Raw genomic sequence first — 57,171 nt, forward strand, 5'->3', positions numbered from 1 at the left:
AACGCGCGGGTTGCGGGCCCGCGGGTGGGGGGATGTGTGCCCCGGGGCCTTCGGCCGGGGGGGGGGGGGGGGGGGGGCGCGGCCCCGGGCGCGCCGCCCGTCGTCCCCGCCCTACTCCCCCTGCTCCCCCTGCTCCCCCTGCTCCCCCTTCTTCTCGTCCTCGGGCCGCGTCGGCACGACCCTCAGCTCACCGTCCGACACCTCCGCCACCAGCGTGTCCCCCTCCTGCACGGTGCCGTCCAGCAGCAGGTTGGAGATGCGGTTGTCCAGCTCCTGCTGGATCGTCCGCCGCAGCGGCCGGGCCCCGAACTCCGGCTGGTAGCCGCGGTTCACCAGCCACTCCTTCGCCCCCTCCGTCACCTCCAGCGCGACGCCCTGGGCCCTGAGCCGGCGCCGGGAGCGGTCCAGCAGCAGGTCCACCACCTGGAGCAGGTCCTTGCGGGTGAGCGCGTGGAAGACGATCACCTCGTCGATCCGGTTGAGGAACTCCGGCCGGAACTGCCCCCGCAGGTCCCGCATCAGGTCGTCCCGGATCTCGTCCACGTCGCCCGCGTGATCGAGGATCCGCTGCGAGCCGATGTTGCTCGTCATGATCACCACGGTGTTGCGGAAGTCGACCGTCCGGCCCTGGGCGTCCGTCAGCCGGCCGTCGTCCAGCACCTGGAGCAGCAGATTGAAGACGTCCGGGTGGGCCTTCTCCACCTCGTCGAAGAGCAGCACGCTGTACGGCTTGCGGCGCACCGCCTCGGTGAGCTGGCCCGCCTCGTCGTAGCCGACGTACCCGGGCGGCGAGCCGACCAGCCGGGAGACGGTGTGCTTCTCCTGGAACTCGCTCATGTCGAAGCGGATCATCCGGTCCGGGTCGCCGAACAGCAGCGCGGCCAGCGCCTTCGCCAGCTCGGTCTTGCCGACGCCGGTCGGGCCGAGGAACAGGAACGAGCCGGTCGGCCGGTCCGGATCGCCCATCCCCGCCCGGCCCCGGCGCACCGCCTGGGCGACCGCGGTGACCGCCTGGTCCTGGCCGATCACCTTCTCGTGCAGGTGCTCCTCCAGCCTCAGCAGCCGCTCCCGCTCGGTCGCGTTCAGCTCGGCGACCGGGATGCCGGTGCGGCCGGAGAGCACCTGGGCGATGTCGTCCGCGGTGACCGCCACGACCTCCTCGCGCGACTCGGCGATCGCGGCCAGCTCGTCCTCGGTCTGCCGCAGCTCGGTCTTCAGGTTGGCGGCCCGGACGAACTCCTCGTCCGCCACCGCCTCCTCCAGCTCGCGGCGCAGCTTGGTGATGCGGTCCTGGACCGGCATCGCGACCGTCGAACCGCTCAAGCTGCGCAGCCGCACCCGGGCACCGGCCTGGTCCAGCAGGTCGATCGCCTTGTCCGGCAGGAAGCGGTCGCTGACGTAGCGGTCGGACAGGCTCGCGGCCGCGTCCAGCGCCTCGTCGGTGAACCGCACCTGGTGGTGCGCCTCGTAGGCGTCGCGCAGACCGTGCAGGATCTCGACCGTCTCCTCGACGCTCGGCTCCGGCACCAGCACCGGCTGGAAGCGGCGCTCCAGCGCGGCGTCCTTCTCGATGTGCTTGCGGTACTCGTCCAGGGTGGTCGCGCCGACCACGCTCAGCTCGCCGCGGGCCAGCGCCGGCTTGAGGATGTTGCCCGCGTCCATCGAACCCTCGCCGCCGCTGCCCGCGCCGACCACGGTGTGCAGCTCGTCGAGGAACAGGATCACGCTCTGCTCGGCCGCCGTGACCTCGTCGATCACGCTCTTCAGCCGCTCCTCGAACTCGCCCCGGTACTTGGAGCCGGCCACCAGCGCGGTGAGGTCCAGCGTGACGACCCGCTTCTCCTTGAGGCTCTGCGGCACGTCACCGGAGACGATCCGCTGCGCCAGGCCCTCCACGATCGCCGTCTTCCCGACCCCCGGCTCGCCGATCAGCACCGGGTTGTTCTTGGTGCGGCGGGAGAGGATCTCGACGGTCTGCTCGATCTCCGCGGCGCGGCCCACCACCGGGTCCAGCCGGCCCGCCCGGGCCTCCTCGGTGAGGTCGCGCCCGTACTCGTCCAGGGTGGGCGTCTGGCTCGGCCCGGCCCCGCTCCGCTCCCCGCCCGTCCCGCGCCCGTCCAGCACCGTGCGCAACGCCTCCTGCGAGGGCGCGACGTTGCGCAGCGCCGCACCGGCCCCCGACCGCTCCTCCTCCAGCAGCGCGCCGAGGATGTGCTCCGGCCCGATGTACGAGGCCCCGGCCCCCTGCGACCGGGCGTGCGCGGCCAGCAGCGCCCGTTTGGCGGCCGGCGTCAGCGCGGGCCGCCCGTCGGCCGCCGGCACCCCGCTCCCGTCCCCGGCCGGCAGGACCTTGTCCAGATCACCCGCCAGCCGGTCCGGATCGATCCCGGCCCGCTCCAGCATCCGGCGCGCCGGCTCCACCCGGGTGGCCGCCCACACCAGGTGCGCGGTGTCGAGATCACTGCTCCCGTCCTCGGCCGCCCGCTGGGCCGCCGAGGCCAGTAACTCCTGGGCCGACTCGCTGAGCAGCCGCCCGATCGGCACCCGCTGCACGGCGGGCGGCGACGCCATCGGGCTCATCCCGAAGAACCGGCTGAGCAGATCGGAGAATGGGTCGCTCGACCCGAACGGCGGCATGGTCACGGAGGCTCACCTCTCCCAAACGGTTAGCGCCCACACAAACACACCCCACCACCCCCCGCCCCCCGAGCGCCGCCACCCCGGCGACCCACCGCCCACCACCCCCACACCGCCGCCCCGCCCCTGGACGGGCGCAGCGCCACAACTCCGGCGGCACCGGGTGGGAGAGAGCAGGGGAAGCTCGGCCAGCAACGCGCCTGCCCCCGACCGACCCGAATCCGAGATCAAAATCGGTACCCATTAAGCATCTAGTCCTACTAGATTCCTCGAAGACCCTTGCCTCTTCAGGAGCCTCATGTCCGCGATCACGCCACCAGCCGAGTGGGACCTCAAGCCCGGCGACCAGATCGAGCGGAAGACGCTCCACACCACGTACGGAGGGCGGACCCAGGGCGGGATCGGCCCGTCCGCCAAGAGCCCCAATGTCATGATCTTCACCGAGCAGGCGGCCGGAGAGAAGCACGGCTACTACGACGACTGGATCGACGGGCTCTTCCACTACAGCGGCGAGGGACAGCGCGGCGACCAGCGGATGATCTCCGGCAACGCCAGCATCCTCCACCACCGGAGGGACGGCCGAGCCCTGAGGGTCTTCGACGGTGCCCGTGGAGTCGTCACCTACCGTGGTGAGTTCGAGATCGACGAAGACCTTCCCTGGTACGAAGCCGACGCACCGGAGACCGACAACGGCCCGCTGCGGAAGGTCATCGTCTTCCGACTGCGTGCCGTCGACACCGAGCCGCAAGCCCCCACCACTCGACTCGGCCGCCTGCTCAAGGCCAAGCCGGAGGCCGTGAAGACACTGCCGGTGGAACAACAGGTGACCGAGAAGTCCTTCGTCGACCCGAACCGGGAGCCCTACGAGGCCGAACGCAAGGAAGGCAAACTCCTGACCGCCTTCAGCGACTTCCTGCGGGCCAAGCAGCACGAGGTCGTCCGACAGCAGATCCTGCCCGCCGGCGAGACCCGTCCCCTCTTCACCGACCTGTACGCCGCGGACCTCGACCTCCTCGTGGAAGCCAAGGGCAGCGTGACCCGCGAGGCCGTCCGCATGGCCATCGGCCAACTCGCCGACTACATACGTTTCCTGCCCGCCGGCACCACCAAGGCCATTCTGGTACCGAGCAAGCCTCGCGCCGACCTTCTCGTTCTCGCGGAGAGCCAGGGCTGCACCGTCATCTGGCCCCAGGACGGAGCCTATCTCAGCACCGACCCCAACCTCCCCCTCGTCACCGCTGGCACCCGCAACTGATCACCCCGCACTGCCCGTTCCAGCACACGAGTGGAACGGGCAGTCCTCCAGCGAATCGCCCGGCCCGCACACCGGCCCCTGGTCCGCGCCTGAGTCCCGCCTCACACTCGACGGGGGAACTGATCTCCGAGATGTGAAGTTAGAAGGCTCGCGTTGCACGTCGAGACGTAAGGGTGGGCCATGGGAATCAGGGACCTCACGAGTGCCACCGCGGTGGAAAGGGCACTCGCCGAGTACAACGACTTGGGTGGGCAGGCCTTCCGCAACAAACACGGGTTCGGCTCCTCCACGCAGTACTACCTCAGCCACGCTGACCTGCTGTACGACGCCAAGGCGATCGCCGGCGTCGCCTTCGGCTACCAGCACGGGGCCAGCGGCCCGTTGCCGAACGACCGGTTCCATGGTGGCGAAGCATCCACGAACCCCGTGCTGCGCGCCATGGGGTTCACGGTCCTCAACAGCCACACGGAGACCGTAGACGCAGAGCGCGAGTGGCGCCTGGCTGTGTGGCGGAACCTGCGCCACAACGCTCCGACTTCCGCTGTTTGTGATCACCGAACATGGCAACCTCCGAGGCGTACACCTTGCCTGGGTCGAGGGCTGGGAGGATGACAGCAGCCTGTTCCTGGTCAAGTTCGGTGAAACCCCGCCCGCGCAAGTCCTCGACCACGACCGCTCGGAAGAGCAGCCGTTCCAGCTCGAAGGCAACAGGCGCCGCCGACGGAACGGGACCGTGGTCACACGACCGGACCAGGCGCGGTTCAAACTCGAAGTGTTCCAGCGCTACGGTCCACGCTGCCCGCTCTCAGGAATCACGATCCCCCAGATGATCGAGGCAGCGCACTTCCGGGGCGACGCTGACGGCGGCACCTCGGACGCCCGCAACGGCCTACCGATGAATGCCGCGCTCCACAGGGCCTTCGACGCTCACCTCTTCGCCATCAACCCCGACACCCTGACCGTCGAACCGCGCCCCGGCGGCCCGAGCCTGGAAGCCATGGGCATCGCGCACCCAAAGCTCACCCTGGACCGCCTGCCACACCCAGAGGCTCTCCGGTGGCGTTACACCGAGTGGCTGCGCTGCACCGGCCGAGAGGCCGAAGTATCGGCAACCCGATAGCCAGACCGGGCACCCAGCGGCCCGAAAACGATCAAGGGCCAGTTCGGGAGGGTGGTGCCTCCGAACTGGCCCTTCTCATCTGTGGGCGCGGACGGTTTCGAACCGCCGACATCTGCTTTGTAAGAGCAGCGCTCTACCGCTGAGCTACGCGCCCCCGGTCGTGCGGGCCCGGTTCGGGCGCACGACGAATGCTTAGGGTACCTGGTCCGGGGGGTGGTGTGGTGCAGGTGGTCGGGGGGTGGGGCGGGTGGGGTGCCGGTGGGGTGGGGTGATCGGGAAGAATGGGCGGTGGATCAGCGGTCGGAACCAGGGAGCGCGCAGTGAGGGTGGCCGGCGGAGGCGGGCGGGGGAGGCGGTGGCCGGGGAGTGGAGTGGCCGAGGCGCTGGTGCTGCCGCTGGTCGTCGCGGGTGCGCTGGGGGCCGCGGGGGCGGCGTCGTTCGGGGCCGGCGGGGGCTGGTGGGGGCGGCGCGGCGGGGACGGGATGCGGGCGGACGCCCGGGCGGCGCGGGACGCGGCGCAGCAGGCGTTCTACGACGTGGACTCCACGCAGCGCGAGGTGCGGCTGGCGGTGGAGACGGTGCGCTCCGCCGGGGACAGTGCGACGGCCCGGCGGGCGGTGGCGGACTTCGAGGCGATCTCCGGCCGGGTCGACCAGGTGACCGTGAACTACCTGACCGCCCTCGACGCGCACGACCTGGACGCGGAGGACCTGGAGTCGGGGACGGCGGCCCGGGCGAAGCACCAGCTGGACGACGTGAAGGGGCAGCTCGGGTCGGCGCTCGCGGAGCTGAACGACTTCCTGCGCAAGCTGCAGCCGACGCTGGAGCGCGCCGAGCAGCAGCTGATGCGGGTGACGCCGGCGATCGACCAGGCCAAGCGGGCGCTGCTGGGGGCCAGCAACGCGCTGGACGCGGCGCGCGGCGCGGGGCTGCGGGCGGACGAGCTGGCGGCCCGGCTGGCCGAGCTGGCGCCGGAGCTGGGGCGGCTGAACGAGGGCGTGGCGCAGCACGGGGTGCCGGGCACGCTGGAGCGCGCGGACCGGGTGCGCGAGCGCGCGGAGGCGATCGCCGCGGAGGCGGGGCAGCTGCCGGAGCGGGCCCGGGAGATCGACCGGCGGGTGGCCAGTCTGCGGACCAGGATCCAGGCGCTGGAGACCAAGGCCGGGACGGTGGAGCCGGCGCTGAGCGAGCTGCGCCGGCGGTTCGCCGTCGCGTGCTGGCAGGACCTCCAGCGGGTGCCGGACCAGGTCGCGGAGACCGGGCGGGCCGCCGAGGGCAAGCTCGCCGAGGCCGCCCGGGCCCGGGACGAGCAGCGCTGGGCGGACGCCACGGGCGCGCTGGGCACGGTACGCGCGCTGCTGGACACGGCGGACGGTGCGGTGGTCGCGGTGAACGACCGGCTGCGGCAGCTGAACGAGGTGCAGATCGACCCGCACAAGGAGGTCGAGCGGGCCCGGTTCGCCCTGCGGGACGCCCAGCGGCTCGCGATGGCCGGGCGGCACGCGCCGGATCCGCGGCACGCCGGGCCGCTGGACGCGGCGGTGGCCCGGTTGGACCGGGCGGTGGCGGAGCTGGAGGCGGCCGGCCGGCACCCGGACTACTGGCGGTTCCTGACCGAGCTGGCCGCGGTGCGGGAGACGGCGGCGGACGTGGTGGAGCTGATCCGCGCCGAGCTGGGCGGTGGAGTGCGGTAGCGGCCGGCGGTCCGGCAAGCGGGCAGCCGGGCAAGCGGGCAGCCGGGCGCGCGGGCAGCCGGGCAGCGGGACCGGCGACAGCGGGCGGTGGCCCGGATACGCTGGCGGACATGCCTCGTTACGACTTCCGCTGCCGCGCCTGTGGCGCCACCTTCGAGCTCCGCCGTCCGATGGCGCAGGCCAACGACCCCGCCGTCTGCCCGCAGGGCCACCAGGACACCGTGAAGCTGCTGTCGACCGTCGCCGTCACCGGTGCGGCCTCCGCCGGCGGCGCGCCGCAGCAGGCCCCGTCGGCCGGTGGCGGCGGTGGCGGCGGGGGCTGCTGCGGCGGCGGTTGCTGCGGCTAGGAGACCGCGACGTCGGCGGGCTCGGGCTCGACGGCCCCGCCGCGCACCCGGGCCAGGAAGCGGCGGACGATCTCCTCGCCCGCCGCCACGCCCACCTCGTCGAGCGCGGTGACGCCGGGCGCCGTCCACCCGGTGTCGGCCAGTTCGCCGTGGCCGGGCCGCCAGGCGGCGTCGGCGGCGCGCAGCAGGTCGGCGTCGAGCAGCGAGTCCCCGGCGGAGAGCACGGTGGCCCCGCCCACCCGTCGTACGACCTCGGCCAGGGCCGCGCTCTTGCTGAGCGGGGCCGGCACCGCGTACACCTTGCGTCCCTGGAGCGAGACGGTCCAGCCGCGTTCGGCGCACCAGCCGGTGAGCTCGGCGAGCCAGCCCTTCGGCAGTTCGGCCCGCTCGACGACCAGGTAGGCGAACAGCTCGTCGGCGACCCGCCGCTTGTGGGTCCACTCGGGGTCGGCGCAGAGCGCCAGGTGCTCGACCACTTCGGCCAGCGGCGCCGCGCCGCCGGCCAGCCGGGCGGCCATCTCGTCCTGCCAGTCGGCGTCCGGCACGCCGTCGACGAGCAGCCGCCCGCCGTTGGCGCAGATGGCGTACGGCGGGACCCAGCCGGGCGTCGGGCCGGGCAGGTTGACCCGCTCGTACTGGGCCCGGGTGCGGGTGGTGGCGGGGACGAGCACGGCCTCGCGGGCGAGTTCGACGAGCAGTCCGGCGGCCTGCTCGGTCATGAACGAGAGCGCCTTGCCGTCGTGCACCTCGACGGAGAGCAGGCGCGGCGCGAGCGGGTCCGGCACGTCGAGGGCGAGGGCGCGGTTGGAGTAGATCAGGGTGCGGTCGAGGTCGCTCGCGACGACGTAGCGGTCCACGCCACCGCCGTTCATGCCGCCGCTCAGGTAACCAGTCATCGGGGCTCAGGACTCCTTCACCAGGACGGCCGTGCCCGAGGCGCCGGTCGCCCCCCGGGTGTAGCGGGGGTGGATGAGGCCGACGCAGGAGTACGGCAGGTCGTCCACCTCCTCGACCGGGACCCCCCGCTGGGCGGCGAGCAGCCGGACGTGGTCGAGGTCGGCGCCCGCGCCGCGCCGGGCCAGCACCCGCCAGGGGACGCGGCGCAGCATGACCCGGGTGGTCTCACCGACGCCGGGCTTGACCAGGTTGACGTCGTCGATGCCGAACTCGGTGCTGATCCGCTCGACGGCGGCCCAGCCGGCCCAGTCGGGGGTGCGCTCGGCGGCGTGCTCGGGGGCGAGGAAGCGCCCGGCGGCCGCGACGGCCTCGGCCCGGACGTCCGCGAAGTGGTCGGCGACGGTGTCCAGGAAGGCGCCGGAGACGTCGGCGCCGGCCAGCTCGGTGTAGTGCTTGGCGCCGTGGAAGTCGTCCGGGCCGATCAGGCCGGCGCGCAGCACGGTGCGCGAGACCAGGCCGGAGACGGTCGAGTTGAGGCAGGCGGAGGGGATCAGGAAGTCGTCCCGGGTGCCGAAGGTGGACACGCAGCGGCCGGGGTCGGCGAGGACGGCGAGGCCGGGGTCGAAGCCGGTGCCGGCGAGCGCCTCGGCGAGTTCCCGGGTGATCGCGCCCTTGCCGGTCCAGCCGTCGACGAACACGACGTCGGCAGCCCGGTGGTGGGCGTCCAGGTAGCGCAGGGCGACCGGGTCGATGCCGCGGCCGCGGACGATGGAGACGGCGTAGTGCGGGGCGTCGACGCCGTGCCCGGCGGCGAGCCAGCGGCGGATCAGGATGCCGACGGGCGTGCCGGCCCGGGCCAGCGAGGCGAGCACCAGGCCGGGGCCGCGTTCGCGCAGCAGGGTCTCGGCGACGGTGCCGACGGCGAGCGCGATCCGCCGGGCGGAGGCCCGCAGGGCCTGGTGGAACAGCTCCTGGTACTCGGGGCTCGGCTGGTACTCGACCGGCAGCGACTCGGCGTAGTGGGCGCCGCCGTTCTGCACGGCCTCCTCGCGCTCCTCGGTGGGCGCCTCCAGGGCGACGCCGGAGAGGTCCTTGAGCAGCCAGGACACCTCGTCGGCGCGGTAGGAGGAGAACGCCGGGCCGTGCAGCGGAGCCGGCAGCGGCTGCGAGCCGGGCGTCCGCTGAGGCTGCAGCTGCGGCCGCGACTGCGGCTCCGGCTCCGACTGCGCGGCGGCGGGCCGGTGGGACGGCAGCACGGCGAGCACCACCCGGTCGGTGACCTGCCGCAGCCGGCCGAGCAGGGCCCGCTCGCCCCGGTGCAGGGCCGGGGTGTCGGCGACGTCGTCGACCACCAGGACCACGGTGGCGAAGCGGCGGGCCGGGTCGGCGCCGGGGGCGACGTTGTAGGCGTAGCGCTCGCGCGAGGAGTCGTCGGCCGGGTCGTCGTGGGCGGGGAAGGACAGCCGGGTGCGGATGGCGTAGCCGGGGTGGTCGACCGCGAGGACGGGCGAGCGGGTGGTGGTCGAGCTGTGGACGCGGTCGGCGCCGCCGGGGAGCCGTTCGGCGAGGGCGCCGGCGAGCCGCAGCGGCGCGTACATCAGCTCCTCGAAGCCGAGCACCAGCACCCGCCCGCCGTCACTCCCGTCGACGCCGTCACTCCCGTCGACGCGGTCACCCCCGTCGACGCCGTCACCCGCGCCGACGCGGTCGTCCCCGTCCACGTCGGCAGCGCCACCCCCGGCGCCCTCGCCGATCGCCTCCGCCAGCTGCCCGGCCAGCGCCGGCAGCGCCGCCTCCAGCCGTGCCCGGTGCTCCGGGGTGAAGCCGTGCCGTCCGCCGTCGGGCAGCCCCTGCGGCCAGTCCAGGTCGACGCGCACCAGCGGCGCCTCCGGGCCGGCCGGCGGCTCGGGGGCCGGCCCGGCCTCGGCGATCAGCCGCCCGGCCCGGTCGAGGATGTCCGCGGGCAGCTCGACGCCGCCCTCGGCCAGCGCCACCAGATCCAGCCGGACGCCGAGTTCGGCGGCGGTGTCGGCGAGCCGCTGCCGGTCGGCGGCGCCGCGCAGGTCGACCAGGGCGACCACCACGTAGTGCTCGCGCGGGTGGCGGGCGTGCAGGGCGCGGATGGTGTTGAGCACGGTGGTGCCGGTGGAGAACTCGTCGTCCACCAGGACGAGCGGCCCGTCGCCGGCCAGCAGCCCGGGGTCGGTGGGCAGCAGCAGGTGGGAGGTGGCGTGCGAGTGCTCCTCCTCGAAACCGCCGAGCGGGGCGATCCCGGGCACCGGGCGGCGGGTGGAGTGCAGGTAGGGGGCGTCCAGGCCATCGGCGACGCTGTGGCCGAGGCCGGTGGCGGTCTCCGCGTAACCGAGCACGACGGCGCCGGACAGGGCCTGCCCGCCGAGCGGGGCGAGCAGCTCGCGGACCAGGCGGCCGAGTTCGAGACCGGCGCCGTGCACCACGGCGGGGCGCTGCGGGACGTGCTTGCCGAGCACGGTGGAGACCAGCAGGTGGGCACGCTTGCGGTTCTCCCGCAGGGCGAGGCCGACCAGTTCGGGGAGGCGCTCGGAGCCGGTCAGCGCGACGCCGGCCCGCTCGGCCACCCAGCGGCCGGTCCACTCCCCCGTCCCGGGGCGCTCCTGCGTCCCGGTGCGCTCGTGCGCTCCGGGGCGCTGCTGCTCTGCTGCTGTCACGAAGGGGTCCTGCTTTCGGTGGTGCGGTGCGGTGGGCAAGGTCTGGGGGGAGGGAGGCGGCGGAAGAGACGGGGCCCGCGGCGGCTCAGCGGCAGAGGCAGGCCGCCAGCAGCTCCGCGAAGCTGACGTCCTCGCGGGCCACCCCGAACACCTCGGCGCGCAGCATCACCCGCTCCGCCCAGGCCCGGTGCGGCTTGGCCTCGTTCATCTTGTTGGTGTACGCCGAGCGCAGCACCCCGCCCCCGCCGCGCTCCTGCTGGAGGATGTCCCGGGCGTCGCTGTACTCCTCGTGCGTGACGACGGAGAGCGCGTGCACCGCGGGCACATGGCTGGGGTGGATGCAGGTCTTGCCCAACAGGCCGTTGGCGCGGTCGAGTTCGATCTCGCGGATCAGCCCGTCGAGGTCGTGCTCGATGATCCGCCGGCGGACCGCCTCCCGGGAGGGCTCGGCCTCGGCGAACGGGGTGCGGCGCAGCTGCGGCTTGAACATCCGCTCCTGGACCGGGAAGTACTCCCAGACCGGGCCGGTGACGGTGAAGCCGGTGCCGTCGGCGCGGCCGAGCACGTTGACCACGTCGCCGATCACCGAGGCGACCAGGGCGACGTCGTAGGCGGTGAGGTCGGGCGAGCGGCGCAGGCCGTAGGCGGAGCACAGGTCGGTGACGCCGAGGCGGACGGCGAGGACGCGCTCGCGGTGCTTGTCGAGCAGCCGGGCTATGCCGAACAGCTGCTCGCGGCGGGTCTCCAGGTGAGCGAGCTCGGGCGACTCCAGGACGGGCATGGCGAAGAGCCGGTGCCCGGTGGCGGCCTCGGCCGCGGCGAGCGCCTCCAGGAAGTCCCCGCCGGTCTCCTCGGTGAACTTGGGCAGCACGAAGCCGGTGATCACGCCGATCGCCGGTCCGAGCCGCTCGGCGAGGTCGGTGAGCTGGGCGGCGGTCCGCACTCTGATGAAGAGGAGGGGAAGATCCTGTGTGCAACCGGTGGAGGCCCCGGCCGTGCCGCCACCCTCCGTGACCTCCGCCCACAGCTCGCCGAGCCGGGCCACCAGGTTGGCCTCGGCGTCCGGCACCTCGTGGTCGGCGATGGCGTCCTCCAGGCAGAGGACCATCGAGACGACCCCCTGGGCGGCCTGCTTGCGGATGTCCGCGCGCAGGGTGGGCCGGGTGGCCGGGCTGTAGAGCGTGGCGCCCAGTGCGGTCGCCAGCACGGCCGGGTCGTCGTCCGGGGCGAACTCCCCCGGCGCCGCGAGAAAGAGCCGGTCGCGGACGTCGTCCGCGAGGTGGCCGAAGTGGCGCAAGGTGCTCTCCTCAGGAGTTCGGCCGCCGCTCCGGCGGTGGCGGGGAGGGACAGGTGGCGCGCCCCGGTGCTGCACCCGGTTCAACCCGCGCGGCGGCCGTGGTGGTTCCCGGCCCGGTTCCGCCGGTCACCGTCGACCGGCCCCCGGCGCCTCCCGCCCGCCCATCGTACGGACGGCTCCGGGCGCACGCCGGTTCCGCAATGGCGAATTCTCGGAAGGTTACCCTCCACTTCACAAACCGCAAGCGTTGGCAAAGTCCCACCCCGACGCCTCCCCCGGTCACGTTGTCCGAAGGGGTGGCGAACAGGCAGGATGGTCGGCTATGACGCACGTGATGGCCAAGGGCGCCAACATCGCACTGCCGGTGGCGGCGGTCCGCGCCGTGCTGCGCTGGAGCGCCACGCCCGGTGCGCCGGACGTGGACGCCTCCGCCCTGCTGCTCGGTCCGGGCGGCAAGGTTCGTTCGGATGCCGACTTCGTCTTCTACAACCAGCCGCGCCACCCCTCCGGCCTGGTGCGCCACCTGCCCAAGCAGCAGACCTCCGACGGCGGCGAGATCACCGACACCGTCGAGGCCGAGCTCGGCAAGCTGCCGGCCGACGTCGACCGGGTGGTGCTGGCCGGCTCCTCCGAGGGCGGCTCGTTCCGCGCGGTGGGCGGGCTGCGCCTGCAGCTCTTCGACGCCGCGGCCGGCGAGGGGGCGCCGGCCCTGGCCGAGTTCGCGATGGCCGACGGGGACGAGGTCACCGCGCTGGTCGCGGGCGAGCTCTACCGCCGGGCGGGGGCCTGGAAGTTCCGGGCCGTCGGCCAGGGCTACGCCTCCGGGCTGATCGGGCTGGCCACCGACTTCGGCATCACCGTCGAGGACGAGGGCGACGCGGGCGCCCCGTCCGCCCAGGCCCCCGCCGGGCCGCCCGCCGCGCCGGCCACCGACCCGCGGACCGCGCTGCCCGACCCCCGGCCGGCCGGCCGGCCCGAGCCGGGCACCTTCACCCTGGCCCCGGCCGTCCCGCAGCCGCAGGCCGCCGCCCGGACCGCCCCGGCCCCGGCCGGTGTCCCGGCCAACACGCCCCCGCCGCCGCTCAACCCGCCCACGGTGCCGCCGAACGTCCCGCCGGCCCCGAGCGCGCCGCCGGCCCACCGGCCCGGCTACGGCTACCCGCCGCCCGCCACCGCGCCCCGGAACCCGCAGCAGGGCGGTTACGGCTACCCGCCGCAGGCCCCGCAGCAGCAGGGCGGCTACGGCTACCCCCAGCCGCAGCCCCCGGCGCCCGCACCGGCCCAGGGCTACGGCCACCCCCAGCAGCAGGCACCCCAGCAGGCCCCGCAGCAGGGCGGCTACGGCTACCCCCGGCCCACCACCGCGCTCCCGGCGCCGCAGCCGGCGCCCGCCGCCGAGGAGTTCGCCCTGCCCCCACAGGGCCCGCAGTTCCAGCCCCGCTGAGCCGCCGCCCGGCCCGGTCCCCCGGGCCGGGGGACCGGGCCGGGGCTCACTGCGGCTTGTACCCCCGCTGCCACTGCATCCCGAAGCCGTACAGCCGGTCGATGTCCGACTGGAACCCGTTCACGTAGCGCACCTCGCGCCGCACCGTGAGCGTGTTGTCCCCGGTGTTCTCGATCAGCACCACCGCGCAGGACCGCGCCGCCGGGGCCCGCTCCTCCAGCTTGACCTCGATCCGCGGCCCGGACTGCGGCACGATCGTCACCACCGCGTTGGTCTGCTCGAAGGCGGGCGTGCCGTCGTAGATGTACACGAACACCAGCAGCCGTTTGAACTGGTCCTTCTTCTCCAGGTTGATGTACATCGTCTCGCCGGACGGCGCACCGTACTGGTCGTCGCCGCTGAGCTTGACGTAGGGCGCGTGCTGGAGGTCCCCGAGGAAGCCGCCCAGCGGCTGCACCACCCCCCGCTTGCCGTCCGCCAGCTCGTACATGCAGGCCAGGTCGAGGTCCACGTTGACCTGCGCGTTCTGGGAGGAGTCCGGCTCCATCGGGCTGAGGATGCGCGGGCTGAAGAACCGTCGCACGGCGTCCCGGGGGGAGGGGCGCGCCGCCCCCGTCCGGGTGGTCCAGTGCAGGTTGACGTAGAGGTAGCCGGTGGTCGCCGCCGCCCCGGTGATCGCGTGCTGCGGGGACGACTTGGTCAGGGTGACCTTGAACTGGCCACCCGTGTCGAGGGTGTTCCGTTCGCCGCGCAGGTACTCCCAAATCGAGGCCATGCCGTCCTCCCCCAGCCCCGCCAGTCGCTCTGACGGTCCGCCGCTCCATGATCGGGCATCAACCCGCCCGCCGGGTACCCGAACTCCCCTACCCACCGCCGCCCCGCGGACACCGGCCGGACACCGGCGGGTCGATTGGCGGGGCGAAGCTCACCTCCCGTACCATGCGGCCACTTCGGACGCGATATCGTCTAGCCGCACAGGTGTCCCGCCCGCCCCCCTGTCCGGGCGCGCCGGGCCACCCGTCCGACCACGACGCTTCGTCAGGCCCGGTCCCGGGGACGGATCCTGACCACCGTGTCGCACTGTGACCTGTCCCCTGCGGAAACCCGAGGCCCGACCCGCAATGAACCTGACCTCCATACAGCTGGTCTGGACCGTCATCGGCGGCGCAGCCCTGCTGTTCACCGCCATCCTGGTGGCGACGCTGCGCTTCAAGAACAACAACCGGAAGCAGGACTCCGGCGACTCCTGGGAGCGTAGCGAGGAGCGCCGCCGGCGCAAGGAGATGATCTACGGGATCTCCTCCTACGTGCTGCTGTTCTGCTGCGCCGGCGTCGCGGCCGCGCTCTCCTTCCACGGCCTGGTCGGCTTCGGCAAGGAGAACCTCGGCCTGTCGAACGGCTGGGAGTACCTGGTGCCGTTCGGTCTGGACGGCGCGGCGATGTTCTGCTCGGTGCTCGCCGTGCGCGAGGCCAGCCACGGTGACGCGGCGCTCGGCTCGCGCCTGCTGGTCTGGGTCTTCGCGATCGCCTCGGCCTGGTTCAACTGGGTGCACGCCCCGCGCGGCATCTCGCACGACGGCGCCCCGGAGTTCTTCTCCGGCATGTCGATCTCGGCCGCGATCCTGTTCGACCGCGCGCTGAAGCAGACCCGCAAGGCCGCCCTGCGCGAGCAGGGCCTGGTGCCCCGCCCGCTGCCGCAGATCCGCATCGTCCGCTGGCTGCGCGCGCCCCGCGAGACCTACGCCGCCTGGTCGCTGATGCTGCTGGAGAACGTCCGCAGCCTGGACGAGGCGGTCGAGGAGGTGCGCGAGGAGCGCCAGGCCAAGCTGGACGCCAAGGTGCGCGCCCGCAGTGCCGACCGCCGCGAGCGCGCCGAGCTGAAGGCCATCTCCCGGCAGTCCGGCGGCATGCTCTCCCGCAACCGCGGCGGCCGCCAGGTGCCCGCCCTCGCCGCCGCCGGAGACGGCCCGAGCGCTACGGAGCCTGCCCTAGCCGCCGAGGCGGACGCCTTCACCACCACCACCGCCGCGGCACCGGCCTCGCCGGCCCCGGAGACCGGCCGCCGCCCGCGCGGCGCCACCGCCTCCTCCTCGGCCTCCTCGGCCTCCGCGTCGTCCTACCGCAGCAGCTCGACCATCGACCTGACGCCGGACGACGACACCCTGTCGATGCCCAAGCTGGACTCGCTGGAGCGCAAGCTGCGCGCCATCGAGCAGCAGCTCGGCTGAGCACTCGGCCGAGCATCCGCCCCGTACGACGCCGAACGGCCGTTCCCCACTCGGGAGGAACGGCCGTTCGGCGTCGTGGCAGGGGTGCCGCCGGGCTACTGGGCGCTGCCCACCAGCTCCCGGTCCCCGTCGCCGTCCCCGCCGGTGCCCTCGCGCCGGTTGCGCAGGATCGACGAGCCGAGGGCGAGGCCGATGAAGGCGACACCGATCAGGCCGGTGACGATCTCCGGGATGTGGTACTCGATGCCCACCAGCAGGATCACCGCCAGCGCGCCGATCGCGTAGTGGGCGCCGTGCTCCAGGTAGACGTAGTCGTCCAGGGTGCCCTTGCGGACCAGGAAGACGGTCAGCGAGCGGATGTACATCGCGCCGATGCCGAGGCCCAGGGTGATCTGGAAGATGTCGCTGGAGATCGCGAACGCGCCGACCACGCCGTCGAAGGAGAACGAGGCGTCCAGCACCTCCAGGTACATGAAGAGGAAGAACGCGGCCTTGCCGCCGACCTGGACGATCGACTTGCCCGACTTCGCGGCCTCCTCCTCCTTCTCGGCCTCCTCCTCCAGGCCCGACTCGAAGACCGAGGCGAGGCCGTTGACGCTGAGGTAGGTGACGATGCCGAGGACACCGGCGAGGAGCACCGTCTCGGCGTGCTCACCGGCGAAGAAGTTGGACGCCAGCAGCAGGGTGACCAGGGCGACGACGGTGGAGAAGGCCTCCAGCTTGCCGACCTTCTCCAGCGGGCGCTCGATCCAGGCCAGCCAGTTGTAGTCCTTCTCCTCGAAGATGAAGTCGAGGAAGATCATCAGCAGGAAGACACCGCCGAAGGCGGCGATGGCCGGGTTGGCCTGCTCCAGGTACTGGCCGTAGGTGAGGCCCTCGTACGTCTTGTCGCTGTGGATCGCGAGGTCGATGACCGTCGCCGGGTTGAGGTGCGCGGTGAGGCCGACGACCAGCAGCGGGAAGATCAGCCGCATACCGAAGACGGCGATCAGCACGCCGACGGTGAGGAAGATCTTCTGCCAGTACGGGTTCATCCGCTTCAACACCGTGGCGTTGACCACCGCGTTGTCGAACGAGAGGGAGATCTCCAGGATGGAGAGGATCAGCACGATGCCGAATCCCTCGGCTCCCCAGAGCAGGCCGGCGGCGATCAGGCCGAGAACGGTGATCGCGAATGACCAGCCGAATGTGCGGAGGAACACGGGACTTGGTTACCTTTCGGGTTCATGGCGGGACGATCGGGACGATCGCGGCCTTTACTGTACGTTTACGCCGAAATCGAGAGCAATGCCCCGCAGGCCCGAGGCGTAGCCCTGGCCGACCGCGCGGAACTTCCACTCGCCCGCGTACCGGTACAGCTCGCCGAAGATCATCGCGGTCTCGCTGGACGCGTCCTCGGTGAGGTCGTAGCGGGCGATCTCCTGGCCGTCCACCGAGTTGACCACCCGGATGTACGCGTTGCGGACCTGACCGAAGTTCTGCGACCGGTTCTCGGCGTCGTAGATGGACACCGGGAAGACGACCTTGTCGACCTGCGCCGGCACCAGGTCCAGGTTGACCAGGACCACCTCGTCGTCGCCGTCGCCGTCACCGGTGAGGTTGTCACCGGTGTGCTCGACCGAGCCCTCGGGGCTCTTGAGGTTGTTGTAGAAGACGAAGTACTCGTCCCCCAGGACCCGGTTGTTCGAGCAGAGCAGCGCACTGGCGTCGAGATCGAAGGGCGCACCGGTGGTGGACCGGGCGTCCCAGCCGAGACCGATCTGCACCTGCGTCAGGTTCGGCGCGGCCTTCGTCAGCGAGACGTTGCCACCCTTGGCGAGCGTGACACTCATGGTTCGTCCTTCCTCCCTTGCCTCCCGGGGCGCATCTCAGGTCTATTCCCCCGCGGCCCCGCCCGGCCCCCGGGGACCGGCTGAACTTTCCTGAACTCACATCCTTCCAGTGGCCCGGGAACGACGGAACGGCCGGGGCGGCCGCCGACGCCCTCGCGTCCGCGGCCGCCCCGGCCGTTGGTACCGCTGCACGGGCCGTCACCGGCCCCGCCCGACTCAGACGTTGACGCCGAAGTCCTGGGCGATGCCGCGCAGGCCGGAGGCGTAGCCCTGGCCGATCGCACGGAACTTCCACTCGGCGCCGTTGCGGTACAGCTCGCCGAAGACCATCGCCGTCTCGGTGGAGGCGTCCTCGGTGAGGTCGTACCGGGCCAGCTCCTTGTTGTCCGACTGGTTCACCACCCGGATGAACGCGTTGCGGACCTGGCCGAAGTTCTGGGACCGGTTCTCGGCGTCGTAGATGGACACCGGGAAGACGATCTTCTGGACGTCGGCCGGCACGGTGGCCAGGTTGACCTTGATCTGCTCGTCGTCGCCCTCGCCCTCACCGGTGAGGTTGTCACCGGTGTGCTCGACCGAGCCGTCGGGGCTCTTGAGGTTGTTGAAGAAGACGAAGTTGCCGTCCGAGCCGACCCTGCCCTCGGTGTTGCAGAGCAGGGCGCTGGCGTCCAGGTCGAAATCCGTGCCCGTGGTGGTGCGGACGTCCCAGCCGAGGCCGACCACCACGGCGGTCAGGCCGGGGGCTTCCTTGGTGAGCGAGACATTGCCGCCCTTGCTCAGGCTGACACCCACTGGTCCTCCAAGATTCGGGAGGCACTCCTCGGTGCCCCCGTGGTGCGGTCCGAGACTCCGACGGCGAACCGTGCCGGGCCTCTGACCAGCCAACGAGCCGATCGTAGTGCGGGGTTCCCGTCCGCGCCGGGGAACCGGCCCGACGCGGGCGGGGCGAGGTCCGCGGACGCCCGCGGACCCGGCTCAGAGCGCGCCGAGGGCGGCCAGGTACTCCTGCTCGTCACGGGCGTCCGGCAGGCCGTTCACGACGCTCCAGCGGACCACGCCGGCCTTGTCGATCACGAAGGTGCCGCGCACGGCGCAGCCCTTCTCCTCGTCGAAGACGCCGTAGGCGCGGGAGACCTCGCCGTGCGGCCAGAAGTCGGAGAGCAGCGGGAACTCCAGGCCCTCCTGCTCGGCGAAGACGCGCTGGCTGAAGGGCGAGTCGTTGGCGACGCCGAGCACCTGCACCTCGTCGTTCTGCAGGCGCGGGAGCTCCTTCTGGATCGCGCAGACCTCACCCGTGCAGACGCCGGTGAACGCGAACGGGTAGAAGACCACGACGACGTTCTTGTCGCCCCGGAAGTCGGAGAGCCGGACCAGCTCGCCGTGCTGGTTCTTGAGCTCGAAGTCCGGAGCCTCGGTGCCGATCTCGATGGCCATGCGGGGACCTTTCCCACTCGACGCGACTGGGCCGCGCGGGTGGCGCGGCGAGCGCCATCCTCGCATTCGCCGGGGCCGGCTGGGCCGGACGAGTGAGGGCTGCGCCGTCCGGGACCACCGCTTTCGCCCTGGGCGAACGGTTCGGCCGTCCGGGGCGGCCCGCGGAGCCGGACGGGACGGAGCCGGGCAGGACGGGGCGGAGCCGGGCGGGCAGGACGGACGGGCAGGGCGCACGGGCGGGCAGGGCGGCCGGGACGCGGCCGGGACGCGGCCGGCGCGAAAACGACCGGGCCCCGCCGGAGGATGCTCCGGCGGGGCCCGGTGAGGCCCGTCAGGCGGCGCTCAGCGCTTGGACTGCTTGGCGGTCGACTTGGTCGCCAGGCGGGTCGCGGCCCAGTCCTTGGCGATCGCGATCGAGCTGGTCTGGGAGAGCCCGGCGGTCTTCGCGGCGTCGGCGATGTCCGAGGCCTCGATGTGGCCGTCCCGGCCGGTCTTGGGCGTCAGCAGCCAGATCAGGCCGCCCTCCGCCAGGTACTCCAGGGCGTCGACGAGGGCGTCGGTGAGGTCCCCGTCGTCGTCGCGGTGCCACAGCAGGACGGCGTCGGCGACGTCGTCGTAGTCCTCGTCGACGAGATCCGTCCCGGTGATCTCCTCGATGCCCTCGCGGAGGTCCTGGTCAGTGTCTTCGTCGTACCCCAGCTCCTGGATGATCTGGCCCTCTTCGAAGCCGAGACGGTTCGCCGGGTTGGACTTGTCCGCGGGGTCCGCGGTCGCGCTCACGGGAATAACCTCCAGTATTCGGCTCGGCGTCCATGCCGAGGCTGTGGCCGTAGTCCACACGGGCGCGGCGGTTCGCGCAAGTACCCGACCCCCGATCCCCTCCAAAGGTTGACGTGTCGCGCCGGGACACGCCGGGCGACGTGTCGGGAATCACACCGATTTGCCCTTCTCTGCATGGGACAAGGATGCTTCGGGTGGTCCTGGTCCACAGGCCGTACGCACGCCCGAGATGCGAACGGCATTCGGGTCCGCGCGTGCGCGGGCGTAGAGTCTCCTGTTGGCCCTCACCCCACCCGTCCGCCATCGGACGGAAGGGAAACCAGGTCGGACCACCTCTGTTCGTAACACCCGGGGGTGCGCGGCCCGGACGATGCTGTCCGGATCGCACATCACCAGACCGCTCCTTCTGTCAGGGAGAGCGGTTACCGATCGGTAGAGATGACGGATCTCCGAGCGCGGTAGCACGATGGAGGCGGCGCGACACACCTCAGTTTCGACCGACAGTGAAGGAACAGCGTGGCTTCCGGATCCGATCGCAACCCGATCATCATTGGCGGCCTTCCGAGTCAGGTCCCGGACTTCGATCCCGAGGAGACCGCGGAATGGCTGGAGTCGCTCGATGCGGCCATCGACGAGCGGGGGCGTGAGCGTGCCCGTTACCTGATGCTGCGGCTGATCGAGCGCGCCCGCGAGAAGCGTGTCGCCGTGCCCGAGATGCGCAGCACGGACTACGTCAACACCATCGCCACCAAGGACGAGCCGTTCTTCCCCGGCAACGAGGAGATCGAGCGCAAGATCCTCAACGCGACCCGCTGGAACGCCGCGGTGATGGTCTCCCGGGCGCAGCGCCCGGGCATCGGCGTGGGTGGCCACATCGCCACCTTCGCCTCCTCGGCGTCGCTCTACGACGTCGGCTTCAACTACTTCTTCCGCGGCAAGGACGCCGAGGGCGAGTCCGGCGACCAGATCTTCTTCCAGGGCCACGCCTCCCCCGGCATCTACGCCCGCGCCTTCCTGCTGGACCGGCTCACCGAGCAGCAGCTCGACGCCTTCCGCCAGGAGAAGTCGAAGGCGCCGTACGGCCTCTCCAGCTACCCGCACCCGCGGCTGATGCCGGACTTCTGGGAGTTCCCGACCGTCTCGATGGGCCTCGGCCCGCTCGGCGCGATCTACCAGGCCCGGATGAACCGCTACCTGGAGCACCGGGGTATCAAGGACACCTCCGACTCGCAGGTCTACGCCTTCCTCGGCGACGGCGAGATGGACGAGCCCGAGTCGCTCGGCCAGCTGTCCCTGGCCGCCCGCGAGGGCCTGGACAACCTGACCTTCGTGGTCAACTGCAACCTGCAGCGCCTCGACGGCCCGGTCCGCGGCAACGGCAAGATCATCCAGGAGCTGGAGTCGCAGTTCCGCGGCGCCGGCTGGAACGTGATCAAGCTGGTCTGGGACCGCAGCTGGGACCCGCTGCTCGCGCAGGACCGCGACGGCGTCCTGGTGAACAAGCTGAACACCACGGTGGACGGCCAGTTCCAGACCTACGCCACCGAGTCCGGCGCGTACATCCGCGAGAACTTCTTCGGCGGCGACCTGCGGCTGCGCAAGATGGTCGAGTCGATGACCGACCAGCAGATCCAGCACCTGGGCCGCGGCGGCCACGACCACCGCAAGATCTACGCGGCGTTCAAGGCGGCCCGCGAGCACAAGGGCCAGCCGACCGTCATCCTGGCGCAGACCGTCAAGGGCTGGACCCTGGGCCCCAACTTCGAGGGCCGCAACGCCACGCACCAGATGAAGAAGCTGACGGTCGAGGACCTGAAGCGCTTCCGCGACCGGCTCCACCTGCCGATCACCGACAAGCAGCTCGAAGAGGGCTACCCGCCCTACTACCACCCGGGCCGCAACTCGGAAGAGATCCAGTACATGCACGACCGCCGCCAGGAGCTGGGCGGCTACGTGCCGACCCGCAAGGTGCGGCCGCGCCGGCTGGAGCTCCCGGGCGACGACGCCTACAAGGCGGTCAAGAAGGGCTCCGGCAACCAGACCATCGCCACCACCATGGCGTTCGTCCGGCTGCTCAAGGACCTCATGCGGGACAAGGGCATCGGCAACCGCTTCGTGCCGATCGCGCCCGACGAGTACCGCACCTTCGGCATGGACTCGCTGTTCCCGTCGGCGAAGATCTACAACCCGCTCGGCCAGACCTACGAGTCGGTCGACCGCGATCTGCTGCTGGCGTACAAGGAGTCGCCCACCGGCCAGATGCTGCACGACGGTATCTCCGAGGCCGGCTGCACCGCCTCGCTGATCGCCGCGGGCTCGGCCTACGCCACCCACGGCGAGCCGCTGATCCCGGTGTACGTCTTCTACTCGATGTTCGGCTTCCAGCGCACCGGCGACCAGTTCTGGCAGATGGCCGACCAGCTGGCCCGCGGCTTCGTGCTCGGCGCCACCGCCGGCCGCACCACGCTGACCGGCGAGGGCCTGCAGCACGCCGACGGCCACTCGCACCTGCTGGCCTCGACCAACCCGGGCGTCGTCGCGTACGACCCCGCGTACGGCTTCGAGATCGCCCACATCGTCCAGGACGGCCTGCGGCGGATGTACGGCTCCAGCGAGGAGCACCCGACCGGCGAGGACGTGTTCTACTACCTCACCGTCTACAACGAGCCGATCAAGATGCCGGCCGAGCCCGAGAACGTGGACGTCGAGGGCATCCTCAAGGGTCTGCACAAGTACGCGGCCGGCACCGCGGGCCAGATCCCGGCGCAGATCCTCGCCTCCGGCGTGGCCGTGCCGTGGGCCCTGGAGGCCCAGCGGATCCTGGCCGAGGAGTGGAACGTCAAGGCCGACGTCTGGTCCGCGACCTCCTGGAACGAGCTGCGCCGCGACGCGGTGGAGGCCGAGGAGTTCAACCTGCTGCACCCCGAGGAGCAGCAGCGCGTCCCGTACGTGACCAGCAAGCTCCAGGGCTCCGAGGGCCCGTTCGTCGCGGTGTCCGACTGGATGCGCGCGGTGCCGGACCAGATCGCCCGCTGGGTGCCGGGTCAGTGGCAGTCGCTGGGCGCCGACGGGTTCGGCTTCGCCGACACCCGTGGTGCGGCCCGCCGCTTCTTCCACATCGACGCGCAGTCCGTCGTGCTGGCCGTGCTCACCGAGCTGGCCAAGCAGGGCAAGATCGAGCGCAGCGCGCTGAAGGACGCGATCGACCGCTACCAGCTGCTCGACGTGGCGGCGGCCGACCCGGGCGCCGCGGGCGGCGACGCCTGAGCCGGTAGCCGGTGGTCCTGAGGGGCCGGTCCTCCCGACGCGTGCGGGAGGACCGGCCCCTCGGCCGTTCCCCCGCTGTGACTCCGGTCACAGCCGCTTGAACCTCACACCGGTGTCAGCTCCTAGGCTCGTCCCGACGAACCGGACCGCCGAGGAGGGTCACCGAGATGAACGCCGCCCACCCCCAGCCCGCCGACGGCGGGAACGACGACAACCGCACCGTGATCGCCGAGTTCCGGGCGACCGGGGGCGTGGTCGGCGGCGACTTCGCCGGCCGGAGCCTGCTGCTGCTCACCACCCGCGGCCGGCGCAGCGGCGAGTCCCGCACCACCCCGCTGGTCTACCTGCGGGACGGCGGGCGGGTGATCGTCTTCGCGCTGAACGGCGGCGCACCGGCCGACCCGGCCTGGTACCGCAACCTCGCCGAGAGCCCCGAGGTCACCGTCGAGCTCGGCCCGGACGCCTTCGCCGCGCACGCCGTGCCGCTCGACCCGGCCGAGCACGAGAGCCTCTGGGCCCGGCAGATCGAGGCCGAGCCGCTGTTCGCCGAATTCCGCGCCCGAACCACCCGGGTCGTCCCGCTGGTGGAGCTGCGACCGGCGGCCTGAGCGAGGTCGGCGCCAATTCCCTCTTAACCTTCCCGAGAGTCACGCTTAAGGTGTCCTTCCAGGGGGCGAGGGGAGGGGGCCGGTATCGTGCGCGCACCGAGGACGGGGGCCTTCCCCCTGGCATTGCTGGTCGGGGTGACGACCGGCGCCCTGCTGTCCCAGCTGCTGCCCGCTCCGGAGGAGCTCGGCGGGCCCGCGGTGGCCCTGCCGGCCGCCCCGGACCGGGGCCTGGCCGACCTGCTGCCGGGACCGGCGCCCGCCCCGGGCGGCTCACCCGCTCCCGGCGCCACGGCCGTCCCCGGTGCCCCCTCCGGCCCCGTCGACCCCGGGGATCCCGGCGGCGCCGGTGCACCGGCCGCGCCCGAGGAGCCGGGGGCGGCGACGGCCGGGGATCCGGCCGCGCCCCCGTCGTCCGGCCACGAGCCGACCGCGCCGGCCGCCCCCGGGGGCCGGACCACGCCCGGCAAGGGACCGGCCCTCGGCCTGGTCTCCGCCGAGGTGCCGCCGTCCACGGCCCCGACGACCTCCCCGGCCACGCCGGTCGCCCCGGCCCGCCCGACGGTCCCCGCCTCCCCGCTCGCACCGCCCGCCGCCGGCCCGGCCGGCGGCGGCGCGCCGACGGCCACCGGGACCCCGGCGCCGCCGGCTCCCGAGCCCACCAGGACGGCCCCCGCGCCGCCGCCCTCCCCGGCGCCCGGCGGGGGCAGCCACTTCGGGCCGACCCAGGTGCTGCCCTCCCCCACGCCGTCGGCGACGCTCTCCGACGAGGAGTACTGGCAGCGGGCCGAGCAGTGCTGGGCCGCCGCCGAGACCGACCCGACGCTGGACTGCCCGACCTCCTGACGCCGGACGGCCCGCGGGCCCCGGACCGGGGAGGTCCGGAGCCCGCGGGCCGGGCGGCGGGGCGGCGGGGCGTCAGATGTGGACGGCGGGCCCGGCGTCGGTGGTGCCGCGACGGGTCAGCAGCCCCAGCAGCGCGGCGCCGAAGGCGACCACCGAGGCGACCGCGAAGGCCAGCGACATGCCGCTGACGAAGGAGTCGTGGACGGCACCGGCCATCGCGTCGGCCACCTGCTGCGGGGTGCCCGCCGGGGCGGGCGGGGCGAAGCCGAGCTGGGCGGCCTGGTTGAGGCCCTCGGCCTGCGCCGGGTCCACCGGCGGCAGGCCGGCGTCGGCCCACTTGCCGGGCAGCGTGTCGGTGACCCGGGCGGCCATCAGCGCGCCCAGCACGGCGGTGCCGAGGCTGCCGCCGACCTGCATCGCGGACTGCTGCAGACCGCCGGCGACACCGGAGAGCTCCAGCGGCGCGTTGCCGACGATGACCTCGGTGGCGCCGACCATGACCGGGCTGATGCCCAGGCCCATCAGCACGAACCAGAGCGCCATCGCGCCGTTGCCGGAGCCGGCGTCCAGGGTGGACATGCCGAACATCGCGGCGGTGGTGATCAGCATGCCGGCCACGATCGGGATCCGCGGGCCCAGCTTGCCGATCGCGATCCCCGCCACCGGCGATCCGATGATCATCATGCCGGTCATCGGCAGCAGGTGGACGCCGGCCTGGACCGGCGACATGCCGTGCACGTTCTGCAGGTAGAAGGTGACGAAGAAGATCGCGCCGAAGAACGAGAAGGCCATCAGCACCATCAGCAGGGTGCCGGCCGACAGCGGCAGCGAACGGAACAGGCTGAGCGGGATCAGCGGCTCCCGGGCCACCCGCTGCCAGAGCGCGAAGGCGGTCATCAGCACGACCGCGCCGCCCAGGAACAGCACCGTGGAGAGGTCGCCCCAGCCCCACTCGGGGGCCTTGATGATGCCGAAGACCAGCGCGAACATCGCCGCCGAGAGCAGCACGATGCCGGGGACGTCGAAGGACTTGGCGGCCTTCTCGGCCCGCACGTCCCGGAGGATCCACAGACCGAGGGCCAGCGCGATCAGGCCGACCGGGATGTTGATGAAGAACACCGACTCCCAGTTGACGTGCTCGACCAGCAGGCCGCCGACGATCGGGCCGGCCGCGGTGGAGGCGCCGATGACGCCGCCCCAGATGCCGATCGCCATGTTGAGCTTCTCGGCCGGGAAGGCCCCGCGCAGCAGGCCGAGCGCGGCCGGCTGGAGCAGCGCGCCGAACAGGCCTTGCAGGACGCGGAAGACGATCACCGTCTGGATGTTCCCGGCGAAGCCGATCGCCGCCGAGGTGACGGCGAAGCCGACCGCGCCGACCAGGAAGGTGTTCTTGTGGCCGAACCGGTCGCCGATCTTGCCGGCCGTGATCAGGAAGACCGCGAGGGCCAGCAGGTAGCCGCTGGTCACCCACTGGATCTCGGAGGGCGCGGCGTCGAGGTCGGCCTGGATGACCGGGTTGGCTATCGCGACGATCGTGCCGTCCAGGGCGACCATCATCACGCCGACGGCGACGGTGAGCAGGGTCAGCCAGGGATGACCCTGGAGGCTCCTGCGGCCGGGTGACGCGCCCGGCGGCGGCGCGTCCGCCGAGGGGCTCTTGGTGAGGGACTGGCTCATCTGGGCCCTCCGGGGGGCTGACATCGGGCGGACACGGAGGTGGCGCCCCGGCCCACCCGTCCCCACGAGTGCCCGGCCCTGGGGCGCCACCCGCAGCAGATTATGTCAGTCAGTGACATTCGGCAAACTCTGACTTATGCGTCAGACTGCCATTTGTCAGATCGCTACAGTAGCCTCCACAGCCCCCGCCCGCCCACCGTCCGGAAGGCCCCCGCCATGGCCGCTCAGCCCGCTCCCCCCGCCCCCGCCCAGGAGCAGGGACTGCGCGCCCGGAAGAAGCAGCGCACCCGGGACGCCCTCATCGAGGCGGCCCACCGGCTCTTCCTCGGCCAGGGCTTCGCCCGCACCACCGTCGACGAGATCGCCGGCGCCGTCGACATCTCCCAGCGCACCTTCTTCCGCTACTTCGCCAACAAGGACGAGGTCGCCCTCGCCGTCCTCGCCGAGGCCGAGGACCACTTCATCCAGCAGCTGCGGGCCCGCCCCGCCGGGGAGACCCCGCTCCAGGCGCTGCGCGCCGCGATCGTCGGCTCCTGGCGCGAGCGCGGCGCGGGCCGGGACACCGGCCCCCACTCGGTGACGGCGGCGCTGGAACTGATCCGGATGATCGAGGACACCCCCACCCTGCTCGCCGCCCACCTGCGCCGGGTCACCGAGCAGGAACAGGTGCTGATCGGGATCATCGCCGAGCGCGAGGGCGTCGACCCGGCCGAGGACCTGCGGCCCGCCGTGCTCGCGGCGGCCTTCGGCGGCGTCCTGCGCGCCGCCCACCTGTCCTGGAGCGCCGACCAGGAGGACACCGGCCCGGAGGGCATGATCGCGCTGATCGACCGTCACTTCGACCAGCTGGCCCCCGCCCTGGCCGGCCACTGGCGCGCGTAGGCCCCGTCCGGCCCGGCCCGCGGGGCCCGCCCTCATACCGGAGTACTACGCCGAAGTCCGGCCCCGGGAGGGACGCCGGCCGCACCGGCCCGCCCTAGGCTGGCCGGATGATCAAGCCACCCGCCGGGCCCGCCCGGGGCGGTCCGGTGCGCGCGCTGCTCGCCCCGCTCACCCGCCCGGCCGCCGACCACACCCCGCTGTTCGCCCAGTCCGCCCGCCGCTGGGTCCGGCTCCTGCCGTACGTCCTGGCCGCGGCCGCGATCTCCGCGCTGCTGCCGACCGGCATCCTCGTGCTGGTCAACGACTACGGGGTGGACGCGGGCCCGGCCGCCGCCCTCGCGCTGACCCAGACGGTGCCGCTGCTGCTCGCCGTCACCCGGCCGCTGCCCGCCTGGTGGATGACCGGCGGCGGCGCCCTGCTGACCTCGCTGCTGATCCTCACCACCGGTGACGGCGCCGCCCCCGGCGGCGTCGACGGCCCCTGGCCGTGGCCGCCGCCCGGCCTGGTCTGCCACCTCCTGCTGATGCTGACGCTCTCCCTGCGCGAGGCCCGCCGCACCCTGGTCGCGGTCTGGCTGGTCACCGCCGCGGCGAGCCTGGCGCTCTCCGTCATCGGCGTCGCCGGCGGGTTCGGCGGCGACGACAGCCTGCTGGCCGTCGTGCTGACCGGCGCCGTCCTGGTGCTCGGCGGGGCACTGCGCGAGCGCGCCGAGGCCCGCCGGCTGCTCGCCGAGCAGGAGCACATCAGCGAGGCCGAACGCGAGCGGCGCACCCTGCTGGAGGAGCGCGCCCGGATCGCCCGCGAACTGCACGACGTGGTCGCCCACCACATGTCGGTGATCGCCGTGCAGGCGGCCAGCGCGCCGTACCGGATCACCGGCGTCCCGGCGGAGGCCGCCGAGGAGTTCACCGCGATCGCGGGCACCGCGCGCGAGTCGCTGTCCGAGATGCGGCGGCTGCTCGGGGTGCTGCGCAGCGAGGAGTCGGGCGCCGAGAAGGCGCCGCAGCCGGGCGTCGGACAGCTCGCCCAGCTGGTCGAGACGGTCCGCCGGGCGGGCGTGTCCACCGAGCTCACCGTCGCCGCGGAGCTGGCCGACGACCGGCTGCCACCGGCCGTCGGCCTCTCGGTCTACCGGATCGTCCAGGAGGCGCTGGCCAATGTGGTCCGGCACGCCCCCGGTGCCGCGGCCTGGGTCTCGCTGGCCGTCGCCGGGGAATCCCTGCTGGTCACCGTGGTCAACGCGGCCCCGCCGGTGCGGGCCGAGTCGCTGGAGGCCTCGGCCGAGGGCACCGGCCACGGACTGGCCGGCATGCGCGAGCGGGTCCGGCTGCTGGACGGCCGGCTGGACACCGGGCCGCTGCCGGACGGCGGCTTCAAGGTGGCCGCCGTTCTGCCGCTCACCGCGCTGACGGATACTCGGTCGCAGGACAGCCGGCCGGGCGGGGCCGCTCCGGGGGAACCGGACGGGCCGACCGCCGCATCGTAGGACGCCCCGGGGAGAGCACCGTATGACCATCCGCGTGATCATCGTCGACGACCAGGCGATGGTACGGGCCGGATTCGCCGCCCTGCTCAACGCGCAGAGCGACATCGACGTGGTGGGGGACGCCCCGGACGGCGCCCGGGCCCTGGAGGTGAGCGGCCTCACCCATCCGGACGTCGTGCTGATGGACGTCCGGATGCCCGTCATGGACGGCCTGGAGGCGGCCCGCCGGCTGCTGGACCCGGCGGTGCCCGGCGCGCACCGCCCCAAGGTGCTGATGCTCACCACCTTCGACGTCGACGACTACGTCTACGACGCGCTGCGGGCCGGCGCCAGCGGCTTCCTGCTCAAGGACGCGCCCCCGGACGACCTCATCGCCGCCGTCCGGGTGGTCGCGGCCGGCGAGGCACTGCTCGCCCCCTCGGTGACCCGGCGGCTGATCGAGGACTTCGCCCGGACCAGGCCGGCCAGGCGCCGTGACCCCGCGCTGCGGCTCAACGGCCTGACCCCGCGCGAGACGGAGGTCCTGGAGCTCATCGCCCGCGGCCTGTCCAACCAGGAGATCGCCGCCCGGCTGGTCCTCGCCGAGCAGACCGTGAAGACCCACATCGGCCGGATCCTGGCCAAGCTCGACCTGCGCGACCGCGCCCAGGCGGTGGTGATCGCCTACGAGTCCGGTCTGGTGACCCCGGGTCAATGAGCCCTGCCCGCCGGGCCCGGTGGGGGTGTCCCCCGGGGGATGTCCCCCTGATACCCGAGTACCACCCGGGGGTTGGCCCCGCAGTGTGATGTCCGCCGGGTCACCCGGTTCCTACCTTCCTCCCCATCGAAGCCGAACGGGCGATGGAGGGAACGGACATGACGAGGAACCGGATGGCGCGGGCGGTGGCCGCCGCCGCGCTGGCGCTGGCCGCCGTCCTGGGAGCCGGCGGCTGGTCCGCCGGCGGCGAGCGCGCGGTGACCGGGCCGCCGCCCGGCAGCGCCGCCTGGGTCGCCGACACCGCCCTCGGCCTGCCGCTGCCGGACCCCGCCACCGCCACCCCCGCCGAGGTGGCCGCCTTCTTCGCCGGGCTGGCGCCCGCCGCCGCCGAGGACCTCGCCGCCCGCCACCCGCTGGTGGTCGGCAACCTGGACGGCGCACCGGTCGGCCTGCGCCACCGGGCCAACGCCCTGGCCATCGCCGCGGAGCGCGAGCGCGCCCTGGCCCGGGCCGCCGACCCGGCGCTCACCCCGCAGGACCGGACCGCCGCCCGGGAGCGCGCGGAGCGCTACCGCACCCTGCTCGACGACGCCGCGCCCGGCGGGCCCCGCCGCTTCCTCGCCTTCGACCCGCGCGGGCGGGGCCAGGTCGCCGAGGTGTTCGGGGACCTGGCCGGCGCCCGGCGCACCGCCGTCGTCGTCCCCGGCTCCGACATCGACCTGCGCACCTTCGACCGCGCCGGCGACCCCTACGGCACGCCCGTCGGCATGGCCCGGGCCCTGTACGGGGCGACCGGCGGAGCCACCGCCGTGATCGCCTGGGCCGGCTACACCACCCCGGTCGGCCTCGGCCCGGACGCCGCCACCGAGACCCTCGCCGGGGCCGGCGCCGAGCGGCTGACCCGGCTGCTCGACGGACTCGCCGTCAGCACCCGGCCCGACGCCCCGGCCACGGTGTTCTGCCACAGCTACGGCTCGGTGGTCTGCGGCCTGGCCCGGCCGGGCCCGCGGCAGTCCTCCGGCGTGGTGGTGCTCGGCTCGCCGGGCCTGGGCGTCGGCTCGGCCGCCGACCTCGACCCGGACGTCCCGCTCTGGGCCACCGCCCGCAACGGCTCCGACTGGATCGGCAACGTGCCGCACGTGCGCCTGTTCGGCCTCGGCCACGGCGCCGACCCGACCGGTCCGGCCTTCGGCGCCCGCCCGCTGCCGTCCACCGGCTCGCACGGCCACACCGGCTACTTCGCCCCGGGCACCGCCTCGCTGGCCGCCTTCGCCGACGTCGCCCTCGGCCGCTGAACCGCGCCCTCCCCCGCCCAGGCCCCCCGCACCCGCGAACGGAGACCCCGTCATGCCCAGCTCCCTGCTCGCCCCGCTGCACCGTGCCGCCCGCCAGGTGGACGCCCGCACCCCCGAGAGCCGCGACCGCGCCCTCGACGGGCTGCGCGCCCTCGCCCTGCTCGCCGTCCCGGCCGGCCACTGGCTGCTCGGCGGCTTCACCCGCTCCGCCGACGGCGCCCTGCACAACGCCAGCCCGCTCTCCTCCCCCGCCCTCGGCTTCTTCGCCCCGGTCAGCTGGGGACTCCAGCTGCTGGGCGTGTTCTTCCTGGTCGGCGGCCACTCCGCGGTCCGCTCGCTGGAACGGGCCAGGGCCGGGGGGACGGGGTACGGCGGCTGGCTGCGCGGCCGGGTGGTGCGGCTGCTGCGGCCGGTGCTCGGGGTGGCCGCCGTCTGGGCGCTGCTGATCCCGCTGCTGCCGCGCCTCGGCGTGCCCGCCGACACGGTGCGCACCGGGTCGACGCTGGTGGTGCAGCCGCTCTGGTACATCGCGGTCTACCTGGGCCTGACCGCGCTCACTCCGCTCTGCGCGGCCCTCGCCCGCCGGTGGGGCGGCCGGTCGGCGGGCGTGCTGCTCGCCGCGGTCGCGGTCGTCGACCTGCTGCGGTACGGGCCGTGGGCGGAGTCGGTGCCGTCCTGGGCCGGTCTGCTGAACATCCTGCCGGGCTGGCTGTTCGGCTACCAGCTGGGCGCGCTCTGGGCCGTGGGCCGGCTGGGCCGCCCGGCGGCGCGGCTGCTGCTGGTGGGCGGCGGGGCGCTGTTCGCGGTGCTGCTGCTGGTCTTCCACTACCCGGCGTCGATGGTCGGCGTGCCGGGCGCCGAGCGCACCAACTCCCACCCGCCGTCCCTGCTGGTGCTGGCGCTGGCGGCGGTGCAGTGCGGCGCGGCGGTGCTGCTGCGCGAGCGGCTCGGACGTCTGCTGACCCGACGTCCGCTGCTCTGGCTGCCGGTGGTGGTGGTGAACCTCTCGGCGATGACGATCTTCTGCTGGCACCAGAGCGCGATGCTCGCGGTCGCGGTGCCCGGCGCGGCCGCCTTCGGCGCGGTGCCGGGGCTGACGGTGGCTCCGGACTCGCTCGGCTGGGTCGGGCTCCGGCTGGCGCTGCTGCCGCTGTTCGGCGCCGTGCTGATCGCGATCGGGTGGTTCACCCGGCGCTTCGACGGCCCGTGGACGGGGCTCTCCCGGCCGGCCAGGGCGGTGGCCGGCGCGGGGGCGGCGTTCTTCGCCGCGTACGCGCTGGGCGTCGTCTGACGCACGCGGGCACGCGGAGCGCAGGTGGGCGCGGACCGGTCGGTCCGCGCCCGCCGCGCGTTGCCGCCGCCGCTCACCCGCTTGCGGCCCCGGCCGCCGCCGAACGCAGTGACTCCGCATGCGTGCCACCACCCACCGTGATGGTCTGTTGACTGTCGGCGACGACCGGGCGCTGCCCCGTCGGCCGTTCCCCTTCCGCCGCCCCGAACCCCCGTCGGGCGGCCCCGCTTCCGAGGAGACCCATGTCCCTGTCCCCGCCACGGCCGGCCCGGCGCCTGCCGGCCGTGCTCGCCACCGCCGTGGCCTGCGCGCTGACCGCCGGCACCGTCCTGTCGGCCGCCGCCCCCGCCCTCGCCCACGGCTCCGGCGGCCACGACGCCCCCGACGGCTCCGGCGCCACCGCCCCCAGGGTCGCCGACCCCCGGGTGCAGGCCGAGCTGCGCGACGACGAGATCGCCGCGCTCGGCCAGGAGCACGCCGAGGAGCACGCCCGGTTGCGCGCCGGCATCCGCGGCATCGGCGACTACCCGCAGACCACCCGCACCAACCGGCTGAACGCACTGACGGAGTCCCAGGCCACCCACAACCGGGGCTTCGCCGCGGAGACCTTCGGGACGTTCGACCAGTACTTCCCCTCCCCCGACTTCGGCGACCACGTCGCCCTGCTGCCCACCGGCAAGGTGCTGCTCTTCTCCTTCGAGCGGATCGAGACCAACCCCGAGAAGGAGCCCGCCCCCACCCAGACCACCGGCACGGAGAACGCCGGCCGGGCGTTCCTCTGGGACCCGGCCCTCGGCTACGGCAAGGACGCGTACAAGCAGGTCACCCCGCCCGTGGTCAACATGCCCGACGGCCTGGACCAGCCCCGCCCGGCGCCGTTCTTCTGCGCCGGCCACTCCTTCCTGCCCAACGGCATGCTCGGGGTCTTCGGCGGCAACCTCGGCGGCAACGGCGGCACCGGCGCCAAACTCTCGCTGATCTTCGACCCGTGGACCGAGACCTGGACCCGCAACCCCGACATGTCGGTCGGCCGCTGGTACCCCACGGTGGTGACCGGCGCGGACGGCCGGCAGCTGATCATGTCCGGCCAGTCCGAACTCGGCTGGGGCACCCCCACCGCCGTGGTCGAGCGCTTCCCCGCCAAGGACCGCCCGGTGCCCTCGCTCAAGACCGACACCCCGGTGAACACCCCCGTCGACCGGTTCAAGGCCGACGCCCCGTTCAGCCTGGACTACCCGCACCTGTTCTCGCTCAACGACGGCAACGTCTACGGCTTCGGCCGGCAGGCCGCCGAGCAGTGGAAGTTCGACCCGGTCGCGGAGTCCCGCAGCGACCTGCCCGCCCGCCCCGACGGCCGCAAGCGCAACTACGGCTCGGCCGTGCCGCTGCCCGGCGGCATCAACGGCCCGGACTCCGCGCTGGTCCTCGGCGGCGACCGGGACAACCCCAGCACCCTGCGCTTCTCCAACGGCAGCTGGACCGCGGAGAAGTCCCGTGCCTTCGGCCGCACCCAGGACGACACCCTGCTGCTGCCCGACGGGCGGCTGATGACCGTCAACGGCGCCTACGACATCCGCGACTACGGCAACGGCCCGTACAACCCGAACGCCGACCTCAAGTACCGCCAGATCGAGCTCCGCGACGACCAGGGCAACTGGAAGCTCGGCCCGGTCCAGCGGCTGCCGCGCGGCTACCACTCCAACGCCGTGGTGCTGCCGGACGGACGCGTCATGGTCACCGGCGACGAGCTCCAGCAGCTCGCCAACAACCCGGACATCGACGGCACGGTGAGCGGCATCCCCGGCACCCAGGCCCCGGTCACCATGAACGGGACCATCGAGATCTACGAGCCGGCCTACCTCCACCAGGGCGACCGCCCCGTCCTCGACCGGGCCCCGACCGCGCCCGTCGGCTACGACCGGACCTTCCAGGTCACCACCACGACCCCGGGCCTGGTCTCGAAGGCGGTGCTGCTCGCCCCCACCACCTCCACCCACTCGATCAACACCAGCCAGCGCCACCTCGACCTGCGGCTCAGCAGCCGGGCCGGCAACCGGCTGGAGTTCCAGGCCCCGCCGGACGCCAAGGCCGCCCCGCCCGGCTGGTACATGCTCTTCCTGCTCAACGACCAGGGCGTGCCCTCCGTCGCCAAGTGGATCCAGCTCACCGCCTGACCGCGCACCGAAAGGAACCACCCTCCCCATGGCAACGGATCTGAGACTGCGCGACAGCGAGGAGATCCAGGGCGACGTCCTGGCCGGCTTCAGGAAGGACAACGTCAGCGTCCTGTTCCTCAAGTTCGAGGACGCGGCCCGGGCCCGCGACTGGCTCCGGCAGCTCGCCCCGCAGATCGCCACCACCCGTGCGGTCGCCGCGTTCAACGAGGCGTTCAGCGAGGCCCGCAGGACCTCCGGCGGCGACGACCCCAAGACCCTCAGGGCGACCTGGCTCGGCGTCAGCTTCACCTACGAGGGCCTGCGGATGCTCTCCACCACCGACCCCTTCCCCCAGCCCCCGCCGGTCGGCAGCGGCCTGGAGGCGTTCAAGGAGGGGTCGGCCAGGCGGGCCGGCGCGCTCGGCGACACCGGGGAGAACTCCCCGGAGAACTGGCTGTTCGGCAACGGCGGGGGACAGCCGGTGCACGCCGTGCTGAAGCTCTCCGCGGACACCGAGCAGGACCTCGCGGCGGCCGTCGAGGCCCAGCGGATCGCCGCCGCCGCGTGCCGGGTGCTGATCGTCTACCAGCAGAACGCCCGGACCCTGCTCGGCAGCCGCCGCGGCAAGGAGCACTTCGGCTTCAAGGACGGCATCAGCGAGCCCGGCGTGCGGGGCTTCGACCGGCCCGACCCGAACCGGCCCGGGGAGGTCGAGGGCCACCCGGGCACCCGGATCGTCCCGGCCGGCGAGTTCGTCTGCGGGGAGGAACCCGCCCCGGGCAGCTTCCGGGACTTCCCCGACTGGGCGCGCGCCGGTTCGTTCCAGGTCGTCCGCCGGCTCGCCCAGGACGTCCCCGGCTGGTGGTCGCAGGTCGCGGTCAGGCTGAAGGAGCTCAGGCTCGCCAAGGCCGTGCCGGACGGCGCCACCACCGAGTGGCTGGCGGCCCGGATGGTCGGCCGCTGGCGTTCCGGCGCCCCGGTCTGCCGCTTCCAGGACCGGGACGTCCCGAACGACCCGGGCGCCGCGTCGGACAACGACTTCGACTTCCGGGACGACCTGGAGGGCCTGGTCACCCCGCTCTGGTCGCACCTGCGCAAGACCAGCCCGCGGGCCGGCCTCCAGGCGCCGGACCCCAGCCACCCGCCGTTCGACGCCGAGGAGCTCGACGGGCGGCGGATCATGCGCCGCGGCACGCCGTACGGGGCGCCGTTCGACCCGGCCTCCGAGGGCCCGGGCGGCCCGGACGACCCGCGCGGGCTGCTGTTCATCTGCTACCAGGCCGACATCCAGCGGCAGTTCGAGTTCATCCAGGCCGACTGGATGGACCAGCCGGACTTCCCGCCCGGCCGCAACCCGGTGCCGGGCAAGGACCCGGTCGTCCTGGAGGCCCCCGACGTCGACTTCGAGAGCCGGGACTCCGACGGCACGGTCAAGCACACCCCGCTGAGCTTCGCCCAGTTCGTCCGGACCACCGGCTCGGTGTACGCCTTCATGCCGTCCCTCAGCACCCTGCGGGGGCTCGCCGACGGCCGGCTCGTCGGCCCCGGGCAGACGGGCCAGGGCGGCGGCCAGAGCCAGACCCAGAGCCAGCAGGGCGGCCAGACCACCGCCCCGGCCGGCCCGGCCTACCCGTGCGACGACCTGCTGGCCGTGCCCGACCAGTGGCGGCGCGGCGGCCGGAGCCAGTTCTGGGTCTGCCACGGCGACCGGTACCGGAAGATCTCGGTCGCCGACGGCGCCGCCCACACCGACCGGACGGTCAAGGGCGACACCCCGCTGGGCGACCTGCCCTGCTTCCGGGGCATCGAGCGGATCGACTGCCTGCTGCCCATGCCCGACCTGCAGAACCCCGGCGGCAAGAGCTGGTACTGGGTGTTCCACACCACCGGCGGCCGCCAGCAGTACCGGGCGGTCTCGATCACCGCCGGCACCGGGCACACCGGCACCGCGGAACGCCCGGACCGCGACCTCACCCCCTGGCGCTCCCTGGCCGGCGTCGACCGGGTGGACTGCTTCCTGCCCGTGCCCGACCAGCAGCGGGCCGGCGGCAAGAGCTGGTACTGGGCGTTCCACACCACCGGCGGCCGCCAGCGCTACCGGCTGGTCTCGGTGGCCGACGGTGCCGCCCACACCGACGTGCTGGAGCGCTCCGACCGGGAGCTGTCCCAGTGGGGCTCGCTGAACGGCGTCACCGCGGTGGACTGCTTCCTGCCCGTGCCCGACGCCCAGCGGACCGGCGGGAAGAGCGAGTACTGGGTGTTCCACGGGGACAGCTACCGCCGGATCTCGGTGGCCGACGGCAGCGGCCACCCGGACCGTCTGGTCTCCGGCCCGCGCTCCTGCTCGGCCTGGAACTCGCTGACCTGAACCGGCTCCGGCCCGGCCCCGCGACCGCCCGGCCGCGGGGCCGGGCCGGTCCTCACGCGAACGACCGGGACGCATCCGGGACACCCCCGGTTCATGTGATCCATCCCACAGTTTGAGCCGGACTCAGCGCGCCTCCTGGCACCTAGGCTTGCGCTGGGAAGTTGGCAGTCGTACCACCCTCCGGGCTCCCGTCCGGGATCGGTGACGGGACTCTCAGGGAGTTGAGGCGATGCGCCGTCGGCGGTGGAAGCATGTCCTGATCGGCGCCTTCGCGGGTGCCGCCGTCCTCGCCGACGCCGGCGCGGCCGCCGCCCAGGCCGCGGCCGCCACCGAGCAGTTGGCCATCTCCACCCCGCCGGCCGGCAGCGCCGCCTGGGTCGAGGACCACTCCTACGGACACGACCTGCCCGACCCGGCCACCACCGCCCCGGCCGCCGCCGCCGAGTTCTTCGGCCGGCTCGCCCCCGCCGAACTCGACCGGCTGGTCGAGGCCTACCCGCTGGTGGTCGGCAACTTCGACGGCGCCCCGCCCGCCGTGCGCTACCGGGCCAACCGGATCGCCCTGGCCGCCGAGCGCGACCACGCCCGGGCCCGCGCCGCCGACCGCGACCTCCCCCCGGAGCAGCGCGCGCTCGCCGTCTCCCGGGCCAACGACGTGCAGAGCCTGCTCGCGCCCGGCCGCCAGATCCTCGCCTTCGACCCGCGCGGCCGCGGCCTGCTCACCGAGGTCTGGGGCGACCTCGGCGCCGCCGACCGGGTCGCGGTGCTCGTCCCCGGCTCCGACGCCGACCTCGGCCACTTCGACCAGGCCGTCGAACCGCTGCGCTCCCCCGCCGGAATGGCCCGGGCGCTGTACCAGGAGGAGCAGCGGCAGTCCCCGGGCACCCGCACCGCGGTGATCGCCTGGACCGGCTACGTCACCCCCTCCGGCCTCGGCCCCGACGCGGTGACCTCCCGGCTCGCCGACGTCGGCGCCCCCCGGCTGCGCCGGCTGCTCGCCGGGCTCAAGGAGACCACCCGGCCCGAGGCGCCGCCCGCGCTGTTCTGCCACTCCTACGGCTCGGTGGTCTGCGGCACCGCCGCGCCGGACATCCCCAGGGCGGCCGCCTCCCCGGCCGACACCACCGGGATCACCGACCTGGTGGTGTTCGGCTCCCCCGGCATGGGCGTGGAGAGCACCTCCGAACTCGGCGCCGGGGTGCACGTCTGGGCCACCCGCAACGAGACCGACTGGATCGGCAACGTGCCCTACCTGGAGGTCGGCGGGCTCGGCCACGGCGCCGACCCGACCTCGCCGGACTTCGGCGCCGAGCGGATCTCCTCGGCCCGCTCCTCCGGCCACAACGGCTACTTCGCCACCGGCACCGACAGCCTGCACAACTTCGCGGCCGTCGCCCTCGGCGCCTACCAGGACGTGCTGCGCCCCGCCCCGGAGGCCTGACGGACCGCCAGGCCTCCCGGAGCACGCCCCGGTGGGCCTCCTAGCGGGCGTCCTGGTACAGCCGGACGGCGTCCGCCGCGACCCGCCCCATCTCCCGGCGGGCGGCGGGCGGCGAGAGCACCTCGGCGTCCGCGCCGAACGCCAGCAGCGACCGGACGGCCGGCAACGACTGGAGGCCGAGGGTGAGTTCGACCCAGTCGTCGGGCGCCCCGCCCCCGGTCTCCGGCGGCGGGGCGGTGAGCCGGGCGCCGTGGATCCGCAGGAACATGTCCAGCCGTCCGCGCCGCACCCGCACCTTCACCGTCAGCTCCTTGGGCAGCCGCTCCACCTGCTCGCGCAGCACCGCCCAGACCTCGGCCAGCCCCACCCCGGGCCGGCGGCGCACCGCCTCCTCCGAGGTCTCCGCGCCCAGCACCCGGTCGGCCCGGAACAGCCGCGGCTCGCCGTGCAGATCGGCCACCAGGTACCAGACCGCGGCCTTGCTGACCAGGCCGTACGGGTCCACGGTGTACTCCGCCGGCGCGGGCGCGCCGTTGTGCCGGTAGCGCAGCCGCAGCCGGCGGTCGGCGAACACCGCGTACTGCAGCTCGCCGAGGTCGGCCCCCTGGGGCGTGCCGGCCTGCATCCAGCGCGCCGGGTCCACCAGGACGCGCTCGCTGATCCGCTCGGCGCCCGGCCGGTGCGGGGCGGGCAGCGCGGCCATCACCTTGCGCAGCGCCGAGCCGAGCGCGCCGTCCAGCCCGAGGTCGCTGTGGGCGCCCTGGGCGGAGAGCACGAACAGGGCCCGCGCCTCGTCGGCGGTCAGGCCGCTGACGTCGGTGCGGTAGCCGGGCAGCAGGCTGATGCCGCCGTGTCGGCCGCGTTCGGTGTAGACGGGCACGCCGGCCGCGGAGAGCGCCTCGACGTCGCGGTAGATGGTGCGGACCGACACCTCCAGCCGTTCGGCCAGTTCGGTGGCGGGCACCCGGCCGCGGGTCTGGAGCAGCAGCAGGATCGAGAGCAGGCGGTCGGCCTTCATGACACGAGGATCCCAGAAATCATGACGGCGGTTGTCAGGTTTTACCGGGAGATTGCCTCCCGTCACGAAGACCTTCCGCACCGATGGAGTTGACCCGCCCCATGGACACCACCCAGGACCCCCGTCCGCTGTACCTGCTCGCCCTCGACCAGGTGGAGAAGCTGATCGCCGAGGCCGGTCCGGAGAGCCTGGACCGGCCCACCCCGTGCGCCGAGTACGACCTGCGGGCCCTGCTCGACCACGTGGTCGGCGGCGTCCACCGGCTCGCCTACACCGGTGAGGGCGGGCGCTCCCAGGACGTCGCGGCCGCGACCGGCGGCGTGCCGGACGACGGCTGGCCGGCCGCGCTCGGCCGGGCCCGTGCCCGGGTGACGGCCGCCTGGGCGCAGGACGCCAAGCTGGAGCGCCCGACCTCGGTGCCGTGGGGCGAGGTGTCCGGCCGCGAGGCGGTGGGCGGCTACTTCATGGAGACCGTCATCCACTCCTGGGACATCGCCCGCGCGCTCGGCACCGCCCACCTGCTGGACGAGCGGCTGGGCGAGGCGGCGCTGGCGATCGCCCTGGCCGTGCTGCCGGCCGAACCGCGCGGCGGCGGCGTCCCGTTCGCCCCGGTCCGGCCCGCTCCGGCCGGCGCCGACGCCTACACCAGGCTGGCCGCCCACTCCGGGCGCGCCGTCTGACGCGCATGCCTCAGTGGCTCGCCGCGCACCGGGCGAGCCGCCCGTTGTAGACGTCGATCTTGTGGTCGAGCACGGCCAGGGTCGCGTGCAGGTCCGCGATCTGCTGCCGCACCGCCTCCCGGTGGGCGAGCAGCAGGTCGCGGCGGTCCGCGGAGGTCCGCTCGCCCTCCCGGGCCAGCTCGACGTACCTCAGCATGTCCGCCACCGGCATCCCGGTCAGCCGCAGCCGCCCCAGGAAGGCCAGCCGGTGCAGATCGGCGTCGCTGTAGCGGCGCTGGCCCGAGGCCGAGCGGTCCACCGGGTCGAGCAGGCCGATCCGTTCGTACCAGCGCAGGGTGTGCGCGGTCAGCCCGCTGGCCGCCGACACCTCGCCGATGGTGTGCCGCGACGTGCGGTCGGGCACGCCGGCCGGATCCCGGAACACCTCGCAGCAGGTGCGCAGTCCGGCCTCGATCGATGCGAGTGCGGTCATGGTCGGTCCCCCGGTGGTGAGCGTCGCCCACGACGCCAGCGCCTTGGAGTGCACTCCAGGCAAGTGCGCCCGGGCGGCCTGCCGTCCCTCCCGGCGCACCGGCCCGGTTAGAGTCGGGCCCATGGAGAGCTTGCGGAAGATCGAGACCTGGCCGGTGCCGCACGCGGCGGCGGCCGTCGTCCGGGGCGCGGACGGCGCGGTGCTGGGCGCGCACGGGCCGCAGGAGCACCTGTTCCCGCTGGCGTCGGTGACCAAGCTGCTCACCTCCTACGCCGTGCTGGTTGCGGTCGAGGAGGGCGTCTTCGAGCTGGACGACCCGGCCGGCCCCGAGGGTTCGACCGTCCGGCACCTGCTCGCCCACACCTCGGGCCTGGCCTTCGACGAGCACCGGGTGATGGCCGCGCCCGGCAACCGCCGGCTCTACTCCAACGCCGGCTTCGACGTGCTGGCACAGACCCTGGAGCGGGCCGCGGGCATCGAGTTCGGCCGGTACGCCGCCGAGGCCGTGTTCCAGCCGCTCGGCATGCACGCCACGCTGATCAACACCGCGCACCGCTCCCCGGCCGGCGCCGGCGCCCTGTCCACCCTCGCCGACCTCACCCGGTTCGCCGCCGAGCTCCAGTCGCCCAAGCTGCTCGACGCGGGCACCCTGCGCACCGCCACCCGCGAGGTCGCCTTCCCGGGCACCAGCGGTGTGCTGCCCGGCTTCGGCCACCGCCGGCCGAACGACTGGGGCCTCGGCTTCGAGATCCGCGACGGCAAGGCGCCGCACTGGACCGGCACCGCCAACTCCCCCGCCACCTTCGGCCACTTCGGCCAGTCCGGCACCTTCTTCTGGGTGGACCCGCAGGCCGGCGCGGCCTGCATCGCGCTCACCGACCGTGACTTCGGCCCCTGGGCCGCGGAGGTCTGGCCGGTGCTGAGCGACGCCGTCCTCGCCGAGCTCGCCTAGGACCCACCCCGGCCGTCGGCCGTCGGCCGTCAGCCGTACGAGACCGGCGTGTGCATCTCCCACAGGAGGAGTTCCGCGCCGCTCTCGCCGGCCGTCGGCGCCGCGAAGGCGTCCCCGGTGATCCGCACGCTGTCGCCGGGCACCATCGACCGGCCCCCGCCCTGCGGTCCGGGCACCGTCCGGTAGCCGAGCGAGCCGGCGGTCAGGTGCGCGTACCGGTAGGCGGCGGCCGGCAGCGCGGGCAGCGGCTGCCACGGCCCGGCGGTCGCCAGCCACAGCGCGGCGTCCCGGCGCCGCAGCCGCAGCGCCGGGGTGCCGGCGTCCCGCTCCAGCCCGGAGGCGAGCAGCGTCAACCCGCCGGGCGCGCGTTCCACCCGGCGCAGCCCGTACACGGGGGGCGCGTCGAAGACGTCGGGCTGGAGCCACATCTGGACGAACCGGACCGGGACGTCGGCGCCGCCGACGTTGCGCTCGGTGTGGGTGACGCCGGAGCCCGCGCCCAGGTGCTGGACCATGCCGGGCCGCACCACCCCGTCGTGCCCGCGGGAGTCCCGGTGGGCGAGCGCGCCCTCCAGCACCCAGGTGAGGATCTCGGTGTCCCGGTGCTTGTGCTCCTCGAACCCGGCGCCGGGGGCGAGGAGCTCCTCGTTGCACGCGAGCAGCGCGCCGAAGTGGGTGTTCTTCGGGTCGTAGTGCCCGGAGAAGGAGAACGCGTGCCTGGTCTCGACGCCCTCGGCGGGCGTCGAGCGGTAGCGCTCGGCGGTGCGGCGCAGGTCGGCGCGGGGGCGGGCGGGGGCATCGGTCACGGACCCACCGTAGTGGCAGCCGTGACGGGTGTGACGAGCCACCGCCCGCGCCGTCCGACGGGGGCTGTGCACGAGCAGTCACTCCGGTGAGGCAGTCTTGTCCCTGTGCCAGCCGCTTCCGCGAACTCCAAGAGCGATCCGACCGCCAGTCCCGACAAGAACGGGAAGAGCCCGACGCCGGGCGCCGGGAGAGACCGGCCCGGCCGCGCGGCACCGCGCCTGACCGCGCAGGAGCGCCGGCTCGCCGCCGAGCGCGCCGAGCGCCGGGCCGCGACCCTCAAGCGGCTGGAGAAGTCCTCGGGCAAGCTCGCCTCCGCCGCGATCGCCCGGATGGACGACCAGCTCGGCTGGTACCGGCGGATGCCGCCGGAGCACCGGTCCTGGATCGGCCTGGTCGCCCAGGCCGGTATCGCCGCCTTCACCGAGTGGTACCGCAAGCCGGACACCCCGCAGGCGATCTCCACCGACGTCTTCGGCACCGCGCCGCGCGAGCTGACCCGGGCGATCACCCTGCGCCAGACGGTCGAGCTGATCCGCACCACCATCGAGGTGATGGAGGAGGCCATCGAGGAGGTGGCCGCTCCCGGCGACGAGGCCGACATGCGCGAATCCGTGCTGGTCTACGCCCGGGAGATCGCCTTCGCCACCGCCCAGGTGTACGCCCAGGCCGCCGAGGCCCGGGGCGCCTGGGACGCCCGGCTGGAGGCACTGGTGGTCAACTCGCTGCTCTCCGGCGACGCCGACGAGGGCGTGCTGTCCCGGGCCGCCGCACTCGGCTGGGGCCAGCCGAGCCAGGTCCGGGTGGTGATGGGCTCGGCTCCGGACGGTGACAGCGAGCTGGTGGTCGAGGCGATCCGCCGGGCCGCCCGGTACGCCAAGCTGCACGTGCTGACCGGGGTGCTCGGCAAGCGCCTGGTGGTCGTGGTCGGCGGCGACAAGGAGCCGGTGCACGCGGCCCGGGCCCTGATCGGCCAGTTCGCGCCGGGTCCGGTGGTGGTCGGCCCGACCGTCCCGGACCTGCTCTCGGCGACCCGCTCGGCGCACGCGGCGGCGGCCGGTCTGCGGGCCTGCGCGGCCTGGCCGGACGCACCGCGCCCGGTGCTGGCCGACGACCTGCTGCCGGAGCGCGCGCTGGCCGGGGACCAGGCGGCCCGGCGCCAGCTGGTGGAGGAGATCTACACACCGCTGGACGAGGCGGGCTCGGCACTCCTGGAGACCTTGAGTGTCTACCTGGAGCAGGCCTCCTCCCTGGAGGGGGCCGCCCGGATGCTCTTCGTCCACCCCAACACGGTGCGCTACCGGCTCCGACGTGTGACCGACGTCACGGGCTACGCGCCGTCCGACGTACGTTCGGCGTTCACCCTGCGTATCGCACTGGCGCTGGGGCGCCTCACCGCCGCCGGAGAGTCAAGCTGAACGCGCTGTAGGGACCTTACAATCCCGGATGCTTTTCTTCGTTACCGTCGCCTACCCGCCCCCGGGCGCCTGGCGAGAGAGGGTTGAACCGTGCTCGTAATCGTCGCCCCTGGACAGGGTGCCCAGACCCCCGGTTTCCTCAGCCCCTGGCTGGAGCTCGACGGTGTCGCCGACCGCCTGCAGGGCTGGTCGGAGGTCGCCGGGCTCGACCTCGTGCGCGCCGGAACGGAGGCGGACGCCGAGGAGATCAAGGACACCGCCGTCGCCCAGCCGCTGCTGGTGGCGGCCGGTCTGGTGACCGCGCGGGCGCTGTTCCCGGACGAGGTCGCCGCCCGTGCGCTGGTCGGCGCGGTCGCCGGCCACAGCGTCGGCGAGATCACCGCGGCGGCCGGCGCCGGCGTGCTGAGCGCCCGCGACGCGCTGACCTTCGTGCGCGAGCGCAGCCTCGCCATGGCGGAGGCCGCCGCCGCCACCGAGACCGGCATGCTCGCCGTGCTCGGCGGCGACCAGGAGGTCGTCGCGGCGAAGCTCGCCGAGCACGGCCTGACCGCGGCCAACAACAACGGCGGCGGCCAGATCGTCGCGGCCGGCACCCTGCCGCAGCTGGACGCGCTGCGCGAGGACCCGCCGGCCGGTGCCCGGCTGGTCTCGCTGAAGGTGGCCGGCGCGTTCCACACCACCCACATGGCCCCCGGCGTCGAGCGGCTGGCCAAGCTGGCCCCGACCCTGCCGGTCGCCGACCCCCAGGTCGCGTACGTCTCCAACCAGGACGGCGAGGTGGTCACCTCCGGCACCGAGGTGCTGAACCGCCTGGTGTCGCAGGTCTCCAACCCGGTCCGCTGGGACCTCTGCATGGAGACCCTGCGCGGGCTGGGCGCGACCGCCGTCATCGAGCTCGCCCCGGCGGGCACCCTCACCGGACTGGTCAAGCGCAACCTCAAGGGCGTGGCGACGCTGGCCCTCAAGACCCCCGCCGACCTCGACAAGGCCCGCGAGCTCGTCGCGGAGCACGGCGGTCAGCAGCAGGAGCAGCAGGCATGAGCGACACCCCCCAGATCCGCCCGGTGACCGGTGCGCAGTTCTCGCGCATCCACGGTGTGGGCGGCTACCGCCCGGTCCGGGTGGTCCCGAACGCCGAGGTGCTGACCTGGATCGACTCCTCGGACGAGTGGATCCGCACCCGCAGCGGGATCGCCGAGCGCCGCTGGGCCGGCCCCGAGGAGTCGGTCGCCGAGATGTCGGTGCAGGCCGCCGGCAAGGCGATCGCCCAGGCCGGGATCGACCCGGCGCGGATCGGCGGTGTGATCGTCGCCACCGTCTCGCACCTCAAGCAGACCCCGGCCATCGCCACCGAGATCGCCGAGCGGCTCGGCTGCGGCACCGCCCCGGCCTTCGACATCTCGGCCGCCTGCGCCGGCTTCGGCTACGGCCTGGGCCTGGCCGACGGCATGATCCGCGGCGGCAGCGCCGAGTACGTGCTGGTCATCGGCGTGGAGCGGCTCAGCGACCTGACCGACACCTCGGACCGCTCGACCGCGTTCATCTTCGGCGACGGCGCCGGCGCCGCGATCGTCGGCCCGTCCGACACCCCCGGCATCGGCAAGGTCGTCTGGGGCTCGGACGGCTCGCAGAAGGACGTCATCTCGCAGACCCAGGCCTGGGACACCGCCTTCGCCAAGGAGGACGCCGTCAACGGCGCCGGCGAGGAGCTCAAGTGGCCCGCGCTGCGCATGGAGGGCCAGACGGTCTTCCGCTGGGCGGTCTGGGAGATGGCCAAGGTGGCCCAGCAGGCGCTGGACGCCGCCGGGATCACCGCCGACCAGCTCGGCGCGTTCATTCCGCACCAGGCCAACATGCGGATCACCGACGCCATGATCAAGGCGCTCAAGCTGCCCGCGTCGGTGCCGGTCGCCCGTGACATCACGGAGACCGGGAACACCTCCGCGGCCTCCATCCCGCTGGCGATGGAGCGCATGCTGGAGAGCGGTGAGGCCCGCAGCGGCGACCTCGCCCTGATCATCGGGTTCGGGGCGGGTCTCGTGTACGCCGCGGCAGTCGTTACGCTCCCCTAGGCGTTTTCGCCCGATCCACCCGCAAGCCTGCGTCCGTCCGCCGGGCGGCCGCATTCAACACCGAAGAGGAGCAGCCAGTATGGCTACCAAGGACGAGGTTCTGGAAGGTCTCGCCGAGATCGTCAACGAGATCGCCGGCATCCCGACCGAGGACGTCGAGCTCGACAAGTCCTTCACCGACGACCTGGACGTCGACTCGCTGTCCATGGTCGAGGTCGTCGTGGCCGCCGAGGAGCGCTTCGACGTCAAGATCCCGGACGACGAGGTCAAGAACCTGAAGACCGTCGGCGACGCCGTGGACTACATCCTCAGCCACGCCTGAGCGGTCGGCGCGTTCCACGCGTTCGACGCCTGACATCGGCCGGCTCCTGCGAGTCGGCCGACCCGCCGGCCGGGACGCCCCACCGGGCGCCCGGCCGGGCTCACCTTCGGCCGTCGCCGACCCCCGCACAACGTGAGAGAAGAAGATCCAGTGACTGTTGAGAACCGTACCGTGGTCGTCACGGGTATCGGCGCCTTCACGCCGCTGGGCGGCGACGCCGCCACCACCTGGGAGAACCTGGTCGCCGGGCGCTCCGGGGTGGCTGCCCTGACCGAGGAGTGGGCCGCGGACCTGCCCGTGCGGATCGCCGCGCGCACCGCCGTCGAGCCGGGCGAGATCCTGCCCCGGCCGCTGGCCCGCAAGCTGGACCGCTCGGCGCAGTTCGCGCTGATCGCGGCCCGCGAGGCCTGGGCCGACGCCGGCTACGAGACCCCGGCCACCGACGAGTCGTCCAAGCTGGCCCCGGAGCGCCTGGGCGCCGTGATCGCCTCCGGCATCGGCGGCGTGACCACCCTGCTCGACCAGTACGACGTGCTGAAGGAGAAGGGCGCCCGCAAGGTCTCCCCGCACACCGTCCCGATGCTGATGCCCAACTCCCCGGCGGCCAACGTCGGCCTGGAGGTCGGCGCCCGCGCGGGTGTGCACACCCCCGTCTCCGCCTGCGCCTCCGGCGCCGAGGCGATCGGCTACGCGATCGAGATGATCCGCAGCGGCCGCGCCGACGTCGTGGTGGCGGGCGGCACCGAGGCGGCGGTCCACCCGCTGCCGATCGCCGCGTTCGCCAACATGATGGCGATGTCCAAGAACAACGACGAGCCGCAGCGCGCCTCGCGCCCCTACGACAAGGCCCGGGACGGCTTCGTGCTGGGCGAGGGCGCCGGCGTGGTCGTGCTGGAGTCGGTGGAGCACGCCGAGGCCCGCGGCGCCCGGATCTACTGCGAGGCGGTGGGCCAGGGCCTGTCCTCGGACGCCCACCACATCGCCCAGCCCGAGCCGACCGGCGCCGGCGTGGCCCGCGCGCTGGCCGACCTGTTCGACCGCAACGAGCTGGACAAGGCCGAGATCGTGCACGTCAACGCGCACGCCACCTCGACCCCCCAGGGTGACACCGCCGAGCTGAAGGCGCTGCGCAAGGAGCTCGGCGACGACCTCGACCACATCGCGGTCTCGGCCACCAAGTCGATGACCGGTCACCTGCTGGGCGGCGCCGGCGGCATCGAGACCGTCGCCACCGTGCTGGCGCTGTACCACCGCATCGCCCCGCCGACCATCAACGTCGAGGAGCTGGACGAGGACGTCGACGCGGACATCGTCCGCGACGAGGCCCGCAAGCTGCCCGAGGGCCGGATCGCCGCGCTGAACAACTCGTTCGGCTTCGGCGGCCACAACGTGGTGCTGGCCTTCCGCACCCGCTGACCCGGGCCGCACCCGCCGTACGCACCGCAGGCACCGCACGCAACGGGAGAGGGGTCCGGCGCTCATCGCGAGCGCCGGACCCCTCTCCCGTCTCCCCGTGCGGTCAGACCACCTGGTGCAGCCAGCGCACCGGAGCACCCTCCCCGGCGTACCGGAAGGGCTCCAGCTCGTCGTCCCAGGGCTTGCCGAGCAGCATGGCGATCTCCGCCTCCAGGTCCGCCCCCTCGCTGCGCGCGCGGCGCAGGACGGCCCGCAGCCGGTCCTCGGGGATCAGGATGTCCCCGTGGATGCCGGTGACGGCGTGGAAGATGCCGAGCGCGGGCGTGCTGCTGTACCGCTCGCCCTCGGCGGCGGCGCAGGGCTCGCTGGTGACCTCGTAGCGCATCAGCTGCCAGCCGCGCAGCGCGGAGGCGAGCTTCGAGGCCGTACCGGGCTCGCCCTGCCAGGAGAGCTCGGCACGCCAGTGCCCGGGCGCGGCCGGCTGGCGGATCCAGTCCAGGCTCACCCGCACGCCGAGCACCCCCGCGACGGCCCACTCGACGTGCGGGCACAGCGCGCGGGGCGCGGAGTGGATGTACAGGACTCCACGTGTCGTCACCGGGACCTCCAGGCTGTGGACGAGGGTCGCCTTCCCCAGCTGCCTCGTGTTCGTGCCCGTAGTTGATCCGCAGTTACCCACGTTAGCCGACATTAAGCCACTAAATTGAGCAAAACGGACAGGCTTTCGCTCAATGCTAGTCGAATCCGCAACGAGGTCCACCCCTCGGTCGGATCTCTCCCCCGAACGGCCCCATCGCCGGGCGTGACCACCGTACCGCGCCGCCCCGCAGCAGGGATGACGCACTTTCGGATTGGGCCGGAATGCGGTAGTGCGGCCGGCGCCCCTCCGCCGGGTACGCAAACCGCCCCGCGCCGGCCGGGGCCGGTGCGGGGCGGTCGGGCGTGACCGGGCGTCAGCCGTCCAGGCGGACCACCATCTTGCCGGTGTTGGCACCGCGCAGCATGCCGAGGAAGGCGTCCAGCGCGCTGTCGATGCCGCGGGTCAGCGTCTCGCGGTACTTGAGTTCGCCCGAGCGCACCCACGCCGAGACCTCCTCGACGAACTGCGGCCGGAGGTCCTGGTGGTCATTGACGAGCAGGCCCTCGATGCGGAAGCGCTTGGCGATGATCTGCGCGAGGTTGCGCGGCGCCGGGGTGGGCTCGGTGGCGTTGTACTGCGAGATCATGCCGCACACGACGATACGGCCGTGCAGGTTGATCGCCTCGATGGCGGCTTCCAGGTGCTCGCCGCCCACGTTGTCGAAGTACACGTCGATGCCGTCGGGAGCCGCGGCCAGGAGCTGCTCGGCGACCGGGCCGTTCTTGTAGTTGAACGCGGCGTCGAACCCGTACTCCTTCACGAGGAGCTCGACCTTCTCGTCCGAGCCGGCGGAACCGATCACCCGCGCCGCGCCCTTCAGCTTGGCGATCTGGCCGACGATGCCGCCCACGGCGCCCGCCGCGCCGGACACGAACACCACGTCGCCGGCCTTGATCCCGGCGATCCGGGTCAGCCCCGCGTACGCGGTCAGGCCCGGCATGCCCAGCACGCCCAGGTAGGTCGAGAGCGGCGCGGCGTCCGGGTCCACCTTGACGGCCGTCCGGGCGTCGAGGGTCGCGTACTCGCGCCACCCGTGGAAGTGCAGGACGTGGTCGCCCACGGCGAAGCCCTCGGCCCGCGAGGCGACGACCTGACCGACCGCGCCGCCCAGCATGGGCTTGCCCAGTTCGTACGGCTCCGCGTAGGACTTGCGCGTCGACATCCGGCCGCGCATGTAGGGGTCGACCGACAGGTGGGTGTTGCGGACCAGGACCTCGCCCGGGCCCGGGGTGCGGACCGGCGCCTCGACGAGGGCGAAGTCGGCCGGGACCGGCCAGCCCTCGGGGCGGGCGGTGAGGTGCCACTCGCGGGCGGTGGCGGGTGCTTCCGGCGCGGTCGGCTCGGCCATGGTGATCTCCCACGTGAAAGGTTGAGTCGGTGAAGTAACAATGGGCATGAAAAGTTCACGTTGTCAAATGTTCAGGTAGACTGGTGACCATGAACGCCCAGCCGCCCCGGGACACCGTGCCGCAGGCCGACGAGATCACCCGCGAGGTCGTCGATCTCATGGCCAACCTGGTCGCGCTCTTCCACCGCGAGTACGAGGAGGCCGCCGCCGCCCGCTCGCTCACCGGAGCGCAGGCCAAGGTCCTCGCCCTGCTGCGGCGCGGCCCGATGCCCATGCGCCAGATCGCCCAGACGCTCAGCTGCGAGCCCTCCAACATCACCGGCATCGTCGACCGGCTGGAGACCCGCGGCTTCGTCACCCGCCAGCCCGACCGCCAGGACCGCCGGGTCAAGCTGGTCGCCACCACCGACACCGGCAGCACCGCCTCCGAGGAACTGCGCGAGTCGCTGAACTTCGCCCGCGAGCCGCTCGCGGCGCTCGGCCCGGAGGAGCGGACCCAGCTGCGCGACCTGCTCCGGCGGATGCTCGCCGGCGCCTCCGGACCGGGGGCGTGAGGAGCATCACAGCACCGGCCGCCGAATTGGCGGCCGATCGGAGGTAACCGAACACTCCCCCGAAACGTCTAACGTTCGGACAACCGGCACCCGCCCCGCGACCAGGCGGTACGGGTGGGGCCGGAGAGCGGAAAACGGGGGGACGGGAAGGATGAGCAGCAGCTCGCGCCGTCGGCGTGTCATACGGACCGTCATAGGACTCGCCGCCGTCCTGGTGCTGTCCGTGGCCGGGGCGGGGGCGTGGTTCTACCACCGGCTCGACACCAACATCACCACCTTCGACGCCGGCGGCGTCGCCACCGAACGCCCGCCCGCGCCCGTGCCGGTCACGCCGGGCGCCTCGGTGCCGGTCAACGTCCTGCTGCTCGGCTCGGACACCCGCAACGACGGAAACGCCGACCTCGGCGGCGGCGACGAGGGCGTCGGCCACTCCGACACCGCGATCCTCTTGCACATCTACGCCGACCACAAGCACGCCGTCGGCGTCTCCATCCCCCGCGACACCCTGGTCACCGTCCCGTCCTGCCGGCTGCCCAGCGGCGACTGGACCAAGCCGCGGACCAACCAGATGTTCAACGAGGCCTTCACCGTCGGCGAATCCGCCCAGGGCAACCCGGCCTGCACCCAGAACACCGTCGAGGCCCTCACCGGCCTGCGCATCGACCACACCATCGTGGTCGACTTCAAGGGCGTCGCGGCGATGACCGAGGCCATCAACGGCGTGGACGTCTGCGTCCCCAACGACGTCAACTCGCACAACATCAAGCTCAAGAAGGGCCAGCAGAAGATATCCGGCCAGCCCGCCGTCGACTACCTGCGCGCCCGCTACGGCTTCGGCGACAACTCCGACATCGGCCGGATGAAGCGTCAGCAGGCCTTCCTCTCCTCCATGATCCGCAAGATCCAGTCCCAGGGCTTCTCGCTGCCGACCCTGCTCCCGCTCGCCGACGCCGCGACCCGCTCGCTCACCGTCGACGAGGGCCTGGGCACCGCGATGAAGCTGGTCGACTTCGCCCAGTCGCTGCAGCAGATCAAGCTCTCCGACATCACCTTCGTCACCGCCCCCTGGCGGTTCTCCACCGTGCAGAAGGGCCGGATCGACCTCGTCCACCCCGACGTCGACACCCTGTGGCAGCTGCTGCGCGAGGACCGCACCCTGGACGGCCAGGCCACCGGCGAGCTGCCCGGGGCAGCGAGCGCGAGCACCGCCCCCGCCACCTCCGAGCCCTCCCCCGCCGCCTCCCCGCTCACCGCCGAACAGCTCGCCACCCCGGTCACCGTGGTCAACGGCGTCGGCACCGACGGACTCGCCGGCCGCGGCTCGGCGGCGATCCGCGCCCAGGGCTTCCAGAACGTCGCGCTCGGCCAGACCACGGGCGGGCGGCTGCGCACCGAGATCGCCTACGACCCGCCGTTCAAGGCCGTCGCCGACCAGCTCGCCGCGCTCTTCCCGGGCTCCCGGATGACCGAGGAGCCGGGCTCCGAGGGCATCACCGTCACCCTCGGCCGTGACTACCACCCCACCGCCACCGCCACCGCCGGCCCCGCCACCGGAGCCCCCGCGGTCCCCTTCGCCGCGTCCGCGGAGCCCACCGGGCCGCTGCCCACCGACGTCCCCACCGGCATAGCCGAGAACAGCCGCACCGCGGACACCGACCCCTGCAGCAACCTCACCTAGCCGCCGACGGTGCAGGACCGCCGGGCCCGGCTCGGACCGGGTCCGGCAACCCGGTGACGACGGCGGTGAGCCGGGTGCCGGGCGGGAAGGCGCCGGCCGCGGTGAGGCCGTACAGGGCCGCCAGCGTCTTCGCCACGTAGCGGCGCTCCAGCCCGATGCCGTGCCGCCGCTCGAAGCCGGCCGCGAACTCCTCCAGCGCGGCCGGCACCCGCCCGTAGCCGCCGCCGTGGTGCCCGTGGTCGATCCGCCAGCCGTCGAACTCCCGCCCGTAGGCCTCCCGGTGCAACCGGGTCACCTCGCCCTCCAGGTAGCCCTCGCCGCCGCGCAGCACCGCCACCCCCAGCGCCCGCGCCCCCGGCGGCAGCCCGGCCGCGATCCCGGCCAGCGTGCCGCCGGTGCCGACCGGGCAGCAGACCACGTCCCGCTCCCCGAGCCCCGCCAGCTCCGCCACCACCGCCTGCGCACCGCGCGCGGCGAGCGCGTTGGAGCCGCCCTCGGGCAGCACCAGGCACGGCCCCCAGCGCCGTCGCAGCTCCGCCTCCCCGGCTCCGGCCACGCCCCCGCCGGCCACCCGCCCGGCCGCCTCGCGGTACGCGGCCCGGGAGAGGAACACCAGCTCCATCCCGGCCTCCTCGGCGGCCCGCAGCGACCAGTTCCGCGGCGCCCCGGCCAGTTCTTCGCCGCGCACCAGCCCGACGCTGGACAGCCCCAGCGCCCCCGCCGCCAGCGCCACCGCCCGCAGGTGCGTCGAGTACGCCCCGCCGAAGGTCACCAGCCGCCGGTGCCCCTCACGCACCGCCAGCTCCAGATTGGGCCCCAGCTTGCGCCACTTGTTCCCCGGCACCAGCGGGTGCACCAGATCGTCCCGCTTCAGCCGCAGCTCCACCCCGGCCCGCTCGAACACCTCGTCGACACACTCGACCAGCGGAGTCGGCACACGCGGAGCTTCAAGCACCCGCCCAGAATACGGAGCACCCGGCTCCTCGTCCCCGCCCCTCCCCGTCGGCCGGGGCGTCATCGTCCGGGTGAAACCCTGGCGCGTCGCGGCGTGGCAGCAGGCCCGATCCCCTAGGGTTTTCCCAGCCAGGGGGCCGCTCGCACGGGTACGGAGGGTGGGGCGGGTGGGACTCGAACCCACGACCAAGGGATTATGAGTCCCCTGCTCTAACCGGCTGAGCTACCGCCCCGGTTCGCAGTGCGCGACGGCAGGCCGGTCGCGGCAGCAGCAGACGGCCCCGAAAGGCCGTCCCGGGCAGCATAGCCGGTCGATCACCCGTGGTGCGCGCCGGGGGCGCACACGGGTGCGCGCGCGGGGGCGGGCGGACGGCGGTGGCGCGGGGCGGGCCGGACTGGTAGATCTTGGTCGCGAACGGCGGAACGCGTGAACGGCCGCTCCCGCCCCGAGGACGAGACGGAGCCCCGGATGCCCTCCCGCCCGGCCCGGACCGCGCGCGCCGCCAGGACGGCCGCGGCGGCGGCGCTGCTGCTGGCCGCCGCGATCGCGTGCGGCGCGGGACAGGGCGGCGGACGGACCGCGGTGGTGGCCCCGCAGAACCCCGCCTGGGACCGGGTCGGCACGCTGTCGGTGCACACCGCGCAGGGGCCCCGGGCGTGCACGGCGAGCGTGGTGCAGAGCCCGCGGCGCAATCTGCTGGTGACCGCCGCGCACTGCGTGGAGAACCACCGGGTCGGCCTGCTGGACGGCCTGGTGTTCACTCCCGGCTACCGCAACGGCTACTCACCGTACGGGAGTTGGCCGGTGAAGAGGGTCACCGTCGATCCCCGCTGGTCCGCCGACGCCGATCCCGAGTACGACGTGGCGTTCGTCACCGTGGGCCCGGCGGGCGGGCGGCAGGTCGAGGACGCGGTCGGCGGCAACCCGCTCGGCACCGACCAGGGCTTCGGCCTGGCGGTCTCGGTCACCGGCTACCCCAACGAGCGCGACGAGCCGATCACCTGCTCGGGCCTGACCGTCTCGCAGAGCCCGACCCAGGAGCGGTTCGACTGCGCCGGCTACACGGACGGCACCAGCGGCAGCCCCTGGCTCACCACGAACGGCCGGGTGATCGGCGTGATCGGCGGCTACCAGGAGGGCGGCGAGACGCCGGGCACCTCGTACAGCGTCACCTTCGACGAGCGGGTCGCCGAGCTCTTCCAGCAGGCCGTGGCGTGACCCGGCTCACGCCGGGCGGGCGGCCCCGGAGCGGCCCGGGCAACACGAAGGCCCCCCGGTCTACCGAGGGGCCTTCGCTCTGAGCAGTCACCGGGCGGACCCGGTGCAGCTCCCGCATTTGGACTCGAACCAAAAACCTGCCGGTTAACAGCCGGCTGCTCTGCCAATTGAGCTATGCGGGATCGCGGTACACAACTCCCGTACCACGCAAGGACGCCGGACCCGAGGGCCCGCCACCCGAGCTCCCCCAATTGGACTCGAACCAATAACCTGCCGATTAACAGTCGGCTGCTCTGCCAATTGAGCTATGGGGGATCGAGCTTCCCGCTCCGGCCCCCGGTCTCCCGGGCTCCTCGGCGCTCGCTGCGGGACATACATTAGCGCACTCGGGGGGGTGGTCCGCCAATCGCTTTCCCCGGCCGCCGCCGGACGACCCCGCCCGGCGCGTTCCCCGCGCGCCCGGCGCCCCGTCCGTGGATGCTGGGGGCACCGAAGGTTCACCGTCCCGGCAGACGGGGTAGGGCAATGCGGCAATGGCCGCCAGGAGAGGGTGGAATCCGACCATGTGGAAGCTGTCGTTCGGTGTCGGACTCGCGACGGGCTACGTCCTGGGCACGCGGGCGGGGCGCCGGCGCTACGAGCAGATCGCCAGGGTGACCCGGCAGGTCGCCCAGAACCCCACGGTGCAGGGCGCCGCCGAGAAGGCCCGGCAGCAGGCCGGCGCGGTCGCCGGGAAGGCCGCCGGCGCCGTGGCCGGCAAGGTCGGCGACCGGCTGCCGAACTCGGTCACCGACCGGGTGCCGTACTTCAACCGGGCCAGGAGCGAGGACGACAGCTGGGGCACCTACCGGCCCTGACCGCCGTCCCGCGCCCCGGCCTCCCGGACCTCTTAGCGGCCCTCCGTGACGGGCGGGTGACGGCGGGGTGAAGGCCGGCCGGACACGGGCGTCCGGGCGCGGTACCGAACGGGCAACACTTGCCCGGCCGGGCCGCGCCCGGACGCCCGCTGAGGCATGATCTCGACTATGGCCATCGTCGCGGGGATAGACAGCTCGACCGGTCGCACCCGGATCGTCGCGTGTGACGCCGGAACCGGCGCCGTCCTGCGGTCCGGCAAGGCCCCCCACCCCGCGCCCGACGAGCCCGACGCCCGGCCCGGCGAGGCCGACCCGCAGATGTGGCTGCACTCGCTCGGCGACGCGGCGGCCGGCGGCCTGCTGGAGGGCGTCCGGGCGATCGGCGTCAGCGCCCAGCAACACGGCATGATCGGCCTGGACGCCGGCGGCGTGCAGGTCCGGCCCGCGATCCTGTGGAACGACCCGCGCTCCAGCGGCGCCGCCGCGGCCCTGCTGGACGAGCTGGGCGGCCCGGCGGCCTGGACGGCGGCCATCGGCGCCGTCCCCAGCCCCGCGTACACGATCGCCAAGCTGCGCTGGCTGGCCGAGTTCGAACCGGCCAACGCCCGGCGGATCGCCGAGGTGCTGCTGCCGCACGACTGGCTGGTCTGGCAGCTGCTCGGCCACCCCAAGCGCCGCACCACCGACCGCGGCGACGCCTCCGGCACCGGCTACTGGTCCCCGGTCACCGGCGAGTACCGGCAGGACCTGGTCGAGCTGGCGCTCGGCCACGAGCTGAGGCTGCCGGACGTGCTCGGCCCCGCCGAGCCCGCCGGCCACACCCCCGAGGGCCTGCTGATCTCGGCCGGCACCGGCGACAACATGGCCGCCGCGCTCGGACTGGGCCTGGGCCCCGGCGACGCGGTGGTCTCGCTCGGCAGCTCCGGGACGATCTTCGCGGTGCACGAGCGGGCCGTGGTGGACGCCACCGGCCTGGTCTCCTCCTTCGCCGACGCCACCGGCCGCCACCTGCCGATGGTCGCCACCCTGAACGCCGCCCAGGTGCTCCGCTCCACCGCCGCCCTGCTCGGCCGCGACCTGGAGGGCCTCAGCGACCTCGCCCTGCAGTCCTCCCCCGGCGCCTACGGGCTGGTGCTGCTCCCCTACCTGGACGGCGAGCGGACGCCCGCGCTGCCGCACGCGGCCGGCACGCTGACCGGGATGCGGGCGGAGTCGATGGCCCCTCAGCACCTGGCCCGGGCCGCCGTCGAGGGCATGCTCTGCAACAGCGCGGACGCCCTGGACGTGCTGCGCGCCCGCGGCGTCGAGGTGAAGCGGGTCTTCCTGCTGGGCGCCGCCGGACGGCTGCCGGCGGTGCGGCACGTCGCTCCGCAGCTGTTCGGCGTGCCGGTGGTCGTCCCGCCGCCCGGCGCGCATGCGGCGCGCGGCGCGGCCCGGCAGGCGGCCTGGGCGCTGGCCGGGACCCCCGAGCCGCCGCGGTGGGACCTTCCGGAGGCCGTCACCGCGGCCCCGGACGCCGAGCACGACCTGCCGGTCGGCTCTGCGGTCCGCCAGCAGTACCGGGCCGCCCGCGAGCAGATCCACCCGGAGACGGCCGGCTGAGGGCCCCCGGGTCCGCGCCGGCGGTGAAGATGCGTCACCCGGAAACCGGTGGCAGCGTGGGAGACGACGCGGCCACCGCACGGAAGGGCGGCAGGATCCCATGGCACTGCACAAGGGGACCGGTGACGACCGCCGGCTGACCGTCGGCCCGTTCCTCGGCACCGCCGCCGACCCGCTCGGCGCGATGGAGCTGGCGCCCCCGCTGCACCGGCTCGCCGACGGCCCCGTCCCGGCCGACACGGCGTACCAGCTGATCCACGACGAACTGCTGCTGGACGGCAACGCGCGGCTCAACCTGGCGACGTTCGTCAGCACCTCGATGGAGGTGCAGGCCACCCGGCTGATGACCGAGTGTCTCGACAAGAACATGATCGACAAGGACGAGTACCCGCAGACCGCCGAACTGGAGCGGCGCTGCGTGTCCATCCTCGCCCACCTGTGGCACGCCCCCGACCCGGACGCCGCCGTCGGCTGCTCCACCACCGGATCCAGCGAGGCCTGCATGCTGGCCGGCCTGGCGCTCAAACGGCGCTGGATCCGCCGCAACGCCGAGCGCTACGCGGCCGGTGCCCGGCCCAACCTGGTGATGGGCGTCAACGTGCAGGTCTGCTGGGAGAAGTTCTGCACCTTCTGGGAGGTCGAGGCCCGCACCGCGCCGATGGACGGCGAGCGCTTCCACCTCGGCCCCGAGCAGGCGGTGGAGCTCTGCGACGAGAACACCATCGGTGTGGTCGCCGTGCTCGGCTCCACCTTCGACGGCTCCTACGAGCCGGTCGCGGAGATCTGCGCCGCGCTCGACGACCTCCGGCAGCGCACCGGCCTGGACGTCCCGGTGCACGTGGACGGCGCCTCCGGCGGCATGATCGCGCCGTTCCTGGACGAGGACCTGGTCTGGGACTTCCGGCTGCCGAGGGTCGCCTCCGTCAACACCTCCGGCCACAAGTACGGGCTGGTCTACCCGGGCGTCGGCTGGGCGCTGTGGCGGGACCACGAGGCGCTGCCCGAGGAGCTGGTGTTCAAGGTCAACTACCTGGGCGGCGAGATGCCGACCTTCGCGCTGAACTTCTCCCGGCCCGGCGCCGAGGTGATCGCCCAGTACTACGTCTTCCTGCGGCTCGGGCGGGCCGGCTTCCGGGCCGTCCAGGGGGCCTGCCGGGAGGTGGCGCAGTACCTGGCCGACGGGATCGAGGGGCTCGGCGGCTTCCGGCTGCTGACCCGCGGCGACCAGCTGCCGGTGTTCGCGCTCACCACGACGGACGAGGTGCCGTTCGACGTCTTCGACGTGTCGCGGCGGCTGCGCGAGCGCGGCTGGCAGGTCCCGGCGTACACCTTCCCGGCCAACCGGGAGGACCTCGCGGTGCTGCGGGTGGTCTGCCGCAACGGCTTCTCCCGCGACCTCGCGGACCTGCTGCTGGGCGACCTCGAACGGCTGCTGCCGGAGCTGCGGCGCCAGCCGGTCCCGCTCAAGGACCTCGGGGTGCCGGCCAGGACGGCCTTCCAC

47 protein-coding genes and 4 tRNA genes (1 of these 51 running past the window's edge) are annotated in these 57,171 nt (G+C 73.6%); 30 read left to right on the top strand and 21 right to left on the bottom strand.

The window, feature by feature from the left end:
* Positions 1–111: 111 nt before the first annotated feature.
* Positions 112–2,637, bottom strand: a complete 2,526-nt coding sequence (locus tag ACFVVL_RS04075) for an ATP-dependent Clp protease ATP-binding subunit (protein WP_387671429.1) — start codon at positions 2,635–2,637, stop codon at positions 112–114.
* 298 nt (positions 2,638–2,935) lie between these two features.
* On the opposite strand from ACFVVL_RS04075, the gene ACFVVL_RS04080 reads away from it, so the two are divergent.
* Together ACFVVL_RS04080 and ACFVVL_RS04085 are read left to right on the top strand one after the other, a co-directional pair.
* Positions 2,936–3,892, top strand: a complete 957-nt coding sequence (locus ACFVVL_RS04080; RefSeq protein ID WP_380294736.1) for a restriction endonuclease — start codon at positions 2,936–2,938, stop codon at positions 3,890–3,892.
* Between the two features lie 547 nt (positions 3,893–4,439).
* The gene (locus tag ACFVVL_RS04085) at positions 4,440–5,012 is read left to right on the top strand and encodes an HNH endonuclease (protein ID WP_387671229.1); all 573 of its coding nucleotides are present in this window, start codon (positions 4,440–4,442) and stop codon (positions 5,010–5,012) included.
* A gap of 82 nt (positions 5,013–5,094) precedes the next feature.
* On the opposite strand, the gene ACFVVL_RS04090 is transcribed toward ACFVVL_RS04085, so the two are convergent.
* Positions 5,095–5,166: transfer RNA gene (locus ACFVVL_RS04090), tRNA-Val, on the bottom strand.
* A 127-nt stretch (positions 5,167–5,293) separates the two neighbouring features.
* On the opposite strand from ACFVVL_RS04090, the gene ACFVVL_RS04095 reads away from it, so the two are divergent.
* Together ACFVVL_RS04095 and ACFVVL_RS04100 are read left to right on the top strand one after the other, a co-directional pair.
* A complete protein-coding gene (locus tag ACFVVL_RS04095) occupies positions 5,294–6,706 on the top strand; it encodes a hypothetical protein (protein ID WP_380294740.1) in 1,413 nt (470 codons plus the stop codon).
* Between the two features lie 110 nt (positions 6,707–6,816).
* A complete protein-coding gene (locus ACFVVL_RS04100) occupies positions 6,817–7,053 on the top strand; it encodes a zinc ribbon domain-containing protein (protein WP_387671231.1) in 237 nt (78 codons plus the stop codon).
* Here the strand turns inward: ACFVVL_RS04100 and ACFVVL_RS04105 are convergent.
* The 3 genes from ACFVVL_RS04105 to ACFVVL_RS04115 form a co-directional block, all read right to left on the bottom strand.
* On the bottom strand, positions 7,050–7,949 hold the full coding sequence (locus ACFVVL_RS04105) for an HAD family hydrolase (protein WP_380294743.1): 900 nt from the start codon (positions 7,947–7,949) through the stop codon (positions 7,050–7,052). The two genes, ACFVVL_RS04100 and ACFVVL_RS04105, sit on opposite strands and share 4 nt — an antisense overlap.
* 6 nt (positions 7,950–7,955) lie before the next feature.
* Positions 7,956–10,637 (bottom strand): phosphoribosyltransferase, encoded by a 2,682-nt coding sequence (locus tag ACFVVL_RS04110; RefSeq protein ID WP_387671233.1) that lies wholly within the window; start codon positions 10,635–10,637, stop codon positions 7,956–7,958.
* An 85-nt stretch (positions 10,638–10,722) separates the two neighbouring features.
* Positions 10,723–11,934: an HpcH/HpaI aldolase/citrate lyase family protein gene (locus ACFVVL_RS04115; protein WP_387671235.1), complete on the bottom strand. Its 1,212-nt coding sequence runs from the start codon at positions 11,932–11,934 to the stop codon at positions 10,723–10,725.
* Between the two features lie 322 nt (positions 11,935–12,256).
* Here ACFVVL_RS04115 and ACFVVL_RS04120 point away from each other — a divergent pair, with 322 nt between their 5' ends.
* A complete protein-coding gene (locus ACFVVL_RS04120) occupies positions 12,257–13,378 on the top strand; it encodes a TerD family protein (RefSeq protein WP_387671237.1) in 1,122 nt (373 codons plus the stop codon).
* A 46-nt stretch (positions 13,379–13,424) separates the two neighbouring features.
* Here the strand turns inward: ACFVVL_RS04120 and ACFVVL_RS04125 are convergent, their stop codons facing one another.
* Complete coding sequence (locus ACFVVL_RS04125; protein WP_380294747.1) at positions 13,425–14,153, bottom strand: Tellurium resistance; 729 nt, start codon at positions 14,151–14,153, stop codon at positions 13,425–13,427.
* A gap of 346 nt (positions 14,154–14,499) precedes the next feature.
* Here ACFVVL_RS04125 and ACFVVL_RS04130 point away from each other — a divergent pair, with 346 nt between their 5' ends.
* Positions 14,500–15,606 (top strand): DUF2637 domain-containing protein, encoded by a 1,107-nt coding sequence (locus ACFVVL_RS04130; protein WP_380294748.1) that lies wholly within the window; start codon positions 14,500–14,502, stop codon positions 15,604–15,606.
* Between the two features lie 95 nt (positions 15,607–15,701).
* On the opposite strand, the gene ACFVVL_RS04135 is transcribed toward ACFVVL_RS04130, so the two are convergent.
* The 5 genes from ACFVVL_RS04135 to ACFVVL_RS04155 form a co-directional block, all read right to left on the bottom strand.
* The gene (locus tag ACFVVL_RS04135; RefSeq protein WP_387671239.1) at positions 15,702–16,808 is read right to left on the bottom strand and encodes a DUF475 domain-containing protein; all 1,107 of its coding nucleotides are present in this window, start codon (positions 16,806–16,808) and stop codon (positions 15,702–15,704) included.
* Positions 16,809–16,862: 54 nt separating this feature from the next.
* Entirely contained in the window at positions 16,863–17,438 is a 576-nt protein-coding gene (locus ACFVVL_RS04140; RefSeq protein ID WP_387671241.1) for a TerD family protein, read from the bottom strand.
* Positions 17,439–17,654: 216 nt separating this feature from the next.
* Entirely contained in the window at positions 17,655–18,230 is a 576-nt protein-coding gene (locus ACFVVL_RS04145) for a TerD family protein (protein WP_380298100.1), read from the bottom strand.
* 183 nt (positions 18,231–18,413) lie between these two features.
* Complete coding sequence (locus ACFVVL_RS04150) at positions 18,414–18,872, bottom strand: peroxiredoxin (RefSeq protein WP_380298102.1); 459 nt, start codon at positions 18,870–18,872, stop codon at positions 18,414–18,416.
* A 342-nt stretch (positions 18,873–19,214) separates the two neighbouring features.
* Positions 19,215–19,652, bottom strand: coding sequence for a DUF3052 domain-containing protein (locus ACFVVL_RS04155; protein ID WP_380298103.1), 438 nt, complete (start codon positions 19,650–19,652; stop codon positions 19,215–19,217).
* A gap of 516 nt (positions 19,653–20,168) precedes the next feature.
* Between ACFVVL_RS04155 and aceE the strand changes: the two genes are divergently transcribed.
* From aceE to ACFVVL_RS04170, 3 genes are all read left to right on the top strand, one after another.
* On the top strand, positions 20,169–22,919 hold the full coding sequence (gene aceE, locus ACFVVL_RS04160; protein ID WP_380298104.1) for a pyruvate dehydrogenase (acetyl-transferring), homodimeric type: 2,751 nt from the start codon (positions 20,169–20,171) through the stop codon (positions 22,917–22,919).
* A 167-nt stretch (positions 22,920–23,086) separates the two neighbouring features.
* Positions 23,087–23,527, top strand: coding sequence for a nitroreductase/quinone reductase family protein (locus ACFVVL_RS04165; RefSeq protein WP_387671244.1), 441 nt, complete (start codon positions 23,087–23,089; stop codon positions 23,525–23,527).
* 87 nt (positions 23,528–23,614) lie between these two features.
* The gene (locus ACFVVL_RS04170) at positions 23,615–24,370 is read left to right on the top strand and encodes a hypothetical protein (protein ID WP_387671246.1); all 756 of its coding nucleotides are present in this window, start codon (positions 23,615–23,617) and stop codon (positions 24,368–24,370) included.
* 72 nt (positions 24,371–24,442) lie between these two features.
* On the opposite strand, the gene ACFVVL_RS04175 is transcribed toward ACFVVL_RS04170, so the two are convergent.
* A complete protein-coding gene (locus tag ACFVVL_RS04175; protein WP_387671248.1) occupies positions 24,443–26,047 on the bottom strand; it encodes an MFS transporter in 1,605 nt (534 codons plus the stop codon).
* A gap of 216 nt (positions 26,048–26,263) precedes the next feature.
* Here ACFVVL_RS04175 and ACFVVL_RS04180 point away from each other — a divergent pair, with 216 nt between their 5' ends.
* The 8 genes from ACFVVL_RS04180 (at position 26,264) to ACFVVL_RS04215 (ending at position 37,664) form a co-directional block, all read left to right on the top strand.
* Positions 26,264–26,929: a TetR family transcriptional regulator gene (locus tag ACFVVL_RS04180; RefSeq protein ID WP_380295292.1), complete on the top strand. Its 666-nt coding sequence runs from the start codon at positions 26,264–26,266 to the stop codon at positions 26,927–26,929.
* Positions 26,930–27,036: 107 nt separating this feature from the next.
* Positions 27,037–28,416: a sensor histidine kinase gene (locus ACFVVL_RS04185; RefSeq protein WP_387671250.1), complete on the top strand. Its 1,380-nt coding sequence runs from the start codon at positions 27,037–27,039 to the stop codon at positions 28,414–28,416.
* Between the two features lie 22 nt (positions 28,417–28,438).
* Positions 28,439–29,113: a response regulator gene (locus ACFVVL_RS04190; RefSeq protein WP_380295296.1), complete on the top strand. Its 675-nt coding sequence runs from the start codon at positions 28,439–28,441 to the stop codon at positions 29,111–29,113.
* Between the two features lie 158 nt (positions 29,114–29,271).
* Entirely contained in the window at positions 29,272–30,408 is a 1,137-nt protein-coding gene (locus ACFVVL_RS04195) for an alpha/beta hydrolase (protein WP_387671252.1), read from the top strand.
* Between the two features lie 52 nt (positions 30,409–30,460).
* Positions 30,461–31,699, top strand: coding sequence for an acyltransferase (locus tag ACFVVL_RS04200; RefSeq protein WP_387671254.1), 1,239 nt, complete (start codon positions 30,461–30,463; stop codon positions 31,697–31,699).
* Between the two features lie 242 nt (positions 31,700–31,941).
* Positions 31,942–33,873: a galactose oxidase-like domain-containing protein gene (locus tag ACFVVL_RS04205; RefSeq protein ID WP_380295299.1), complete on the top strand. Its 1,932-nt coding sequence runs from the start codon at positions 31,942–31,944 to the stop codon at positions 33,871–33,873.
* Positions 33,874–33,901: 28 nt separating this feature from the next.
* Complete coding sequence (locus ACFVVL_RS04210) at positions 33,902–36,223, top strand: Dyp-type peroxidase (RefSeq protein ID WP_387671256.1); 2,322 nt, start codon at positions 33,902–33,904, stop codon at positions 36,221–36,223.
* 229 nt (positions 36,224–36,452) lie between these two features.
* Positions 36,453–37,664, top strand: a complete 1,212-nt coding sequence (locus ACFVVL_RS04215; protein WP_380295303.1) for an alpha/beta hydrolase — start codon at positions 36,453–36,455, stop codon at positions 37,662–37,664.
* A gap of 40 nt (positions 37,665–37,704) precedes the next feature.
* On the opposite strand, the gene ACFVVL_RS04220 is transcribed toward ACFVVL_RS04215, so the two are convergent.
* A complete protein-coding gene (locus ACFVVL_RS04220; protein WP_387671258.1) occupies positions 37,705–38,682 on the bottom strand; it encodes a helix-turn-helix transcriptional regulator in 978 nt (325 codons plus the stop codon).
* Between the two features lie 101 nt (positions 38,683–38,783).
* Here ACFVVL_RS04220 and ACFVVL_RS04225 point away from each other — a divergent pair, with 101 nt between their 5' ends.
* Complete coding sequence (locus ACFVVL_RS04225) at positions 38,784–39,362, top strand: TIGR03086 family metal-binding protein (RefSeq protein ID WP_380295307.1); 579 nt, start codon at positions 38,784–38,786, stop codon at positions 39,360–39,362.
* A 10-nt stretch (positions 39,363–39,372) separates the two neighbouring features.
* Here the strand turns inward: ACFVVL_RS04225 and ACFVVL_RS04230 are convergent, their stop codons facing one another.
* The gene (locus ACFVVL_RS04230; protein WP_380295309.1) at positions 39,373–39,834 is read right to left on the bottom strand and encodes a MerR family transcriptional regulator; all 462 of its coding nucleotides are present in this window, start codon (positions 39,832–39,834) and stop codon (positions 39,373–39,375) included.
* Between the two features lie 121 nt (positions 39,835–39,955).
* Between ACFVVL_RS04230 and ACFVVL_RS04235 the strand changes: the two genes are divergently transcribed.
* A complete protein-coding gene (locus tag ACFVVL_RS04235; protein WP_380295310.1) occupies positions 39,956–40,786 on the top strand; it encodes a serine hydrolase domain-containing protein in 831 nt (276 codons plus the stop codon).
* A gap of 29 nt (positions 40,787–40,815) precedes the next feature.
* On the opposite strand, the gene ACFVVL_RS04240 is transcribed toward ACFVVL_RS04235, so the two are convergent.
* Entirely contained in the window at positions 40,816–41,592 is a 777-nt protein-coding gene (locus tag ACFVVL_RS04240; protein ID WP_387671261.1) for a pirin family protein, read from the bottom strand.
* Positions 41,593–41,811: 219 nt separating this feature from the next.
* Between ACFVVL_RS04240 and ACFVVL_RS04245 the strand changes: the two genes are divergently transcribed.
* From ACFVVL_RS04245 to fabF, 5 genes are all read left to right on the top strand, one after another.
* On the top strand, positions 41,812–43,008 hold the full coding sequence (locus ACFVVL_RS04245) for a PucR family transcriptional regulator (protein WP_380295320.1): 1,197 nt from the start codon (positions 41,812–41,814) through the stop codon (positions 43,006–43,008).
* 90 nt (positions 43,009–43,098) lie between these two features.
* Entirely contained in the window at positions 43,099–44,049 is a 951-nt protein-coding gene (locus ACFVVL_RS04250) for an ACP S-malonyltransferase (RefSeq protein WP_380295314.1), read from the top strand.
* Positions 44,046–45,080 carry a beta-ketoacyl-ACP synthase III gene (locus tag ACFVVL_RS04255; protein ID WP_380295316.1) on the top strand — a complete coding sequence of 345 codons (1,035 nt, stop codon included), beginning with the start codon at positions 44,046–44,048 and terminating at the stop codon, positions 45,078–45,080. The genes ACFVVL_RS04250 and ACFVVL_RS04255 overlap by 4 nt, the downstream gene beginning before the upstream one ends.
* Before the next feature lie 79 nt (positions 45,081–45,159).
* Positions 45,160–45,402, top strand: coding sequence for an acyl carrier protein (locus ACFVVL_RS04260; RefSeq protein ID WP_344325330.1), 243 nt, complete (start codon positions 45,160–45,162; stop codon positions 45,400–45,402).
* A 150-nt stretch (positions 45,403–45,552) separates the two neighbouring features.
* Positions 45,553–46,818: a beta-ketoacyl-ACP synthase II gene (gene fabF / locus ACFVVL_RS04265; RefSeq protein ID WP_380295318.1), complete on the top strand. Its 1,266-nt coding sequence runs from the start codon at positions 45,553–45,555 to the stop codon at positions 46,816–46,818.
* Between the two features lie 103 nt (positions 46,819–46,921).
* Here fabF and ACFVVL_RS04270 read toward each other — a convergent pair whose 3' ends face one another.
* Positions 46,922–47,416 carry a DUF3145 domain-containing protein gene (locus tag ACFVVL_RS04270; protein WP_387671264.1) on the bottom strand — a complete coding sequence of 165 codons (495 nt, stop codon included), beginning with the start codon at positions 47,414–47,416 and terminating at the stop codon, positions 46,922–46,924.
* A gap of 355 nt (positions 47,417–47,771) precedes the next feature.
* Positions 47,772–48,806, bottom strand: a complete 1,035-nt coding sequence (locus ACFVVL_RS04275; RefSeq protein ID WP_387671266.1) for an NADP-dependent oxidoreductase — start codon at positions 48,804–48,806, stop codon at positions 47,772–47,774.
* Between the two features lie 89 nt (positions 48,807–48,895).
* Between ACFVVL_RS04275 and ACFVVL_RS04280 the strand changes: the two genes are divergently transcribed.
* Together ACFVVL_RS04280 and ACFVVL_RS04285 are read left to right on the top strand one after the other, a co-directional pair.
* Positions 48,896–49,360, top strand: a complete 465-nt coding sequence (locus ACFVVL_RS04280; RefSeq protein ID WP_387671268.1) for a MarR family winged helix-turn-helix transcriptional regulator — start codon at positions 48,896–48,898, stop codon at positions 49,358–49,360.
* A 151-nt stretch (positions 49,361–49,511) separates the two neighbouring features.
* Positions 49,512–51,038 (top strand): LCP family protein, encoded by a 1,527-nt coding sequence (locus tag ACFVVL_RS04285; RefSeq protein WP_387671270.1) that lies wholly within the window; start codon positions 49,512–49,514, stop codon positions 51,036–51,038.
* Here ACFVVL_RS04285 and ACFVVL_RS04290 read toward each other — a convergent pair.
* Together ACFVVL_RS04290 and ACFVVL_RS04295 are read right to left on the bottom strand one after the other, a co-directional pair.
* The gene (locus ACFVVL_RS04290) at positions 51,031–51,975 is read right to left on the bottom strand and encodes a 1-aminocyclopropane-1-carboxylate deaminase/D-cysteine desulfhydrase (protein ID WP_387671272.1); all 945 of its coding nucleotides are present in this window, start codon (positions 51,973–51,975) and stop codon (positions 51,031–51,033) included. The two genes, ACFVVL_RS04285 and ACFVVL_RS04290, sit on opposite strands and share 8 nt — an antisense overlap.
* A 176-nt stretch (positions 51,976–52,151) precedes the next feature.
* A tRNA-Ile gene (locus tag ACFVVL_RS04295) sits at positions 52,152–52,225 on the bottom strand.
* Between the two features lie 236 nt (positions 52,226–52,461).
* Here ACFVVL_RS04295 and ACFVVL_RS04300 point away from each other — a divergent pair.
* The gene (locus ACFVVL_RS04300) at positions 52,462–53,211 is read left to right on the top strand and encodes a trypsin-like serine peptidase (RefSeq protein WP_380298003.1); all 750 of its coding nucleotides are present in this window, start codon (positions 52,462–52,464) and stop codon (positions 53,209–53,211) included.
* A 109-nt stretch (positions 53,212–53,320) separates the two neighbouring features.
* On the opposite strand, the gene ACFVVL_RS04305 is transcribed toward ACFVVL_RS04300, so the two are convergent.
* Positions 53,321–53,393: transfer RNA gene (locus ACFVVL_RS04305), tRNA-Asn, on the bottom strand.
* Positions 53,394–53,453: 60 nt separating this feature from the next.
* Positions 53,454–53,526, bottom strand: a tRNA-Asn gene (locus tag ACFVVL_RS04310).
* A 248-nt stretch (positions 53,527–53,774) separates the two neighbouring features.
* Between ACFVVL_RS04310 and ACFVVL_RS04315 the strand changes: the two genes are divergently transcribed.
* From ACFVVL_RS04315 to ACFVVL_RS04325, 3 genes are all read left to right on the top strand, one after another.
* Positions 53,775–54,068, top strand: coding sequence for a hypothetical protein (locus ACFVVL_RS04315; protein ID WP_380298001.1), 294 nt, complete (start codon positions 53,775–53,777; stop codon positions 54,066–54,068).
* 168 nt (positions 54,069–54,236) lie between these two features.
* Positions 54,237–55,670: an FGGY family carbohydrate kinase gene (locus ACFVVL_RS04320; protein ID WP_380298527.1), complete on the top strand. Its 1,434-nt coding sequence runs from the start codon at positions 54,237–54,239 to the stop codon at positions 55,668–55,670.
* A 100-nt stretch (positions 55,671–55,770) separates the two neighbouring features.
* A protein-coding gene (locus ACFVVL_RS04325; protein WP_380298528.1) for a glutamate decarboxylase crosses the window boundary here: on the top strand, positions 55,771–57,171 show its 5' portion. The gene runs 6 nt beyond the window's last position; only the first 1,401 of its 1,407 coding nucleotides appear in the window; it begins with the start codon at positions 55,771–55,773; the stop codon falls past the right edge of the window.

Source organism: Kitasatospora sp. NPDC058115, assembly GCF_042884635.1.
In the GTDB taxonomy this organism is placed as follows: domain Bacteria; phylum Actinomycetota; class Actinomycetes; order Streptomycetales; family Streptomycetaceae; genus Kitasatospora.

Coding starts and splice junctions, on each gene's coding strand:
- ACFVVL_RS04075 (WP_387671429.1), bottom strand. CDS start 2,637: ATGCCGCCGTTCGGGTCGAGCGACCCATTCTCCGATCTGCTCAGCCGG.
- ACFVVL_RS04080 (WP_380294736.1), top strand. CDS start 2,936: ATGTCCGCGATCACGCCACCAGCCGAGTGGGACCTCAAGCCCGGCGAC.
- ACFVVL_RS04095 (WP_380294740.1), top strand. CDS start 5,294: ATGGGCGGTGGATCAGCGGTCGGAACCAGGGAGCGCGCAGTGAGGGTG.
- ACFVVL_RS04100 (WP_387671231.1), top strand. CDS start 6,817: ATGCCTCGTTACGACTTCCGCTGCCGCGCCTGTGGCGCCACCTTCGAG.
- ACFVVL_RS04105 (WP_380294743.1), bottom strand. CDS start 7,949: ATGACTGGTTACCTGAGCGGCGGCATGAACGGCGGTGGCGTGGACCGC.
- ACFVVL_RS04120 (WP_387671237.1), top strand. CDS start 12,257: ATGACGCACGTGATGGCCAAGGGCGCCAACATCGCACTGCCGGTGGCG.
- ACFVVL_RS04125 (WP_380294747.1), bottom strand. CDS start 14,153: ATGGCCTCGATTTGGGAGTACCTGCGCGGCGAACGGAACACCCTCGAC.
- ACFVVL_RS04130 (WP_380294748.1), top strand. CDS start 14,500: ATGAACCTGACCTCCATACAGCTGGTCTGGACCGTCATCGGCGGCGCA.
- ACFVVL_RS04140 (WP_387671241.1), bottom strand. CDS start 17,438: ATGAGTGTCACGCTCGCCAAGGGTGGCAACGTCTCGCTGACGAAGGCC.
- ACFVVL_RS04150 (WP_380298102.1), bottom strand. CDS start 18,872: ATGGCCATCGAGATCGGCACCGAGGCTCCGGACTTCGAGCTCAAGAAC.
- ACFVVL_RS04165 (WP_387671244.1), top strand. CDS start 23,087: ATGAACGCCGCCCACCCCCAGCCCGCCGACGGCGGGAACGACGACAAC.
- ACFVVL_RS04175 (WP_387671248.1), bottom strand. CDS start 26,047: ATGAGCCAGTCCCTCACCAAGAGCCCCTCGGCGGACGCGCCGCCGCCG.
- ACFVVL_RS04180 (WP_380295292.1), top strand. CDS start 26,264: ATGGCCGCTCAGCCCGCTCCCCCCGCCCCCGCCCAGGAGCAGGGACTG.
- ACFVVL_RS04185 (WP_387671250.1), top strand. CDS start 27,037: ATGATCAAGCCACCCGCCGGGCCCGCCCGGGGCGGTCCGGTGCGCGCG.
- ACFVVL_RS04190 (WP_380295296.1), top strand. CDS start 28,439: ATGACCATCCGCGTGATCATCGTCGACGACCAGGCGATGGTACGGGCC.
- ACFVVL_RS04195 (WP_387671252.1), top strand. CDS start 29,272: ATGACGAGGAACCGGATGGCGCGGGCGGTGGCCGCCGCCGCGCTGGCG.
- ACFVVL_RS04200 (WP_387671254.1), top strand. CDS start 30,461: ATGCCCAGCTCCCTGCTCGCCCCGCTGCACCGTGCCGCCCGCCAGGTG.
- ACFVVL_RS04205 (WP_380295299.1), top strand. CDS start 31,942: ATGTCCCTGTCCCCGCCACGGCCGGCCCGGCGCCTGCCGGCCGTGCTC.
- ACFVVL_RS04210 (WP_387671256.1), top strand. CDS start 33,902: ATGGCAACGGATCTGAGACTGCGCGACAGCGAGGAGATCCAGGGCGAC.
- ACFVVL_RS04215 (WP_380295303.1), top strand. CDS start 36,453: ATGCGCCGTCGGCGGTGGAAGCATGTCCTGATCGGCGCCTTCGCGGGT.
- ACFVVL_RS04220 (WP_387671258.1), bottom strand. CDS start 38,682: ATGAAGGCCGACCGCCTGCTCTCGATCCTGCTGCTGCTCCAGACCCGC.
- ACFVVL_RS04225 (WP_380295307.1), top strand. CDS start 38,784: ATGGACACCACCCAGGACCCCCGTCCGCTGTACCTGCTCGCCCTCGAC.
- ACFVVL_RS04230 (WP_380295309.1), bottom strand. CDS start 39,834: ATGACCGCACTCGCATCGATCGAGGCCGGACTGCGCACCTGCTGCGAG.
- ACFVVL_RS04235 (WP_380295310.1), top strand. CDS start 39,956: ATGGAGAGCTTGCGGAAGATCGAGACCTGGCCGGTGCCGCACGCGGCG.
- ACFVVL_RS04255 (WP_380295316.1), top strand. CDS start 44,046: ATGAGCGACACCCCCCAGATCCGCCCGGTGACCGGTGCGCAGTTCTCG.
- ACFVVL_RS04260 (WP_344325330.1), top strand. CDS start 45,160: ATGGCTACCAAGGACGAGGTTCTGGAAGGTCTCGCCGAGATCGTCAAC.
- ACFVVL_RS04275 (WP_387671266.1), bottom strand. CDS start 48,806: ATGGCCGAGCCGACCGCGCCGGAAGCACCCGCCACCGCCCGCGAGTGG.
- ACFVVL_RS04280 (WP_387671268.1), top strand. CDS start 48,896: ATGAACGCCCAGCCGCCCCGGGACACCGTGCCGCAGGCCGACGAGATC.
- ACFVVL_RS04285 (WP_387671270.1), top strand. CDS start 49,512: ATGAGCAGCAGCTCGCGCCGTCGGCGTGTCATACGGACCGTCATAGGA.
- ACFVVL_RS04300 (WP_380298003.1), top strand. CDS start 52,462: ATGCCCTCCCGCCCGGCCCGGACCGCGCGCGCCGCCAGGACGGCCGCG.
- ACFVVL_RS04315 (WP_380298001.1), top strand. CDS start 53,775: ATGTGGAAGCTGTCGTTCGGTGTCGGACTCGCGACGGGCTACGTCCTG.
- ACFVVL_RS04320 (WP_380298527.1), top strand. CDS start 54,237: ATGGCCATCGTCGCGGGGATAGACAGCTCGACCGGTCGCACCCGGATC.